Consider the following 54,612-nt stretch of genomic DNA (forward strand, 5'->3'; position numbering starts at 1 on the left):
CCCCGCACCCAGCACCCAGCACCCAGCACCCAGTCTCGGCCGCCACGCGCCCCCGTCCCCCGGCTGGTTGTCAGGGGTCCCTCAAAGCCCCGAAGACACCCCTGGCAACCAGCCCACAAAATGCCAGCTGCCCCGCTCACACCACTGGCTGGTTGTCAGGGGTGCCTCAAGCCTCCGGAGACACCCCTGGCAACCAGCTCACGAGCGCCGGCTGGTTGTCAGGGGTGCCTGAAAGGGTCCGAGACACCCCTGGCGGCCAGCCGGGTTCGGCGGGCATCGCGCTCGGCGTGGAGCGCGGCGTTCGCTGCACGGCGCCGCCTACAGTGAGGCGCGTGGATCTTCCTGAGGATGTCGCGGCCGTGGTCTTCGACTGTGACGGGCTGCTCGTCGACACCGAGACGTGCTGGACCCGGGCCGAGACGGCACTGTTCGCCGAGCACGGCCACGGCTTCGGGCTGGAGCAGAAGAAGCTGCTCATCGGCCGGACCCTGGAGACCGCCGCCGAGGCGATAGCCACCTACTTCGACCTGCCCGGCGAAGGTCCCGCCCTGGCCGCCCGGCTCCACGACCTGGTCGCCCTCGAACTCGCCGCCGGCGCCGACGCGCTCCCGGGCGCCCGCGACCTGGTGACCGCGCTACGCGGCCGGGTGCCCATCGCCGTAGCCAGCAACAGCAACCGCGCCTTCGTCGACACCGCCCTGGCCAAGTCCGGGCTGGCCGAGCTGTTCTCGCACGTCTACGCGGTCGAGGACGTCGCACGGCCCAAGCCCGCACCGGACCTCTACCTGGCGGCGTGCGCCGGCCTCGGGGTGGATCCGGCGCGCAGCGTCGCCTTCGAGGACTCCGGCACCGGGGTGGCCTCGGCCCGCGCCGCCGGCCTCTACGTCATCGGCGTCCCGTCACTGCCGGGCACGACTCTCGACGTGCACCGGAGTTACTCCTCCCTCGCCGACCCGGAATTGCTCACCTGGGGTTCAGGCCTCGGCCTTAACCGCCGATAAGCCCTTTGACCATGATCGAAAAGCTCGTCCCGGCAGGGACGAGTTGCGGGCCGTGTATCCCTCAGAAGCAGGCCTAGTCCCGAGAAATCTCAGAACCGCCCGCCGATGGTCGATCACCGGCATGGTGGCACAGGGATCGGTTCTGAGGAGGATGATGATCGGCCGGTCGGCGATAGTCCGTCACGCGCGCGCCGCGGCCTTCCTCGCCGGTCTGCTGGTGCTGGTGATGAGCGTGTTCACCAGCGTGCTGGCGACCCGGGACAAGCAGGTCACCTCGCAGGACCACGCCCTCGATCTCGCCCTGCAGCAGCAGGTCGCCACCGTGCGCAACTATTTCGCGCAGTCCCGGGCGATCGCCGAGGTGCTCGCCGACAACCCGGTCTTCATCGACTTCTACCAGGCGCCCGGCACCACGGCAGAGAAGATCGCCACCGGCGGGCCACTGCTGGAGCGGGTCAACGACGCGCTCGCGTACCTGGAGCAGTTGTACCCGGGCCGGGTCGGTGAGGCGTGCTTCGTCGACCGCGACGGCTCCCAGATCGCCCGGATCGACAACGGCCTGCCGGTCGCGACGAAGAACCTGCGCCCGGACGAGACGAAGATGTCCTACTTCGCCCCGACACTCGCCCTCGGGCCGGAGCGGGACTACCAGACCAAGGCCTACCAGTCGCCGGACACCCACAACGCGGTCATCTCCAACTCGATCGTGGTGTCGGCGGCCGGGCACACCGGCATGGTGCACTTCGAGATCGCCCTGGACAGCCTGCGGCTGCCGGCGACCAGTGGCCGGGTCGCCTCGATCATCGACGCGAGCACCGGCGGGGTGCTTGTCGACTCCCGGACCGCGACGACGATCACCGGCAATGACGACGACTCGTTCATCCCGTTGAAGGAAGGTGGCAAGCTCGCCGGTATCACCACGCTGGGCGACCGGCGGGTGGCCTACCAGCGGCTCCCCACCGCCACCAACAACGCCAACGACTGGTACGTCGCAGTGTCCGCCACCGCGTTCGGGCTCGGCTGGTCCCGTGGCCTGAGCGTCAACTCGCTCGCGCTGCTGCTGGGCGCGCTGCTGACCATCCTGGTGTCCGGTGTGAGCTGGCGCAGTCACACCCGCTCGGTGCGCCGGGCCGCCACCCACGACCCGCTCACCGGCCTGCCGAACCGGGCGCTGTTCGTCGAGCGCACCGAGGTCGCCCTGCGCAACGGCCGCCCCGCCGCCGCGCTGATCATCAACTTGCAGGGCTTCCGGAACGTCAACGACGTGCTCGGGCACCGGCACGGAGACCTGCTGCTCATCCAGGTCGCGGAACGGCTCTCGGAAGCCGCCCCGACCGGTGCCACGGTCGCCCGGATCGGCGCCGACGACTTCGCCGTGCTGCTGCCCGGCGTCGACCTGGAGCCGGCCCGGGAGACCGCCGATAAGCTGCTGGCCGCGCTGCACCACACCTTCCTGATCGACGACTTCCAGCTCGACGTCGAGGCGAACGCCGGGCTGGCCGCCGCACCGGAGCACGGCACCGAGGCCGACGCCCTGCTCCGGCACGCCGACGCGGCCCTGCACCTGGCCCGCGAGCAGGCCAGTACGGTCCAGCAGTACGACGCGTCGAACGACACCAACGCCGCCAACCGCCTCGAACTGCTCGGCGACCTGCGCCGCGCGATCGGTGCCGACGACCAGCTCTCGCTGCACTACCAGCCCAAGATCGACCTGGCCGGCGGCCGGGTCACCGGCGTCGAGGCGCTGATCCGCTGGCAGCACCCGCGCCTGGGCCGGGTCGCGCCGGACCAGTTCATCCCGATGGCCGAGTCGACGAGCCTGATCCGTCCGCTGACCAGCCACGTCCTGGACATCGCCGTACGCCAGGCGAAGGACTGGTCGGACCGCGGCATGCCGATCCCGGTCGCGGTCAACCTGTCCACCCGCTGCCTGCTCGACCCGCACTTCCCGGCTCAGGTCTTCGACCTGCTGCACCGGGTCGGCCTGCCGGTCGCGCTGCTCAAGTTCGAGATCACCGAGAGCATGGTGATGACCGACCCGGAGAAGGCCCTGGCCGTGCTGCGCGAACTGCGCAGCGGCGGCATCAGCCTGTCGATCGACGACTTCGGCACCGGTCACTCGTCGATGACCTACCTGCAACGCCTCCCGGTCGACGAACTGAAGATCGACAAGTCGTTCGTCCAGGCGATGGGCGACAGCCACGGCGACGCCGTGCTGGTCCGCACCGCGATCACGCTCGGCCACAACCTGGGCCTGTCGGTCGTCGCCGAGGGCGTCGAGGACCTGGCCGCGGTGGCCGCCCTGCGCGAACTCGGCTGCGACGTCGCCCAGGGATACCACTTCGCCCGCCCGATGCCGGCCGAGGACTTCGACCAGTGGCTGAGCGATTACTCGGGCCGCTCCTACTCGGCCCGGCACTCCGCGAACGCCGTCCCGGTCGACGCCTGACCCCGAAGCCGGCTCGCCCCGACCGGGAATCACGGGCAGAGCACGCTGGTGATCAGCGTGGTATAGGCGGGGCGGGCATCCGGGAACGGTAGTTCCGCTGGATTCTTGCGCTGGCCGCGACCCAGGTCGAAGACCGTGGCCACGAGCACGAACTGCCGGGTGGCATCCGCCGTGGTCATCGAAAGACTGGTGAATCCCGGGCCACTGCCGTCGGTCTCCCACACCGTCACCTCGTTGTCCTCGCAGGGGATCGTGAGCCGTTGCACGCCCAGCCCGTAGTCGCTGTCGAGCGCGGTGGTCAGCAACTCGCGCTGCTGGGCCGGACGCAACAGCCGGCCCCTGAACAGCGCACTGTCGAAGCGAGCCAGGTCGGCGGTGGTGGAGACCATCGCGCCGGCCGTCCACTCACCGGAGGGGTTGAAGCCGGTGACGTCGCGCCCGCTCATGTCGTATCCGTGCAGGTACGGACCGGGGATCGCCGGGTCGTCGAGCGGGAACGAGGTGTGCGACAACCCGAGCGGGACGATGATCCGGCGGCGGATCTCCTGGTCGGCACGGTGGTGGGTCACCGCTTCGATCACCAGGCCGGCGAGCAGGTAGTTGGTGTCCGAGTAGGCCCACTGCTGTCCCGGCTCGGACAGCGGCGGGTGCGCCAACGCCGCGGCGATCACGTCCCGCGGCTGCTGGCCGCCCCGGTCGGTGCCGTTGTCGGGGTTGTAGATGCCGCTGGTGTGGTTCAGCAGCTGCCGCACGCTGACCTTGCGCCCGTCCAGCATCCCGGGCAGCCAGCGCTCCACGCTGTCGTCGAGGCTCAACCGCCGCTCGCCGACCAGCTGGAGCAGCACGGTGGAGACGAACGACTTGGTGTTGCTGAAGATCCGCCAGTGATCGTCGGGCTGCGCGGGCCGCCCGGCGGCCAGGTCAGCGATCCCGGCGGCCAGGTGCCAGCTTCGGGTGCCGGTGCGCACGTAGGAGAGGACGGCGGGGTTGCCGGCCGCCACCGCTTCCTGCAGCGCCTCCCGCACCCCGGTGGGCGGCCCCGGGGTCCGGGCCTTGGCGTTGGCGGCGGTGCCGCCGGCCGTCACCAGGCCGATGAGCACCGTCCCGGCGCAGATCGCCGTCAGCGCCGTCTTCTTCTTCGCCATGTTCGCTCCTCGGCTCGGTGTGTCGGCATCACTCTTCCGGCGTGGCGACGGCTAATCGACCAGGTACTCCCCCGACTTCACCCCGGGGACAACCCGGGGGTCAGGACGGGGGCCCACCGGCTGTCCCGCCCGGCCGGCGACGGTCCATCCTGGATCCCATGCGCGGCACGAAGCGATTGCTCTACGCCCTGGTCGGCCTCCCCCTGGGCCTGTTCGGCCTGGCCTACGTGGCCGTCACGATCGTGGCGGGCTCCGCGCTAGCGCTCACCGTGGTCGGGCTCCCGCTGCTGGCCGCCGCCGTGCGGGGCGCCCGGCTCCTGGGCACGCTGCACCACGCGCTCGCCCAGCGGCTGCTGGAGATGACGGCCGCCGGGCCGGTCGCGCCGGCGGCCGGCACCGGCTTCCTCGACTGGGTCACGATCGGCCTGACCGACCGGGCCGGCTGGCAGGCCGCGGTCTACCTGCTGATCAAGGCGCCGATCGCGGTGCTCACCGCGGCGATCGCACTGTTCTTCTACGGCTACGGTCTCGCCGCGGCAACCTACCCCGCCTGGTGGCGGCTCATCCCGCCCCAGGAGGGGCACGAGGGCCTGCAGCTGCCCGGCGACGTCTTCCTCGACACCTGGTCCCGGGCTCTCATGGTCGCCGTGGTCGGTGCGGCGATGCTGCTGGCCGCCCCCAGGGTCCTGCGCACCGTGCTGGTGCTCGACCGCGTCGCCATCGCCGGCCTGCTCGGGCCGGGCAAGCTCCGCGAGCGGGTCCGTGAGCTGGAGCGCAGCCGGGCGTTCGCGGTGCAGGACGCCGCTGCGGCGCTGCGGCGCATCGAGCGCGACCTGCACGACGGCACCCAGGCCCGGCTGGTCACCCTGGCCATGAAGATCGGTGCCGCCAAGGAACACCTCGCGCAGACCGACGCCGATCCCGCAGCGCGTGACCTGGTCAGCCAAGCCCATCAAGAGGCGAAAGCCGCTCTCGTCGAGCTGCGTGACGTGGCCCGCGGCATCCACCCGCCGATCCTCGACAGCGGGCTCGACACCGCCCTGAGCACTCTCGCCGCCCGCAGCCCGATTCCGGTCGAGCTGACCGGCGCCCTCACCCGGCAGCCGTCGGCGGAGGTCCGGCTCATCGCCTACTTCTGCGTGGCGGAGCTGCTCACCAACGTCGTCAAGCACAGCGGTGCCCGGTGCGCCACGCTCGACGTCGAGCACCGCGGCGACCTGCTGCGCCTGACCGTCACCGACAACGGGACGGGCGGTGCCCGGCCCCGCAGCGGGCTGATCGGGCTGGCCGATCGGGTCCGAACCGTCGATGGCCGCTTGGACGTGGACAGTCCCGACGGAGGGCCTACGGTCGTGACCGTGGAGCTGCCATGCGGATCGTGATCGCCGAGGACGCCGTCATGCTGCGCGACGGCCTGACCCAGATCCTGACCGGCCGGGGACACGAGGTGCCCGCCGCCGTCGCCGACGCCGAGGCGCTGCTCGCCGCGGTCACCGAGCACCGGCCCGACATCGCGATCGTCGACATCCGTATGCCGCCGACCCACACCGACGAGGGGCTGCGCGCGGCGATCACCATCCGCCGCGATCACCCGGCGACCGGAGTGCTGGTCTTCTCGCAGTATGTCGAGACCCGCTACGCCGCCGACCTACTCGCCGGCGGCGCCCAGAAGGTGGGCTACCTGCTGAAGGACCGGGTCGCCGACGTCAGCGACTTCATCGACGCCCTGACCCGAGTCGCCGCCGGCGGCACGGTGCTCGACCCCGACGTGGTCACCCAGATGTTCAATGCCGGTCACCACGCCGGCCACCTGGCCGCCCTGACCACCCGTGAACGCGACGTGCTGACGCTGATGGCCCAGGGCCGATCGAACACGGCGATCGCCGAGCAACTCACGCTCGCCTACGGCACGGTCGAGAAACACATCACCAGCATCTTCACCAAGCTCGACCTGCCCGCCTCGGGCGGCGATCACCGCCGGGTGCTCGCCGTCCTGCACTACTTGCGCCCCTGACCACCACCGACCCGAGCGGAGCCGACCACCGATCTGCAGCGGCATGACATGGCAATGCCGGTACCACCGGTGAAGTCCGACTACCAAGAAGATGACCGCGGACCTGCACGGCGTCACCTGGCGCCGCCAACCAACCACCCGACAAGGGCCGGCCCGAAGGAGAAGTCCCTGGCCAACAACAGCGTGACCCGGCGCCGCCGACCGACCACCCGACAAGGGCCGACCCGAAGGAGAAGACCTTGCCCAACAGCGTGACCCGGCGCCGCCGACCGACCATCGCGGAGAGCTGGCCGCCTATCTGAGCGTGACCTCTACGCCGCCGGAGAACGGCGAGTCGTGGAGTTCCAGGGTGGCCAGCGTGACCCCCCTCGGGACGTCGAAGACGAGGCTGCTTGTCGCTTTATTGCCCGGGGCAAGCTTCTTCAAGAACGCGTCAGTGCCGTGATTGGCGTAGAGGCTGGCCAGCTCGTCGATCCGGTATTCGCCGCCAGACGCGTCCCGCGCCTTCTGGGGGTAGCCGATGAAGTATTTCGTGCCGTCGCCGATGTCGCGCACCGACAGGCTGATCACGCAGAACTTGCCTGCGGCGGTGCGTTTGAGGCGCTCGACACCGATGCTCGTCCGGGAGCAGTCCATCGCGGAGACCACGAACTGGAACTTGCCGTCGCGGACCGCATCGCCGAAGCCGGGCCCGGCCGGGACGACCTTCGCCGGCGGGCTGGTGGTGGCCGTGGCGGCGGTCGACTGCGTGTGGCTGTACTGCTCGGCGGCGATGCCGGCCGCGAACAGCGCGACCACCACGACGAGCGACACCACGACCGCCAGCGACACCTTGAGCGGCGACACAGGTCGGGCGGCCCGGACCGGCCGGCGAGGTCGGGCAGTCCGGACCGAGCCGTGCTGCTGACGAGAATCGTGCGACATCGAGCCACTCCACGGGGCCGGCCGGGTTCACTATCTCCTCACTCTCGGCCACCACTCACGTCTGAACCAGTAATTCGGCATGATCAGCACCAATCACCGCCTGATCGGACAAACCATCAACCCCGAGCACGGGCACGCTGGTGGTTATTTCAGCAGCTCCGGTAGCTCGACCGCCGCATCGGCCAACCTGGCCAGATCGATCCGCTGCCCGGCCAACCCCGCCCGTACCAAATCCTGGATCTGATCGGTGACCTCCCAGACGTTGATGTTCATGCCGGCGGCCACCCGGCCCTCGACGGTCCAGAAGACGACGGCCTCGAGAGCGTCAAGGCTTCCCCGGACCACCAGCTCGGCCGGCACGCCCGGCGGCACCCAGCCGGCGTATTCCATGCCGAGCTCGTACTGGTCGGTGAAGAAATACGGCAGGTGGTCCCAGGGCGTGCCCCGGTCCAGCATCGCTCGGGCCGCCGCGGGACCGGACTGCAGCGCGTTGGCCCAATGCTCGACCCGGACGCGATGTCCCAGCAGCGGATGGTCGATGTTCGCGATGTCGCCGGCCGCGAAGACGTCCGCGTCGCTGGTGCGATGCTGTGCGTCGACGAGCACCCCGCCGTCGACAGCCAGGCCGGCCTGCTCGGCCAGTTCCACGTTCGGTTCCGCGCCGACGGCGATCAGGACGTAGTCGGTGTCCAGGACGGTGCCGTCGTCGAGCACGACCTGCGTGACGTCGCCGTCACCACGCAGTTCGGCGACGTGGGTCCGATAGCGGAAGTCCACCCCGTGCTTGCGGTGCAAGGACCCGAACACCGCCGCCAGCTCGTCGCCGAGCACGTGCTGCAGCGGCGCGGATTCCGGGGTCACGACGGTCACCGCGACGCCCCGGCCGCGTGCCGCCGCGGCGATCTCGAGGCCGATCCAGCCGGAGCCGACGATGGTCAGCCGGGCGCCATCGGTCAAGATCTCGGCGAGCCGGTCAGAATCATCGAGGGTACGCAGGGTGAGCACGTTGCCCAGCTCCACGCCGGGCACCGGCAGGTCACGGGGCCGCGAGCCGGTGGCCAGCAGCAGTCGGTGATAGCCGATCTCCTCCCCCGCAGCGGTCCGCACGGTCTTCCGCTCCCGATCGACGTGGGTGACCCGGGTCCCCACGCGCAGATCGACGTCGTGCTCGGCGTACCAGCCGGCCTCGTGCACGTACGGGACGCCGGCCTCCGTTTTGCCCAGCAGCAGATCCTTGGACAGCGGCGGCCGCTCGTACGGCCGGCGGTGGTCGTCGCCGAGCAGCACGATCCGGCCGGTGAAGCCCTCCTCACGCAGCGTCTCGGCGGCCTTGGCCCCGGCCAGGCTGGCGCCCACGATCACAAAGGTCGGTTCGGTCATGACAGCTCCTCGCATTGACGACGGCTTCGTAGAGTTCGATGTACCGGTCCTACATCAAGGCTTCGTCCTCGGCCAGGTCCCGAGTGTCGTGGCCGACACCCCGCGACGCCGCGATCCGGTGCACGGCGAGCAGGATCCCGTCGAGCGCGCTGATCGCCACCGTGACGAGGACTGCGGCGGCGTAGTCCAGCCGGCGCGACGGCGCTGCCGCAGCCTGCGGGTTCGCACCGGCCAGGCACGGTGATCAAATCAGCACGCCGACGGGGAGAAGGAGCATGACGGGGATGTGCACACCAGGCAGACCGGGCGGGACCGCCGTTTGTGACAACGCCGGATAGGTTGTCGATCGTGGGAGTCAGCGCGTACGTGCATTGCCGCTGCTGGAAGGACGGACTGGCGCCGGCGCCGCCGGTCGGCCCGGTCGGTTTCGACGAGGACGGCCGGCTCGGTCTGCTGGAGCCTTGGAGCCGGGAGACCGCGAACGCGCACGGCCACGTCGAGCACTGGCTGGAGCACGGCTGCCCGCACGACGACATGCAAATCCACCGCGAGGAGATCGGGTCCTGGGCCGGCATCCGGATCTTCCAGCAGGCCCTGCGGGCGGCGGGTGCGGCGGACTTCCCGGTGCTGCTCAGATACCTGCCGGAGACCAACGACGGCTGGATCCCCGCTGACGAGGTGCCCCGGGTGCTGGCCGAATTGGATCACTTCGAGAACGGCGCGCGGCTGGCCGACGAGGTCGTCCTGGTCGACGAGGCCTCCGGGGACGCGCTGCATTCCTACGTCGCCAGCCACGGCGGCGTGTTCATCTGGGGCCGGGACCACCACATCGGGGTCGATCCGGCCGGCTTCTTCGTCCTCGACAGGACGACGGAGCTACCCGGCACGCTGTTCCGGGCGGCCCGTTTCGAGCAGCGGGTCCTGCCCGGCGGCGAGCTGGAACTCACCGGCGAGGGGCAGAGCGTGCGGCTGGCGATGACACCGATCGCCAATTACCTGCCGACCCCGCCGCAGCGGCTCACGATCCAGGTCAGACCACGGTCGGCGGCGGACTTCGACCACCTGCTGGGCATGCTGCGCCGACTGTGCGCCGCAGCCCTGTCCACCGACAACCCGATCCACTGGATCTGACCCCGCCCTCCCTCCCGAGACGACGTTCATCGGATCCAGCGGCGACGCCCCGCATGCGAACGCCAACCGGTCCAGCGGCGACGCCCCGCATGCGACCGCCAACCGGTCCAGCGGCGACCGGCCCGACGCGAAAACCACCGCGCCCGGGACTTCGTCGACGTGCGGGACCTGGCCGCTGCACTGCGGTCCGGGGCGCTGCAGCGACGCGCCCGCGGCGACAGCGAGCAGGTCCGGCAACGCCGCCGACGGAACCCGCATCGCAGGACGTCAGATGCCGGACCAGAAGCCGCACTGGTGTTCGGCCGCCAGGTTGACGCCTGCGGTGTGGTCGGCGGCGAACGCCTGGTGTGCGGGCAGCGCTGCCCACCCCGGACGCCCGGTCGTCGCGAACCGGGACCAGGCGTCGATCATGTCGTCGGCCAGATTCGCCTGGACGTCGCCGACCGTGGTGAAGCCGGCCACGTCGAAGAGATATGGCAGCTCGTAGCCGTGTGCGGCGCCCCACGGATACGTGTCGGACACCGCCGGACTGTGCCGTTCGGCGAACTCGTAGCCGAAGGTCGGCGCGTGCCGGGCGAGCAGGCGCCGGGTGGCCAGCGACGGGCACGCCCAGATCCGGTCGGTGGCGAGCGCAGCCCAGGCCAGACCCGGTGTTTCATACGACCCGGCCGGATATCGAGCGGCGACGTCGGCGGCCCGGTCACCGAACGCGGAATCCAGCATCGCCGCGTAATCGGCCGCAGTGAGCGGCACGCCCAGCCACAGCTCCTGCACGCCGGTGAACGCGCGGTGCTCGTCGAGGTTGGTGCCGCTGAGCACCGGCACCCGGGCCGCCTTGCCTGCCCGCAGCGCCGCGGCCGGTGAGTCTGGCAGCAGGGCCGTGCCGTAGGCGGGAGTGGTGAAGGCCCTCGTCGCGCCGAGCAGCGCGAGCGGGTCCTTGTCACGCAGGCACGCGACCGCCTGCGCCGGCGGGCAACCGAGCGTGGCGGCGAACGCGGAACCGTTGCGCTCGACGGTCGCCCGGGACGTGAACGGCACCCCGGCACCCATGCTGGGCAGGAACAACCCGTCGGGCCAGCTGTCCAGGCACGACCCGGACTGCATGATCGCCTTGTCGAAGAGCCCACGGGCGGTCGGCGAGGTGAGCTGCGCGCAGACGCTCTCCGCGCCGGCCGACTCGCCGTCGAGGGTGACGTTGCGCGGGTCGCCGCCGAACGCGGCCGCGTTGTGCCGCACCCAGCGCAGCGCCGCCTGCTGGTCCTGCAGGCCGAACGTGCCGGAGCCGGCGAGCCCGGGCAGTCCGAAATAGCCGAGGACGCCCAGCCGGTAGTTGACGGTGATCACGACGAGGTCGCCGCGGGTGGCCAGACGGGCCGGGTCGTAATCGGTGGCCGAGCCGTTCTGGAAGCTGCCGCCGTGCAGGAACACCAGCACCGGGTGCGGGCCGGGCGTCGTCGGCGCGGTGACGTTGAGATAGAGACAGTCCTCGTCGCCGGTGGGCGCGCCGAAGACCGGGTTCTGCGCGCAGCGCTCGTGCGGTGCGGTCGCGTCGCGCACGCCGTGCCAGGCGGTCACCGGTTGCGGGGCCCGCCAGCGGCGTTCGCCGGTCGGGGGTGCGGCGTACGGGACCGCCTCGAACGTACGAAATCCGGTTTTGACTGTGCCTTTGATCTGGCCCTGGTCGGTCCGCACGATCGGACCGGCGGCCGCGGCCGGGACAGCGGGCACCACCAGCATCGCGGCCAGTGCCAACACACTCCAGCTGAGCCTGCGCACTTGCACCTCCGGGTGAGGATTTTTTATGATGCAGATGTATCATAACCGGAGATGGCACAGTGGTGCGATGCCGAAGCGGGTGGATCATGAAGTACGACGGCGGCAGATCGCCGCGGGAGTGTGGCGGATCGCCGCCGAGCGCGGGCTGCCCGCGGCCACGTTGCGCGAGGTCGCGGCGGAGTCCGAGGTGTCGATGCGGCTCGTGCAGTATTACTTCACGACCAAACACCAGATGCTGGTGTACGCGTTCGAGCTCGCCGCGGTCACCGCCGGTGAGCGGATGCGCAGCCGGTTCGGTGAGCTGGGGCGCACGCCGGAGCCGGTCGAGGTGGTCCGGATCTGCCTGCACGAGCTGCTGCCGACCGATCCGGACAGTCTGCTGCTGAGCCGGGTGCACGCTGCCTACTACGCCGCTGCGCTGACCGACGCCACCCTGACGGCCGCCGACGCCGACAACCCGCAGCACATGCTGGAGAACCTGATCGCGGGTCAACTGCGCGCGGGTCAGGCACGCGATCTGGTGCCCGCCGCGATCGACCCCGACCTCGAGGCCCGCGGGCTGGCCGCGCTGGCCGCCGGGCTCTCCTCGATCGTGCTGGTGGGTGGCCGGACCCCCGAGGAGGCCCTGGCCACCATCGACTACCAGATCGACCGGCTGTTCCCCGACCAGACCGCCTGACCGGCCACCATCGACCACCGGATCGACCGGCTGCTCCCCGACCAGACCAAACAGACCGCCAGACCCGCCAGACCGCCAGACCGGTCAGACCGCCTGACCGGCCACGTCGCCGTGCACGCTGCGCACCCAGTCCTTCTGCGCCAGCTTCAGGTGTAGTTCGCGCAGGTAGGCGTCGCGCCGGGGCACGGACACCGGCCGGACCGCGTCGGCGATGGTCCGCAGCGGACCGACGTCCTCGAGGTCCTCGGTCCGCGGGCACCGCCCGTCCTGCCGGGCCCGTCGCAGGCCGGCCTGGGCCGGCAGCACCGCGAGCGGCTCAGCGCCCAACTCGCGGCGCAGGTAGTCGACGTCGACCTCGTCGACCACCTTGTTGCCGACCAGGATCAGCAGGTCCTCGACGCCTGCCGCGGCCGCCAGCTCCCGATAGCGGCGGGCCACCGTGACCGATTCCGGCGTGGGTTCGACGACCACCACGATCGCGTCGAACTGGGCATGCAGCGAGTTGGCGAACGCGTCGGTGCCGGCCACCATGTCACAGACCACCCAGTCGCCGGGCTGCGCCCGCAGGTGCGATAGCAGGTTCTCCAGGATGGCCAGGTGGCCGTGGTAGCAGCCGCCGCCGATGTCCTCCGGCTCGTAGGTGCCCACGTGCATGACGTGGGTGCGCTCGTCGAGCGCCACACCGTGCCCGGCCAGCACCGGGTCGGCGGGATCCAGGGTGACCAGGCGCGAGCCGGGACCGGGCGGGGTGGTGGCGACGAAGTGCTCGACTGCGCCGACCAGGGTGTTGGTGCCCATCAGGTGGCGGCGCACGGACGTGGCGTTGTCCGGATGTGACAGCGCGGCCCCCCGGTCGGCGGTGACCCCGAGCAGCGGGGCGAGGTGCACGTTGACGTCGGCGTCGATCGCCAGGACCCGGCGGCCGGTGGCGCGCAGGTGTCCGACGAAGAGCGCGGCCAGGGTGCTCTTGCCACTGCCGCCCTTGCCAGTGAAAGCGATTTTCATTACCGAGAAGCTAGTGACGGCCGAGGAGACGTGCAAGCGAAACACGCGTTTTCGTAATGAAAATCGTTGCCAACTTTGCCGGGCTCAGCACCCCGGGGTCGAGGCGGTGTCCAGCAGCCTCAAGGACGCCGAGACCGGCCAGCGCGGGTTCCTGATCACCGGGGAGCAGAGCTACCTCGACCCGTATACGCAGGCCAAGACGGATCTGGCCACACCACCCAGCGCACGGCCGCCGACCTGAACCGGCTCGCCGCCGGCATGACGAACCTGGTCAACGGCTTCCGACACTGACCGTCACTGACTCCAGGTCACGCCGGGTAGCGCGCGGTAGACGGACTCGAGCCCGGTCCGGGTCAGCGCGCGCACCCAGAGCCACGCACCGTCGTCACCGTGCGTGCGCAGCAGCAGGCCCGGCCGCGAGTACCACCGGACCGGTGACTCCTCGACGTCGATCCACATCGGCAGGTCCGGCAGCGGCACGCGGTCGAAGTTCGCCGCCACCGACGGCACCAGATCGGCCGGCAACTCGGCCGCGTTGTACCACTCGCCGCCGTCGATGACCGCGGTCAGCGCAATGTCCACGCAGGTCAGCGACAGATGATCGAGGTAGGGCCGCCAGCCCGCCCCGTTGTCGACGAACGTGGGCGGGTCCGGATCGCCGGCACCCACCGGAAAACCCCAGACCGCCTCGGCGACCGCCGGGTCCGCCGCATGGAAGATCACCATGCCGTCGTCCACCTCCAGACCGAGGGCCGCGACGTCACTGCGGTTTTCGTACGTGTGGAGCAGCTCGGCCACGCCCGGCACCTCCCACGCCGCGCCGAGCAAGCGCAGGAACTCGCCGGGATCGCCGCTGCCCAACGCCCCCGCCGTATCAAATCCGGAACGCATCGCGCCAAGCTACCGGAGTGGCCCGCTATGCTCCGGCGGACCGACCGGGTGGGGAGACGGCGTGAAACGCGGCGAGGTCTGGTGGACACCGCTCGACACCGAGTGGCCGGTCGTGCTGATCTCCGACCACGGGGACGCGGTGCAGATCGTCGCAGCCGCCACCGCGGAACAGAAGCGGGGCTTCGTCATCCTCACCCCGGAGCAGGCGGCCGGGGCCCGACCGGTCGCGGACACCGGCCCACTCGTCGGCATCGAGGTGCCCATCGACCTGAGTGAGACCCTCCACCAGGTCGGCGTGGTGCGGGTGGCGCTCCCCCGCAACGGCCACATCTTCTGCACCTGGGAACTGACCGTCGAACCCGGCGCCCTGACCGAGCGCGTGACCACGCTGCCGGCCGAGACGATGCGGCAGCTCGACCAGGCCATCGACATCGGTAGAGTTCGTTCCCATGGTCGACTGGGTCAAGCTTGAACTGGACATCACACGGTTCGACGACACGAGCTTCGAGCCCTACCTGCACCGCGCCCGATCCGCGGACATCCGCTTCTCGACGATGGCCGAGCTGGGCGACCGCCGGGCGCTCTACGAGCTGGATCGGCATGTCCGCCACGTCCGTCCACCAGGACGAAGCGTTCTCGGAGATGACCGGCGTGCTCGCCCCGCACCGCGGCAAGGGCCTGTCCCTCGCGCTGAAACTGCTCGCGATCCGCTTCGCCCGCGCCGCAGGATGCCAGCGACTCGTCGCCTTCCACCACCCGGAGAACCACACCGCCATCGCGATGAACCGCCGCCTCGGCTTCGTCGATCAGGCTCGCTGATCGGGGCCGCCCGGCTGGACACAGCGGCCCTTATGACACCCGCATAACGGCCGCCAGAACCAGCCGGGCGCACCCGGCTGGGCACAGCGGCCCGAATGACACCCGCATAACGGCCGCCAGAACCAGCCGGGCGCACTCGGGCGGGTGGCGGGTTCAGCTGGTCCTGTCCGTTGCATCCAGGTCGCTGGGCAACTGTGCCGGGCCATAGAAGCGCCGCCGATAATCCGCCGGGCTCACGCCCACGTGCCGCTGGAACAGGGCGCGCATGTTCGCGCCGGTGCCCAGCCCGGCGCGGCGCGCGACGGTTTCCAGGCCGTGACCGCCCTGCTCGATCAGGCGGCAGGCCAGCGTGACGCGCTCCACGGTCAGCCAGGCCAGCGGAGTGGTGCCGATCTCGGCACGGAACCGCCGGTGCAGGCTGCCCACGCTCATCCCGCACTGCCGCGCGAGGTCCGCCACGGTCAGCGGCTCGTCCAGGCGCTGCTGGGCCCAGGCCATCATCGGCGCGAGGGACTGGTCGGCGGCCGGCGGCATCGGGCGTTCCACGAACTGGCGCTGGCCGCCGTCGCGGTAGGCGGCGAAGACCAGGCGGCGGCTGACGTGGTTGGCGATCTCCGCGCCGTGGTCGCGCCGGACGATGTGCAGCCCCAGGTCGAGCGCCGCGGCGCTGCCCGCCGAGGTCAGCACATCACCGTCGTCGACGAACAGCACGTCGGGTTCCAGCCGCACCGCCGGGAAACGCGCCCGGAACTCGTCCGCCAGGTTCCAGTGCACGGTGGCCCGGCGACCGTCGAGCAGGCCGGCCTCGGCCAGGGTGAACGCGCCCGTGCACAGACCGACCATCCGGGCGCCGCGCTGGTGCGCGCGGCGCAGGGCCGCGAGCAGGGCAGGGCGGGAGGGCGTTTCGACGTACGGCCGGTTCGGCACGATCACGGTGTCCGCTTCGTCGATCTCGTCGAGCCGCCCCACCGCGCCGATGCTGAACAGGGCGTCACGCATGGGCGTCGATGCGCGGGGAGCGACGACCTTCAGGTCGTACAGTAAAAACCCGATCTCGGGCCGCAGCGGACCGCCGAATATCTCGCACGCGCAGCCGATCTCGAACGGGTTGGACTGTTCGTCGACGACGAGGACAACCCGGTGTGAGGATCCTTGCGGCATTGGTCATTTCTACCAGTGCCGGGCCGGTCGTTCCCCGGTCAGGATCGGTGCATGCTCACGAAGTTCGCCCTGGCCGACGAAGCGGCCGGCCTCACCGAGTTCTGGTCCCAGCGGGTGCTCGCCGCGGCCAACGGCAACCTGCTCAAGGTCGCCAAGGGAACCCGCTCCACGCATTGGCATTCCCACGACGATCAAGACGAGACCTTTGTGCTTTTGTACGGCCGGATGACGATCCAACTGCGCGACGGCGACGTCCCGTTGACGCCCGGCGACCTGCTGGTCATCCCCCGCGGCGTCGAACACTGCCCCCGCGTCGACGGCGACGAGGCCCACTTCCTCCTGATCGGCCCCGACGTCACCTCGACCGCGGCCGGCGGCAAACCGGACTGGAGCGCGCTACCCGCCGATGACGGTGCCGCCCAGGCCGGAGCGTGACGTGGGCTGGCCGACCAGTTCGACGAGGACGTCGTCGCGGTGCTCGGCGCCGAACACCGTGGTGACCGCCTCGGTGAACGCGGTGACGAGCTGCGCGACGACCCGGGCCGCGTCGTCACGGGCGAACACCTCCTCCCGCATGCCGAAGGTGAGCGAGGGCGCGGCCGTCTCGATCGGCACTCCCCCGCGCGCCCAGCGCCCGGCCGGGATCCCGACCAGCCGGACGTCCACCGACGGGCGGGCCCACTCGCCGTACACGGAAACCACCGCGTCGGTCAGTGCGGCGATGATGGCGGGTTCCCGACCGGCGAGCTGCTGCTCAAGCGCATGGAGCATCACGTGCGGCATCGGGGCAGCATAGGACTATCGGTACGCCTGCTGGAACCGATTTCAGCGCACCGGAACCAGCGGGGTTTCCAGCAGGCTGCGGTCGCCGTCGGCGCCGTGGCTCAGGGCGGCAGCGACGTCCTCGTGCGGGGTGCCCAGCCGGACCGCGCTGACCTCGTCCAGCAGGCGGTAGTGCTTGTCGTCGAGGTCGAGGTGCAGCGATTGCAGGTATTCCTGCAGCTGGGCGAGGGTGCGTGGGCCGGCGATCGGGACCAGCGCCGTGGCGGCCCGTGCGGACCGGCGGCGCAGCCACGCCAGGGAGACCTGCACCGCGCTGACACCGAGCTCGTCGGCGATCGCCAGCACCGCGTCGACGACCGCGGTGCGTTGCGTGGTGCCCTCGATCGCGTCGCCGCGGGCGCTCAGCCGGCCCTGCTCCCCCTGGCGGTACTTGCCGGTGAGCAGTCCCCCGGCCAGCGGCGAGTACAGCACCACGCCCAGCCCGTGGGCCTGCGCCATCGGCAGCAGCTCCCGGTCGGCGGAGCGTTCGGCCAGGCTGTACTCGGTCTGGATGCCGACCAGCGGGGCCAGCCCGCGCAGGTCGGCCCGGACGGCGGCGCCGGCGACCCGCCAGGCCGGGAAGTTGGACAGGCCACCGTGCCGGATCTTGCCGGACCGGATCAGGTCGTCGAAACCGGCCAGGATCTCCTCGATCGGTGTGACGCCGTCCGGGAAGTGCGGCATGAAGACGTCGACGTAGTCGGTGTTCAGCCGGCGCAGGCTCGCCTCGAGCGACCGGACCATGATCTTGCGGCTGTTGCCGGTGGTGCCGGGGCGGGGCTCGGTCTGCCGGGTCCCGCTGTACTTGGTGATCACCACGAAGTCGTCGCGCCGCGGGCCGAGCAGCCCGCCGAGCACGGTCTCGGCCTGACCGTCCTGGTAGATGTTCGACGTGTCGAACGTGGTGCCGCCGGCGTCGGCGAAGGTCTCGAAGATCTGCTGGGCGGCCGCGGCGTTCGCCGTGCTGAAGGTGGCCGTGCCGAGCGCGTACTCCGACACGCGCAGTCCGGTCAGCCGGCCGAAGGTCTGGTAACGCATGGCGACTCCTGAAGATCGGGTAGGCTCCGACGGTAGCACCTAAAAAAGAGAGGTCACTCTTTTATGCCCAGGGTCAGCCAGGCTCACCTCGACGCCCGCCGGCAGCAGATCGTGGACGCGGCCCGGTCCCGGTTCGCCAGCCACGGCTTCGCACACACGTCGATGACCGACATCATCGCCGAGTCCGGGCTCTCCAACGGCGCCATCTACCGGTACTTCACCAGCAAGGACGAGATCGTCGTCGCGGTCTGCGAACAGGGCACCGACGCGCTGCCGAAGGCACTCACCGCCGAGGCCGTGTCGGGGTTCCTCGAGCACGTGCGTGCGCGGGCACGGGAGAACAACCACGCCCGGCTGGTCGCGCAGATCTATGCCGAGGCGGCGGTGTCACCGCAGCTGGCAGCGGTGGTGCAGCGGCAACTGGCCGCCATGCGGGCCGCGATCGCCGAGTTGGTGCCGGATGCGCGACGTGCGCAGGCGGGGCAGATCGCCGAGGCTTTCGTGGCGCTCTGCGCCGCCTACAGCCAGCAGCTGGCGATCCGCGGGGACGTGGACCCGGCCCCGTTCGCCGCGGGGCTGATGGCGATCATCAGGGGCTGATCGGGCGCGCTCCCCGTCGTACAAAAAGAGTGTTCTTTCATTTTTGGTTTGGCCCACGGTCAGTCGTGCGGTGGGCGGTAGAGGACCTCCACGAACATGATCACGTCGCGGACGACGTCGAGGACGAGCATGCCTGACCAACTCGGGATGAGCGCGACGTTGCGGTGGTCCGGGCCGTAGGCACCGTCCGGCGGTGGCTGCGTGTAGAAACTCTGGCAGAAGTCGTCGTCGCAGTCGCAGATCTGCAGGACGCGGAGGGTGGCGACCTGCTCGGCCAGACCGTTTTCGCCCTCGTCGCGAAGCGCGGCCACGATCTGCGCGGTGAGGATCGGCCATCGGCTGGGGAGAAGCGGCGGTTCGTCGGGCGTCATCAGCGACGACGGTAGTCGGCGAGGTCGCTGCCGTCGCCGGCATTTCCGCCGCGGCGAGAGCATGAGTACGCTGCTGCCGGCCTGGTAGACCCGTTATCGAGGAGAGACGCGTGGCGTTCCCGAGGAAAACCGCCGCCGTGCTGCTCGTGGCCCTTGCCGGGCTCGGCGGCGCACGAGCGGCGGTCGCCGACGACGGCCCCGCCACGCCGGCCGCGGAGGTCGGCCTGCGGGCGCTGGGTGCCGAGGACCAGGAGCTCTGGCGCCGGCAGAACCTGCTCGGCGACCTGAAGACCTGGATCATCACCCGGCCCGGGATCGAGACCAGCGGCTACATCGAGTCCGTGAACAACCCGGACGCCGGCTCGACGGTGCTGCTCTGGCACGGCGCCGCCAACTACACCCAGCAACTGATCAAGGACAGAGCGCGCCAGATGGGCATCGCCCTCACCGTGGAGCAGCGCACATTCAGCATGGCCGACCTGGTCAGGACGCAGGACGCGATCCTCGACCTCGCCGGCACGGGACCGCTGACGGACTTCCGGATCAACTCGGTCGGCGGGCTCACTGCCGATTTCGACGGCATCATTGTGTACGGCGAGCACCGGCACCCCCGCCCCACCGCGGACGCCGAACTCGGCAGAGCACTGACCGCGACGTTCGGAGTCACCGTCGCCGTCCAGCCCGGCGGCGAGATCATCCCCGCCTGACCAGCCGGAACCCGAGAACTTGATCTTGTACTGGGCGAGCGTACTCGGCATACTGCTCTGACCATGAAACTGCACAAGGCCACCGCGCTCGCGCTCGTCCTCTTCACATGACGCTGCACTCCCGCGCCCTTCTCGGCGCGGTCGTCGCCGTCGCCGGCTACGCGCTCTTCAGTAGCCTGCAACCGGATCCCCCGGTGAGTGAAGAGAAGTCCTCCTGGTCAGTTCCGGTCGGCTATTCCATTCTGTCCACCGTCGACATCGACGGCGGTTCCGTCCGGCTGTGGGAGCACCACGAGGGCACCGCGATGTGCTTCGTTCAGGAAGAGGTCGACCAGGACGGACGCCACGAGTCAGCCGTCTCCGGCAACTGCTGGGACGCGACCGACTCCGCATGGCGGACCGCGCGGGGCATGGCCACGCTGGTCATCGCGCCACCCCGGCAAGCCGCCGACGCCGTGCTGGTGACGGCGCCGGGCGGCTCGCAGTTCGGCCCGTTTCCCGTCCACGCCGACCTGGTGATGATCCCGGACCGGTGGGAGCACGAACCCGTGCAGCTCGAGTTCCAGGCCCTCGACAAGAACGGCACATCAGTCGGGCCCGCCGAGTCCAGACACCTTGAGGCCACCTGATTCAAGACCGCTACGCGACGTCAGGTATCTGGATCGAGAGGCAGAAAGGGTGGCCGGCCGGATCCAGGAAGATCCGATAGCGGTCCGGAGCCGGCTGGTCGGAGACCAATCGCGCTCCCAGGCGAATCGCCTCAGCCTCGGCCTCGTCGAGGTCGTCGACCGACAGATCGATGTGCATCTGCTTGGGTACGTCGGCATCACCCCAGGTGGGCGGCTGATGATCCGGCACCCGCATAGCCGCGAACCAGCCTCGGCTCGTGCGCACCGCGACAAAATCCTCCCCGGTCACGGCCACCTCACCGCCGACCATCGCGGCCCAGAACGCCGACAACTCCTCCGGGTCCTTGCAGTCGAACACCACGGACGCGAATCGAGCGACAGCCATCCGGCCACCTTACCCATTGACCGCGCCGCGGTCACCGATTCATCCGGGCTGACCGTTTTCATACGCCGCGAACTGGTCCAGCAGACTCTGCGGGGCATCGGCGTCGAAGCACAACTCCAGATTCCGGGCCGCTTCCGCCGCCGCTTCGGCACTGCGCGGGAAGAGCTTCATCTCGTACGCATGAAGCGCCTTCTCGGTGTCCCCCGGATGGGCCGCGAGTGCCTCGCCCAGCTCAGCCCCGTCGAGCATCGCGAGATTCGCACCCTCACCCGCGAACGGCGACATCACGTGCGCGGCGTCCCCGAGCAGGGTCACCCCGGGCACCCGGTCCCAGCGGTGCTCGATCGGCAGCGCGTGGATGGTGCGCGGGATCAGCGCACCGTCCGCCTCGGTGATCAGCGCGTGGAATTCCGGGGCCCAGTCGTGGAATTCGTCGACAAGGAGCGCTTTGGCCTTCGCGGTATCGGTGAAGTCGATGCTCTCCACCCATTCTGCGGGCTTCTCCAACGCGATGTAGATGTGCAGGCTGCCGCCGGTTTCGCGGTGCGCGAGAAAACCGTTTCCCGGGCCGAGGGCGAACAGCATCCCGGCGCCCAATGTCCGAGAAGGACCAGGGTGACGGACGTCCGCGTCGTGCAGGTCGACCTCGACGAACGACATCCCGGCGTAGGCCGGTGTCGCGGCGGACAGCAGCGGCCGGATCCGTGACCAGGCGCCGTCCGCCCCGACCAGCAGCCCGGTCGTGTGCGTCGAACCATCCGCGAAAGTCAGCTCGTGCCGCCCCTCACCCACTCCGCGCACCGCGGTGACCTTGCTACCCCAGCGGATCGTGTCGTCCGGCAGCGAGTCGAGCAGCATCCGGCGCAGCTGCCCGCGATCGACCTCGGGCCGGGTGCCGTCGCCCTCATCGGCCTCGTCGGTGTGCACCGTGCCGTGTTTGTCGAGGATCCGGGTCGCCTCACCACCCGGGTGGATGATCTTCTGGAACTCGTCGAACAACCCGGCCGCCCGGATCGCGACCTGGCCGTTGTAGTCGTGGATGTCGAGCATGCCGCCCTGCGTCCGCGCCTCGGGCGAAGCGTCCAGCTCGTAGATGGTGGCCGGGATACCGTGGACGTGCAGCACGCGGGCCAGGGTCAGCCCGCCGAGGCCGCCGCCGACGATCGTGACAGGTGTTTTCATGGTGTCCTCCCAGTTCAGCAGCTTAGAACACGTTCCTGACGAACATGTTCTTCACAAGCAAAAAAAGCCATTTTTGGTACGCACGGTCAGCCGACCGGCACCGCCGAAATACCCGCGATCAAGACACCGAACGTCCACGCGAAACGCTCCTCCCCCGTGCCGGAGAACAGCTCCTCCCGCACGCGGGCGATGTTCGGGAACTCCGCCTCGGCAGCCTCCCGCAGCTCCATCACCAGCAGCTGATGCTCGTCGCCGGCGTCCACCGACTCGCCCCGGGTGCCCTGCTCCGCAGCGATCGCGGTGCCGTGCTGCAGCAGCAGGTCGACACCCCAGGCCGCCTGCCCGACCGGCACCCCGCCGGCGTGCAGCAGGCCGAGCAGCGCGTCGATGAACCGTACGTAGTGCGGGCCGGACGGCCGCAGCGTGAGCACCGAGCGCGCCAGGCTCGGATAGGCCATCAGCAGCCGGGTGTAGCCGCTCATCAGCGCGATCACGTCGTCACGCCAGCTGTCCGCGCTCGTGGCCGGCAGCTCGAGCCCGGCGAGCAGCTCGTCGAGGATCGCGCCGTGCAACTCGGCCATGTTCTGCACGTAGACGTACAGCGACGAGGGCCCGGTGTCGAGCTCGGCCGCGAGCCGCCGCATGGTCAGCCGCTCCAGCCCCTCCTCGCGCATGATCCGCAAGCCGACCGCCACCGCGCCGGCCCGGCTGAGCGGCGCCTTGGCCGGCCGATCCCGCCGGCTCACCGGCACTCGTCGAGGACTCATAACACGATCGTAGCGAACATGTTCGTCAAAGGCTAGTGCCAGGTCATCGGGCCTTGCAGTCGAAGGACACGATGCGGGTGGCGTTGAGGAGGGGCATCAGCCGCGTGCAGTCCCTGCCGGGGACGAGTACCACCAGCTTCACCTCTCCATCGCTGACATCGCTGGTGACCAGGGTCGCCGTGGCGACGCCGCGGCCGTCGGCCGAAGTCAGGGACCGGCCGATGCTGAAGTCGCCACTGCCGCCGTCGTTGCGGAGCAGTTGCACGTCCATCACGTCGCCGGCGGACAACCCGGGGGTGCTCACCTGGACCGTGAGCAACCAGTCACCGGACGCTCGGGACAGCTGGACGTTCGCCTGCGGGTATCGCGGTGTCCCCGGCTCGTCGTAGGCGGTGACCAGGCCGGTCACCGCGCCCAGGACCAGCCCGAGCACGCTGAGCACAGCGGCCACGACGGTGCCCGCCGCGCGCGGCCGCGCGATGAGGGCGCGCACGGCGCCGAACACGGCAGCCGCCACCGCGAGCACGCCCAGGCCGACAGTCACCCCGGCGAGCACCTCGGTCACGGCCGTGTCCGCGCGCCGCTCCGCGAGCCACAGCCCGCCGACCGTCACCACTGCCCCGAACAGGCCGATGACCGCGGTGGTCGCGCCGACGGGCACCGGCCCGCCACCGCTGCTCGCCAGGTCCTCGGGCTGCTGCTCCGGTGCCGTCTCGTCCATGGTCCGTCTCCCCCGTCACGTCGTTCTCAAGCCGGGAGCACTCTCGCACACTCGATCAAGCCAGACCGCCGCCACCAGGCGACTTACCGCCTCAGCGGCCGCGACGAAGCGGCCGAGTCAGCCGCACCATGCCCCGCCGCGCCGGCCGACATCCCGCTGCTGCACGGATTCACGCTCATCGACGACAACCTGGTGGTGGTCGACCTGTACAACACCGGCCTCACCTCCCGCGGCCAGAAGGACGTGGACAGCTACCGTCAGGTGTTCGACCTGCTTGACGAGCACGCCACGGACATCGGGCCGCTGCTCGACCACTACCAGGCGATCTACATCGACATGCTGAGAGGCCAGTGACCTCGCGAGCGGCCGGTGTCAGCCGTTGAAGGTCGCCGGGTGCGGGCCGGTGCGCCCGTCCCGCTCCAACCCGTCGATCGCGGCCAGCTCCTCAACGCTCAGATCGAACCCGAACACGTCCAGGTTCGCGGCGATCCGGGCCGGTGTCACCGACTTCGGGATCACGATGCGGCCCTGCTGCAGGTGCCACCGCAGCACCACCTGCGCCGGGCTCACCCCGTGCGCCGAGGCGGCGGCCACCACCGCCGCGTCCTCGAGAACCGCGCCCTGCGCCAGCGGACTCCACGCCTCCGTAGCGATCCCGTGCTTGGCGTTGGCCGCGGCGGAATCCCGGTTCTGCAGCGCCGGATGCAACTCGATCTGGTTGACCGCCGGAACCGTGCCGCCCAGGGCGATCACTCGGTCCAGGTGCTCCGGCAGGAAGTTGGAGACGCCGATCGCCCGGGTCAACCCCTCCGCGAGCAGGTCCTCGAGGCCCTGCCACGCCTCCAGATAGGCGTCGGTGGCCGGCGCCGGCCAGTGGATCAGGTACAGGTCGACCCGGTCGAGGCCGAGCCGGTCCAGGCTGGCGTTCAGGGCGTCGCGGGCCGAGGCCCGGCCGAGGTCGGCGATCCACAGCTTAGTGGTGATGAACAGGTCGTCGCGGGCCAGATCAGAAGCGGCCAGCGCACGGCCGACACCGGTCTCGTTGCCGTAGACGGCCGCCGTGTCGATGCTGCGGTACCCAGCGTCGAGGGCGGTGGTGACAGCCGCCTCGGTCGCCGCGTCCGGGATCTGGAAGACGCCGTAGCCGAGCTGCGGGATCTCGACACCGTTGTTGAGCGTGATGGTGTTCATCGTGTCCTCGATTCAGAATTGGAAATCAGTGAGCCGCAGCGGCCAGTGGACGCCGGGCAGCGAACTCTCCACCCGGCAGACGGGTCGCCAGCAGGTAGACGAGCAACGCGCCGACCGTCACCGCGGCACCGGCCCACAGCGGCGCCCGATACCCCAGCCCGGCACTGATCGTCAGCCCGCCCAGCCATGCCCCGAACGCGTTCCCCACGTTGAAAGCCGCGATGTTCGCCCCCGAAGCCAGCGTAGGCGCCTGCTCCGCGTGACCGAGAATGCGCATCTGCAGCCCCGGCACCGTCGCGAAACCGAACCCGCCCATCAGCAGCAGCCCCGCCACCGCGGCGATCTGATTGCCCGCGGTCAGCGCGAACACCGCCAGCACCCCGCTCAACCCGGCCAGCAGCACGATCAGCGTCACCGGCAGGTTCCGGTCCGCGGCCCGGCCCCCGGCGATGTTGCCGAAGAACAGCCCGAGCCCGAACACGATGAGCAGCCACGGCACCGCCCCGGCGGAGAAGCCGCTCACACCGGTCAGCGTGTAGGCCATGTAGCTGAACGCGCCGAACATCCCGCCGTACCCGAGGATGGTGACCACGATCGACAGCCAGACCTGGCGGTTGGCGAACACCCGGAACTCACCGAGCAGGCTGCCGCCGGCCCTCGCCGGAGTCGCCGGTGTCAACGCCGCGATACCGGCCAGCGCCAGCACCCCGATGACCGCGATCGCCCAGAACGTCGAGCGCCACCCGGCGGCCTGGCCGAGGAAGGTCCCCAGCGGCACGCCGAGCACGTTCGCCACGGTCAGCCCGCCGAACATGATCGAGATAGCGGCGGCCTTCTTCTCCGCGGGCACCAGGTCGGCGGCGACCACCGAGCCGATGCCGAAGAACGCGCCGTGGCACAGCGCCGCGAGGATCCGGCCCAGCATCATCAGGGCGTAGTTCGGGGCGATCGCGGACAGCACGTTGCCCGCGATGAACAGGACCATCAGTCCGAGCAGGGCGTGCCGGCGGTCGACCCGGCCCAGCGCGGCGGTGAGTGCGATCGCGCCGACCGCGACCGCCAGGGCGTACCCGGAGATCAGGCCACCGGCGACGGCCTCGGTGACGTGGAAGTCCGCGGCCACCTCGGGCAGCAGGCCGGCGATGACGAATTCGGTCAGGCCGATCCCGAAGCCGCCGATGGCGAGCGCGTACAGGGCGATGGGCAACTCAGTCTCCTCCAGCGCGTGCAATAACCAGCGTGTGCACTAGTTGCACATGCAACGAGAACGATAGTTGCAGACGCGCTATACCGGCGCAAGGCGGTGTACCGTGCCTCTCAGCGACAGCGGAAGGGCACGACCATGGGGATCAGCAACGACGCGGTGGAGATCCGCACGCAGGGATGGCGCCGGCTCGCCGCCCTGCACGGCCTGATCGAAACCGGGCTGGAGAAGGAACTGCAGGCCGCGCACAAGTTGTCGGTCGTCGAATTCACGGTGCTCGACGCGCTCAGCCGCCAGGACGGCTGGCACATGCGCATGCAGCAGCTGGCCCGCGCCGCCGCCCTCTCCAGCAGCGCCACCACCCGCCTGGTCACCCGCCTCGAAGATCGCGGCCTGCTCACCCGCATCCTCTGCGCCGACGACCGCCGCGGCATCTACACCGAGCTGACCCCGGCCGGCCTGCAGTTGCTCACGCTCGCCCGCCCCACCCACGACCGCGTCCTCGAGGAGTCCCTCACCGAGGCCGAGAAGATCCCCGAACTCAAGACCCTGGTCAGCGCCCTGCACTTAACCCAAATAAACCCCATATAGTACGAATACCGAGCGCCCCGCCGCAGGCTACAAGCCACGCCCCGGGCTGGTCTCGCGCGGCACCGCAGCCGCTCCAGACCGCCCCGCGCTCCGGCGCGTCGGCTGGCTCTCAGGGGTGCCTCCGCACCCCTGAGACACCCCTCACAACCAGCCGGCCACCGCAACCCGACGACCGCCGGCCGCCCCCACGGTCCCGGCTGGCGCTGGCGGCCGCCTCGGCCGCCGCGAGACAGCCGTGAACACCAGCCGGAGCCGGGAACTGCGCCGCTGCCTGGCTCCGGCTGGCGCTGGCGGCTGCCTCGGCCGCCGCGAGACAGCCGTGAACACCAGCCGGAGCCGTGACCTGCGCCGCTGCCCGGCCCCGGCTGGCGCTGACGGCTGCCTCGATGGACGGGAGGCAACCGCCAGCGCCAGCCGGGGGCTTGGGGCGCGCGGCGGTCGTGAGCGGGGCGGATGTCGCGCGAGATCAGCCCGGGGCGTGGCTAGTAGCCTGCGGCGGGGCGCTCGGTATTCGTACGGGAAAAGGGTTGGCCGGAAGCGGACAGCGGACGTCGGGAACCGGGGGCGCGTGCCGCGCGTCAGATGGGCATGATCAGGACCTTTGCGGCGAGTTTTGTGCTGGTTGTCGGGATTTTTGGGATGAGCGGGTGCAACTCCTCCCCCGCGGCGTCCACCGGCGGGACCAGCGTCGCGCCCAGCGGCGGCCTCAGCGCTTCACCGAGTGCCAGCAGCCCTGACGCCAGCGCCAGCCCGAGTGCCAGCACGGGCGGCAGCCCCAGTGCCAGCCCGGTCACCAGTTCGGCGGCGGGCACTGCCGAGGCGGTTCTTCCGTTGGACTTCTCGCGGTCCGGGGGCTTCGCGGGGCTGGACGAGCGGCTGCACATCGACGCTGACGGCACGGCGACCGTGACCCGCAAGGGCCGGGCCGGGAAGCCGGTGCAGCTCACTACGACCCAGCTCGCCGCGCTGCGCAAGGCGCTCAGCGACCCGGCCCTCGACGCGCCCGCCGACGCGCCGGCGGACCCGCGGGCCTGCGCCGACGCGTTCCAGTACGAGATCCGCACGCCGTCCTGGAGAGGCTCGGCCGACGACTGCAACCCGGGGACCCCGGCGATGCAGAAGGTCCTGAGCGCGCTGACCCCGCTGCTGCAGGCCACCAGCTGACCGATTCTGCCCGGCACTGGGGGAAGATCGTCTGATGAGCGTCGTACTCACCCGGGTGACCGGGCACCTCGGGCAGATCGTTCTCAACCGGCCGGCGGCGATCAACGCGCTCACCCCGGAGATGGTCGCGATCATGCGGCAGGTCCTCGCGGACTGGGCGAGCGACGATCAGATCCGGACCGTGCTGATCAGTGGGGCCGGGGAGCGGGGGCTCTGCGCCGGTGGCGACATCCGGGCGATCCATGCGGACGCGGTCGCCGGTGGGAGCGCGTCGCTCGGGTTCTGGGCCGACGAGTACCGGCTCAACGCGGCGATCGCGGCGTACCCGAAAAAGATCGTCGCCCTGATGGACGGCCTGGTGATGGGTGGCGGTATCGGGGTGTCCGCGCACGCCGCGGTGCGGGTGGTCACCGAGCGGTCCCGGCTGGCGATGCCGGAGGTCGGCATCGGGATGCACCCGGACGTCGGCGGCTCGTGGCTGCTCTCGCACGCGCCGGGTGAGCTCGGCACGCACCTGGCGCTGACCGGGTCACCGGTCGGCGCGGCGGATGGCATCGCGGCCGGGCTCGCTGATCACTTTGTGCCGGCCGCACGACTGCCGGAGATGGTGGAGACGCTCGCCGCCGGTGCGGCCGTCGAGGGGGAAACGCCACCGCCCGGCGAGTTCGCCGCCGCGCGCACGTGGATCGACGAGTGTTACCTCGGTGACTCGGTGAGCGCGATCGTCGAGCGGCTCGCCGGCCATCCGGAACCCGGTGCGCAGGCCGCGGCCAAGGAGATCCTGACCAGGTCACCCACCGCGCTGACGATCACGCTGCGGTCGCTCCGCAGCGCCGCGACGCTGCCCGATCTGGGCGCCGCGCTGGACCAGGAGTACCGGCTGTCGGCGGCGATGCTGCGGCTGCCCGACCTGGCCGAGGGCATCCGCGCGCAGATCATCGACAAGGACCGGCGGCCGCGCTGGCAGCCGGCCACCCTCGCCGAGGTACCGGACAGTCTGGTAACCGACTGCTTCGCCCCGATCATCGATCCACCGGATCTTGGCGTGTAGTTTTGCACCCCGTGGCTGACCGACTTCGTTCCACCGACCCCGAGTTCATCGGGCGGTACCGGACGCTCTCCCGCCTCGGTGAGGGCGGCATGGGGTCGGTCTACCTGGCCCAGGACCCCGGCGGACGCCTGGTCGCCGTCAAGGTCATCCGCCCGGAGTACGCCCATGACCAGCAATTCCGTGCCCGGTTCCGCAGTGAGGTCAACCGGGCGCGGGAGGTGCCGCCGTTCTGCACCGCCGAGGTCCTCGACGCCGATCCGGACCACGAGACGCCGTACCTGGTCGTCGAGTACGTGGACGGGCCCAGCCTCAACGAGGTAGTGACCGAGAACGGTCCCTTGGCCGGCGGCAGCCTGCACGGTGTCGCGGTCGGTGTCGCGTCGGCGCTCGCCGCCATCCACGGCGTCGGGGTGATCCACCGGGATCTCAAGCCGCGCAACGTGCTGTTCGCGCTGGGCATCCCCAAAGTGATCGATTTCGGTATCGCCCGGCCCCTCGAACCGACGAGTTTCCACACCAAGGCCGAGGAGGTCGTCGGGACGCTGGCGTACATGGCGCCGGAGCGGCTCGACCCGGAGACCGACCGGCTGCTGACCGCGGCGGTGGACGTGTTCGCGTGGGGTGCGGTGGTGACGTACGCGGGCACCGGCCGTACCCCGTTCGGCGGCGACACCCCCGCGGTGACCGCCGCGCGGATCCTCACCCAGCCGCCGCGGATCGGTGACCTGCCGCCGTACCTGGCCGAGCTGGTCGGCGCCGCACTGGAGAAGGCGCCGGAGAACCGGCCGACCGCGCCGGAACTGCTCGACCGGCTGCTGGTCACCGGCGGCCCGAGCACTCCCCCGCTCCCCGCTGAGCTGCGGCGCGAGGCCGAGGCCGCGCAGCAGTCCGGCCGCTACCAGACCGGGCCGCGCCGCTTCCGGCCCGCGCGCCGGCGCCGGATCGTCGCGATCGGGGCGGCGATCGCGGTGGTCGCGGGGGCTGCCGCCGGTCTCGCTCTGCGCGATCAACAACCGGTTGACGGTACGACGGAAGCAGCGCCCAGCGCCGTCTCCTCCGTTCCCGCCGCACCCACCGGCCCGGTCCTCTTCGACTCGTTGCGCTCCGACGCGCTGTTCTCCGCGGCGCGGGGCGACACCGGCTCGTGCACCTATCAGCGCGGGCTGCGGGTGACCGCCGCGGCCGCGTCGGTGATGGTGTGCGGCGACTACGACCAGACGGTGTTCCCGGCCAGTCAGAGCATCACGGTCAGCGCGGTGCTGGCCGACGCCGGCTCGTGCGCGGCGGTCTGGTTCCGGGGCACCAACACCCCGGACCAGGAGGACGCGCACTTCGCCGACGCGTACCAGGTGGAGGTCTGCGCCGGCACGGTACGGCTGGCCAGCTCGATCGGTGGCGACCAGGATCTGATCGCCACCGCGGATCGGGTGACAACGACCGGTGTCGCGCACCGGATCCAGGTGGTCACCGGTGACCGGGAGGCGACCGTCACGATCGACGGCGGGCCGGCCCTGCGCGGTGAGCTGACCGAGACCGCCCTGTTGAGTGGCCGGGTGCTGCTCGGCGCGGTGGCCGGCGCCAACGCCCGGGCCAGGGTCACGTTCACCGACGTCCAGCTGCGGTCCGGCGCGGTGCCCGACGTGCCGGCCGTGCCCGCGTTCACCACCGGCGACGCCCAGTTCACCGCCGGGATGTGGCTGCTGCACGACGCCGGCCACACCGCCATCGTGGAGCCCGCCGAGTACCTGACCGGCGCGGAGTACTGCCGGCAGTTCGCGGTGGACGCCGGTTCGCCGAAGTGCGCCAAGCCGTTCGTGCCGGTGCTCAGCGCCATGCGGGTCAGCCTGCCGATCAGCGCGAAACCGCAGTACCTCGACTATCGCAGCAGCCCCGCGAAGTGCGTGGACCCGGCGACGCACGCGGGGACCTGCCAGGTCGGTTTCGGCGAGTTCTCCACGACGTCCGGGGAGACGTCACCGTGGCCGGCGCTGGTCACCGTCCGTGGTGGCCAGGTGGTTTCGGTGGCCCGGCTCGACCTGTCGTAGGCCCATCGGCCCGGGTGCGCCGGACCACGGGCCGTGCCGGTCCGCCGGGATCTTCCATAACGTACGGTCATGGGAGATCAGCGCACGGTCGTCGTCGGCGTCGACGGCACCACGACGAGTTCGATCACCGTCGATCTGGCAGTCGCCGAGGCGGTCCGCCGCTCGGCCCGGCTGCTCATCGTGCACGTCTGGCCCGGCCGGTACCGGGGCCGGTTCCGCCCCGGCCGCACGGGCGGTGACCTGGTGGAGGGGCGGCAGCTGCTGGCCGGCGCCGCCCGTCGTGCCGCCGCGATCGCGCCCGGGCTGGTCGTCGACACCGCGCTGCGGACCGGGGTCGCCGCCGAGTCGCTCGCCGAGTGCTCCGCCGAGGCCGGGCTGATCGTGATCGGACACCGGGACGCCAAGCTCGGCCGCTCGGACTGGGGCACCACCGCCCGGCTGCTCGCCCGCACCAGCGCCAGCCCGCTGCTCGTGCACCGGGGCCACGCCGGCATGCCCGGCCCGATCGTCGTCGGCGTCTCCGGGCGCCCGGCCGAACCCGCCCTCGGGTACGCGTTCGTCCAGGCCGCGCTCTCCGGCGCGGATCTGGTCGCGGTGCGCGCGTGGCAGCGACCACCCGAACGGCGCGACCGGCACCCGCTCCCGGTGGTCGGCGACCTGGAACGCCGGGTGGCCGCCGAGTCGCTGATCGCGGCGCTCGCCGGGTGGTCACGACGGCTGCCGCAGGTGAGCGCCGAGCCGCTGGTCGTACCGGACCTGGACGTGCCGTACACCCTGGACCGGGCGTCCCGGCGCGGCCGGCTGCTGATCGCCGGGACCGGTGGCCGCGGTGAACTGACCGACCTGCTCCGCGGGCCGGCCGCCCGGACCGGCGCGCACGAGCGCCGCTGCCCGGTGCTGCTGGTGCCGCCGCACTGGCAGGTGGAGCTGGCCGCCGACCCGGTCCCGGCGTGATCGGCGGCCGTACGATCAGAAGGTGTTGGTCTGGGTGTTGTGGTCGCCGACCTGGACACCCTTGGCGTCGGTGATCTGGATCCGGTACTTGGTGGCGTTCGCCGGGTCGACCACCTGCAGCAGGTGCTGCGCGGCGGCCAGCACCTGCTCGTCGACGTCGGCGCCCGACGCGACAAGCTCGGCCTCGAGGACCTCGCCGTCGATCACGTCGGTCTCCAGCGCCTGACGCGCGTCGCCGCGCACCCACGGCCACAGCGTCCGCTTCAACGCCGCATACCCGTCCTTCACCGCGGTGGAGGCGGTGTCGGTGAGTCCGGCCGCCGCTCCCGCGCTCAGCGCCGTCACGATCAGTTCCACGTTCGACAACGTGTCACTCCCTTCATCCGTCCCCAGTGTGTCCGATCGAAACCACGACCCGCCCCCCACTCGCCCAGCGCTCACCCCCACGCGAGGCCGCCCCGCCTCGGACCGCAGCGCGCCTCCGGGTCCCGGCTGGCTCCCAGGGGTGCCTCCGAGCGGTTGAGACACCCCGGAGAACCAGCCGAGGGCCGGAGGCGCGCTGCGGTCCGGGGTGGCTGCGGTGGCGCGGGGCCTCACGGGCGGGACTCGGCTCGTGGCCTGCGGGCGGGCGCTCCCTATGCGTACCGGAAAGGGTTGACCGGAAGCGGACAGCGGCCGGACCAGTATGGTGAGTTGTGGGAATCGCGCGTGCTGGGACCGCTGCCTATCTTTCCGTTCCGCTGCCTTCCTATGGGCCCGATCTCGGCGATCGGATATACCGGTGGGCGGCCTCGGCGCCGATGCAAGACCTGGTCGCGGAGTACGGTGGCGCTCTTCCGGCGAGCGGGGACCTGCTGGCGTGGCTTGACGACTTCTCGGCCGAGCACTGGGATTTCCGCAAGGCGCTCGGGGTGGAACGGCATCAGGTGACGGCGCCCTCATTCACTCCGGCCCGGCATGACCTGGTGCTGAATGCGGCGGGAGCGCTGGGTTTCATCGAGTCGGTGCCGCCGCGGCTGACCGAGTATGACCATTTGCTGGTGCTCGGGGGTCTGGCCCGCACGTGTCTGCAGCGCGCGGAGCATGCGGCGCGGATCCTCGCGGACGGGGTCGCGGTGCCGGACGTGACCGGGCTGGGCAGCTTCCGGCCGCTCGGTGACGCGGAGCAGGAGCTGTTGCCGGGCGGGGCCGGCTACGAGGTGGACGCCCTCGAGGCGGGGTTCCGCAAGGAGTTCGCCGCGTCGACGAGTGAGCGGCGCAGCTCGGCTGGGGCGGCCAGTTTCGAGTCGTGGACGGTGCACCGCCTCCGTGGCCGGCGTGATTTGCGGTTGCGGGTACTGGCGGCGCCGTCGAGCGAGCCGGGGGTGCGGCGGGCCAACACCGCGGACACCTATCGGTTCTGGGCTCGGGAGGCGGAGGTGCGCGCCGGTGCGCGGGTGCTGGTGGTGACGTCGCCGATCTATGTGCCGTTCCAGCACTGCGACGCGATCCGGACGCTGGCGGTGCCCTACGACTGCCAGGTGGAGACGGTGGGGTTGGACGTGAGCCGGGCGACGCTGCCGCAGGCGGCGGGCGCGACCGGCGCGGATCGCTATCTGCAGGAGATCCGCTCGGCGATCCGGTCGATGCGCCGGCTACAGGCCGACGCGGGGTAGGGCGTTGCGGAGCCGGATGGCGCTGAACTCGGGTTTCGCGGCGACCACGGCGTCGACGTAGGGCCATAGGGACGGGGTCAAGCGGAGCTCCACGGCGTGCTCCGCCAAGGCCGTGAAGCAGTTCTCGACGCGGTGCACGGCCTCGACCCGGACGTCCTGTTCGCTGACCCAGTACCCCGCGGCGGCATCGAGCAGGGTGAAGCTTGCCTCGCCGAGGACGTGCACGTTGAGTCCCGCGTGCAGCAGGTGGGGCGCCCAGCCGTGCTCGACGGTGATGACTCGGGTGGCCGGCGCACCGAGCAGAGGGTCCGGCACCGACGGATCGGTGGCCCAGGTGAGCTCGTCGGCGATCTCCGGCTCCATGCCGGCCAGCCACTCGGCGCGGGCAAGACCGCGCCCGCCGCTCTGCGCCGGTCCCGCAAGCCGGGCCGGCTCCGCAAGCGGCGCCAGGGAGGACTGGCAGGCGACCCGCTCGACCCGGCCGCCGAGCAGCGCGGCACAGGCCAGGGCGTGCGGGCCGCCACCGGAACCACCGACGATCGCGAACCGCTCGAAACCCAGCGCGTCCGCGACGCCAGCACGTCCGTGGCCTCGTCCGCCACCGACCGGCCACGACGGCGGGTGGAGCGGCCGTAGCCGGCCCGGTCGGTGGTGACATACCGGACGCCGGCCGCGGCGTAGAGCGCGTCGTCCGGCCAGCGGCTGAAGCGGCACCCCGGGGTGCCGTGCAGGCCGATGACCGGATATCCGGCCGGGTCACCACCGTCCAGCCAGGCCAGCACGCGCCCGTCGGAGGTGGTCAGGGCTCCGGTTCGCTCGTCCACTGTCCAATGGTGACAGCCGACCCGCGCCTCACTGGGAGCGGCGCGGCAGCTTCCAGTCCGGGCGGGGGAAGTGGCAGGTGTAGCCGTTCGGGATGCGCTCCAGGTAGTCCTGGTGCTCCGGCTCGGCCTCCCAGAAGGCGCCGGCCGCGGTCACCTCGGTGACCACCTTGCCCGGCCACAGCCCCGACGCGTCCACGTCGGCGATGGTGTCCTCGGCGACGCTCTTCTGCTCGTCGCTCTCGAAGAAGATCGCCGACCGGTAACTGGTGCCGATGTCGTTGCCCTGCCGGTTCACGGTGCTCGGGTCGTGGATCTGGAAGAAAAATTCCAAGATCTCACGGTACGACGTGACCGCCGGATCGAACGTGATCTCGATGGCCTCCGCATGCCCCTCGTGGTTGCGGTACGTGGCGTTCGCCACCGCCCCGCCGGTGTAACCGACCCGGGTCGACACCACCCCGGGACGCCGGCGGATCAGGTCCTGCATCCCCCAGAAACAGCCGCCGGCCAGAATCGCCTTCTCTGTAGCCATCTCGCACACCTCATTCGTCGTCGCGCCCGTCCAGCATGCATCACCGGGTGACCGGGTCAGTTCGTGGCCCGGTAGAAGACGACGCGACCGAACCGGGCCCGGCCACGGCCGTTCTCGGCCGGACGGGTCAGCCCGGCGTCGAACATGGCGGCCAGCACGTGATCCGGGTCGGTCGCGGCGAGCCCGGACGGCCGGGGCGCGTGCTCGCCGACCACGTCGAGGACGTGCAGTTCGCCGCCGGGGCGCAGCACTCGCCGGACTTCGCGCAGCGCACGGGCGTGTTCCCCGGCATCCAGGTGGTGCAGCATCAGCGAGGACAGCACCCGGTCGACGCTCGCGTCAGGTAGCGGCAGGCGGCCGGCGTAGGCGTGTTCGTACCGAATGGGAAGTCTGCCTCTGGCGGCCTTGCGCCGGGCCCGCCGCAGCGACCCGAGGTCCGGGTCGATGCCGATCACTTCAAGATCAGACCTTTCCTGTACGAGGGTGGTCAGCAGCGTTCCGGTCCCGCAGCCGATCTCCAGCACCCGCTGGCCGGGCTGCGGATCGGCGCGTTCCAGCAGTTGCCGGTGCACCCGGCGGACGCCGGCGAGCCGGCAGAACGGGTCGTAGAGGGGCAGCAGCCACCGCAGGCCCATGGCGGGCAGATACGCCTGCTCAGTCATGTCTCGTCTCCTGGGATCCGACGATGCTCGGTCGTATCCTCAGCCCACCGCGCCGCCGCGACCGTGCGGGTCGACGGTCGCCGGTGGTCGATCAGCGACGGGGACCTGTTCGTGTTCGCCCCGGGCCAGGTCGTCGACGTGACCGCGACGGATCAGGTCGCCGAGGATGGCTGGGTGGTGTGGTTCCCGGCCGACATGGTGCGCTCCGGCGCGTACGCGTCCTGGCGCTCGCATCCGCTGCTGTTCCCGTTCGCCCGGGGTGCCGACCGGGCGCAGCGGCTGCGGATCCCGCCCGGCGACCGCGCCGCGTGGATGGCGCGTTTCGCGGACCTCGACCTCGAGCTGCGCACCCGCCGTGACGGCCACCGGGAGGCCTCGCTCGCCCACCTCACGCTGCTGCTGGTCGGCCTGGCCCGACTGTCGGCCGACGTCGCCGACCAGCTCCGCTCGTCGGACGAGCCACTGCTCGCCGCGGTGTTCGACGTCATCGAGCAGCGCTATCACGAGGGCATCTCACTGGCCGCCGTCGCCGCCGAGGTGGCGTTGACCGCGAACCACCTGACCACGGTGGTCCGCCGCCGGACCGGCCGCACCGTCCATCAGTGGATCACCCAGCGCCGGCTCCAGGAAGCCCGCGCCCTGCTGTCCGAGACTGATCTGACGGTGGCGGCGATCAGCCGCCGGGTCGGCTATCCCGACGTCAGCTATTTCATCAAGCGCTTCCGCACCGAGTACGGCCTGACACCGTCGCAGTGGCGGGCCGGATGAGACGGGCCACTACTCGGTACTACTGATTAGCGGTACTCGGTGGTACGTTCTAGTGGTACTCGGTGCTACGCAGTACCAGGAGGGGCGCGATGGAAGACCTGACCGAGATGTTGAAGGGCACCCTCGAAGGCTGCGTGCTGGAGATCATCGGCGGCGAGGAGACCTACGGTTACGCGATCACCCGCCGGCTGAACGAGCTCGGCTTCACCGACGTCATCGAGGGCACGGTCTACACCATCCTGGTGCGGCTGGAGCGCAACGGGCTCGTCCAGGTGACCAAGAGACCGTCCGGGGTGGGCCCGCCGCGCAAGTTCTACGCGCTCAACGACGCGGGGCGCGCCGAGCTCGCGACGTTCTGGGCGAAATGGTCATACGTCTCGGCACGCATCGACAAGTTGAGGGAGGGCAGATGAGCTTCTGGGAGACCATCACCGGCAGTGACCTGACCAGGCAAGCAACGGCCTTCGAGACCCGGGCCGCGGCGCTGCCGGCCGACTTTCAGGCCGCGTGGGCACAGATCAAGAGCAACACCTTTGCGTACGGAAGCTTCAGCGGCCGCAACCAGATGCCCATCCTCGACGCCGCCCTCGGTCTGCTCGAAGAGGCGTCAGCCGACGGGCAGCGCGTCGACGAGGTGCTCGGCGACGACATCCCGGGCTTCTGCGCGGCGCTGGCCGGCGGCGAGGGCGCCCGCACCTACCGCGACAAGTGGCGCGAGCAGTTGAACCGCACCGTCGCCAGGAAACTGAGCAGGCTGGGAGGCTGAGATGGGCATTCACGACATCCTCGAGGGCAAGAAGCACTGGCGCGCACACGTGGCCCGGATCAAGGCGCTCCCGCCGGACTACCGGATCGTCTACCAGGAGATGCAGAAGTACCTGTTCAAAGTCGGACCGGTCGACCTGGTCGACGGCCGCCTGTTCGCCGGGATCCTCGACTTCTTCGAGGAGGGCGCCGCGGCCGGCACCGGAGTCCTCGACCTGATCGGCCCGGACGTCGCCGCCTTCACCGACGGCCTGATCAAGGACTCCCCCACCTACGCCGACCTCTACCAGCAGTCACTCGCCAAGAAGGCGAAAGAGGCGGCCGACCGACCTACACGCCCGTAAGCCGGGCGCGGGCTCGGATCGCTGGGCTCACGCGGAGCGGGCCGCTGTGATGCCGCCGTCGACGGCGATCTCGGCGCCGTGGAGGTAGCCGGCGCGCTCGGAAAGCACCCAGGCCACCGCGTCGGCGATCTCCTCCGGGGTGCCGGGGCGGCCGGCCGGGATGCCGGCGGTCATGTGGGCGATGACGTCGCCGTCGGAGGCGTTGATCGGGGTCCGGGTCGCCCCCGGAGAGACCGTGTTGACCCGCACACCGCGAGGACCGAACTCCGCTGCCCAGCTGCGGGCCAGCTGGATCTCAGCAGCCTTGGTCGCGGAGTACAGCCCGACGAAGGCGTGTCCGACGTGCGCCATCCACGAGCCGATGACCACGATCGCGCCGTGGCCACGTTCGGCCATCGCCGGGGCCAGCGCGGCGGTCAGCACGTGGGGCGCGCGGACGTTCACCGCGAGGGTGGCCTCCAGGTCGGCATCGGTGAGGCTCACCGTGTCGACGGCCGGGCACAGCGCGGCGTTGTGGACCACCGCGTCGAGTCGCCCGCCGGCGGCCTCGACGGCGGCGCGGGCGAAGTCCCGCAGCGCCTCGGGTGGGCCGGTCAGGTCGGCGGGGACAAACACGGCATGTCCGCCGGAGGTTTCGATGTCGGCGACGACGGCCGCGCCGCGGGTCGAGTTCCGGCCGGAGACGACGACGCGCCATCCCTGCGCGGCCAGGGTCCGCGCGGTGGCGGCACCGATGCCGCTGGTGGAGCCGGTGATGAGAATGGTGCGAGTGTCCGTGGAGGTCATGGTCATCACTTCACCCCAAGGACGCAGCACGGACCAGGGCGCGTCCTGCCTGGTCACCACGCGACCAGGTTCGGGCGCGGGTCTGCTTCTACTCTGATTGGGTGCCCGCTGACCGTGCTGCCCTCGGGGCTTTCCTGCGCTCCCGGCGCGACCGCCTGACCCCTGCCCAGGCCGGCATCACGGCCTTCCCTGGCCCCCGGCGGGTGCCGGGTCTGCGCAAGGAGGAGCTCGCCGTGCTCGCCGGGTTGAGCCCGGACCACTACAGCCGCCTGGAGCAGGGTCGCCAGCCCACCGTCACCGACCAGGTGGTGCAGGCGTTGTCCCGGGCGCTGCAACTCGACGAGGTCGAACGCCAGCACCTGCGGGATCTGGCCGCACCGACCTCGCACCGGCGCTGGGCCGGGCCGGAGACCGCGCAACGGCCTGATCCGGGGATGCTGCGCCTGATGGGTGCGCTCGGCCACGTCCCGGTGTTGCTGCTGGGACGCCGATCGCAGGTGCTGGCCGGCAACGGGCTGTTGCGTGCGGTGCTGGGACCCGCGCTGGAGCCGGGGGCGTCGTTCGCCCGCTGGCTCTTCCTGGATCCCGACGCACGGGTCCGGATAGTGAACTGGGCCGACTTCGCGGCACCCGCCGTCGGGGCGCTGCGCTACGAGGTGGGCCGGCACCCCGACGACCGTCGCCTCACCGACCTGGTGGAGGAGCTGCGCCGCAGCGATCCCGACGTCGCCCGGTGGTGGGACGACCAGCGGGTCACCTTCCGCACCTCGCTGACCAAGCACCTGACCCACCCGACCGCCGGCCCGCTCACGTTCGGCATCGAGTCGGTGGTCGGCCCGCACGATACGGAACAACGCCTGGTCGTCTACACCGTCGAACCCGACTCCCCCACGGCCCGGGTGCTGCCTTTACTGGCGAGCTGGGCAGCCGAACCGCAGGAATCACGACAAGCGGGCGAGACCGCCATCTGAAAACCATTTTGGGTACGAGGCAGCAGACCCGCCCCGGCCGTGCCCGAGAAAACGGTGCTGCACGACCGGGCACACTGGGGCTCGTGAAAACGTATGCGCTGGTGTCATCGGCGGTGGCGCCGGTCGCCCTGATCGGCGGCTGGACGCTCGCGGCGCAGCGGCAACCCGCCGGGTTCGACAGCACGGTGGACACGATCAGTGCCCTCGCGGCCCTGGGCGCCACCGACCGGTGGCTGATGACCGTGGCCCTGCTCTGCGTCGGGGTCTGTCACGTGGTGACCGCACTGGGCCTGACTCCGGCCGCCGTCGCGGGGCGGATCGTGCTCGCCCTCGGCGGGGTGGCGACGATGCTGGTGGCGGCGTTCCCGCTGCCGGTCGTGGGTACGTCGGCGGCGCACGCCGTGGTGGCGGGTGCCGCGTTCGGCGCCCTGTCGATATGGCCGGCGCTCGCCTGGCGACGCGGCCGCGGCCCGGTGGCGCTACGGCCCGCGGTGTCGTTCGCCGCGGCGCTGGTGCTGCTCGGCCTGGTCGGATGGTTCACCGTGACCCTCGGCACCGGCGCCCGGGTCGGCCTGGCCGAGCGCATGGCCGCCGGCGCACAGTCGTGCTGGCCCTTGATCGTGGTGTTGTCCACCCGGCTGCACAGGCACCGCGAGGACTTCGACCCGTTGACAGTGAAAGCGGAGGTGGATCGGTGAACCGCACACCTCCGTCGGCCGCCTCACCCTCCCGGCCGGGAACTCAGTCTTCGCATTCGTCTTCCGGGACCATCAGCCATTCGCCGGGCAACCGCTCCCGCACCGCTTGGACCGCTTCCGGGGTCCGGCCATGGACCCACAGCCACGTGCCACCGTCGCTTCGCAACAGCACATCGGGACCGGCGAACCAGCGGATTCCCGGCCCGTCCATCCCGGCCCAGAAGGGAAGAACCGGCAGCGGCAGGCGTTCGAACGCGGCCTCGACCACCGCGGCAGCCGTGTCGTCCAGCTCCCGGTTGTCGACGTGGTGCTCGTCGGCCGAGAACATCGCCTCCGACATCACCATCTCGACCAACGCCACCGAGAGCCGATCCGCGAAGGGCACCCAGCCGTCCCCGACGTTCACCACGACCGCGGGATCGTCCTGACCGATGGCCCGGCCAGGAACGCCCCACGACGCGCAGCTCTGCGCCTCCACCCGAAACACCAGGACACCATCAGGGTCGACGTCAAGACTCTGTGGCGATACCAAGCTGTCCTGAGCGGCAGTGAGATCCCGTCGGCGACCGAACAGCAGATAAGCCTCACGCAGTGCGGCCGGCAGCGCGAAGCCGATCCGATTCTCGCCCACCTGCATCAAGGCCGGGTCGACACCGTCGCCCTCGACGACGGGACGGTCGAACGCCGCAGCCAGCGTTCGAACGAAATCCCACCCTCGGTGGCGATCGCCGGCGGCCAGTTCGTCGAGACCCTCGAGCATGTCGATCACCATACCGATGCCCAAGTCATCCACCCGGAAGAGTCTCGCTACAACTCCAACCGCAAGCCGGGCCATCGGGTGAGCCAGCGCTTGGCCGCCACCCGGGCATGCACCGTCGCCCGGCCCGCGGGGTTGTCGAAGGTCGGTGACGGGCGGACCACCATTCCCACCAGGTCGTCCAGACCGTGGCAGGACACCAGGTGGACGGCATCGGACCGTAGCGTCACCGCGAGGCAGGTCGCCGTCTCCGGCCAATGGGAGATCGCGTCCAGGGTGGACGTGTACGGCTCGTCGCCGTTGCGCACGTGCATCCGGGCCTGGTTGCGGATCTCCCAGGGCACCCCGGGCAGGATCGCCAGGGCGCGGGCCTCGGCGCTGGTGTCCTCGCGGGGGTCTGGTTTCTCCGGGTCGAAGTAGGCGACGTCAACGTCGCGCTCCGGCAGGGCCGGCCGATCGCTGATCGCGTCCCAGACCCGGTTGCGGACGAAGCCGGCGCCGATCCACCAGTCCGGCAGCCCGAGCTTGGCCGCCGCCCGGAGCACGCTCATCGCCGCCGGGTCCGACGCGATCACGCCCACGACGTCCCGCTCGCTCATCACCACTCCCGCGACCCTAGGCTGCGGTCCAGCAGAGCGAGAAGCCGGTCCCAGTGGGCTTGGAGCGCGGCGGGATCGAAGGCGTCGGTGTCGGCCATGGTGAAACCGTGCACCGTGCCGGGATAGATCTCGGAGAGATGGCCGACTCCGGCGGCGTCCAAGGTCCGATGGAGCTCGCCGAGCGCCTCAGGTGTCACATCGGTCGCGGCGTGACCGAAATAGACCTCGGCAGTGATCTTGGCGAGCACGTCGGGCCCGGCGGCGCCGACGGGGGCGTGGAACGCGGCGAGGGCCGCTACCGTGCCCGGGTGTGCCGCGGCGGTGCGCACGGCAAGCAGGCCGCCGATGCAGTAGCCGGTCACCGCGACGGCGTCGCCGCCGACCTCGGGCCGGGCCGCGAGAAAGCGCAGGTAGGCGTCGGCGTCGCGGACCGTGCGGTCGGCGGTGTGCGCCTCGATCAACGGCATCAGCTGGGCGAAGACGGCGGGCCTGGCCTCCGCTCCGATGTAGGCGGGCAGGTCGACCACCGGCGTCGGACCGTGCCGGTAGAAGACGTTGGGCACGAGCACGTAGTAGCCGTGACCGGCCAGCTCACAGGCCATCTCGCGCAGCACCGGCCGGATGCCGAAACCGTCCGGATACATCAGTACGCCCGGATACCGCCGGTCACCGTCCGGGACCGCGGCGAACGCGTCAGCGCGGCCGTCCGCGGTGGGGATGTACAGCGTCGAAGTGTGCATGAATTCCTCCGGTCGTCGTTGACACGTCAATCCTGTGATCAACACGACGGAGGCGGAGCACGCGAGCCTTGACCGGCCCGCACGGCGCTCAGAGGAGCACCGGGTCACCCATCCGTGCGTGGCGTGAAGCCGACCCGGTAGTCATACCGCGAAGCCTACGCGTTAACAAAGCGTCAAGAAGCCCCGCAGGCCTGTAGCAGTCGCGTCAACAACCGGGGCTACCGGCGGCGGGAGGCGATTCACTTCCGGACGAAGGCAAAACAACCCCCTCGTCTCTGGAGTTTCTCGTGGCTGATCTCGGCTTCGTCGTGCTCACGGTGGTGCTGTTCGCGGCACTGACCGTGCTGATTCGGGCGGTCGAACGCTGATGAGCGCCGTCAACCTGATCGGTGTGATCCTGGCCGTCGTGCTGGCCGCCTTCCTGGTGGTCGCCCTGCTGTTCCCGGAGAAGTTCTGATGGCCGGCTGGCTCTTCGTCGTCTCGCTGGTGGTCGCGCTCGTCGTGGTCTACCGCCTGTTCGGCGACTACATGTTCCGCGTCGTGACGTACCAGAAAAGCAACGTCGTGGAACGCGGTGTCTACCGGGCGGTGGGTGTCGACCCTGCGGTCGAGCAGACCTGGGGTGTCTACGCCCGATCGGTGCTCGCGTTCTCCGCGGTCTCGATCCTGTTCCTCTACGGCCTGCTGCGGTTCCAGGACAAGCTGTGGCTGGCGCTGGGCATGGACCCGGTGACCACGCACATCGCCTGGAACACCGCGGTCAGTTTCGTGACCAACACCAACTGGCAGGCCTATTCGGGTGAGTCCACGATGGGCCACCTGGTGCAGATGGCCGGCCTGGCGGTGCAGAACTTCGTCTCGGCCGCCGTCGGCATCGCGGTCGCCGTCGCCCTGATCCGCGGGTTCGCCGCCAACAAAGCGGCGAGCACGAGTGCGACCCTCGGCAACTTCTGGGTCGACCTGACCCGGATCACCGTGCGGATCCTGCTGCCGATCTGCCTGCTCGCCACGCTGATCTTCATGGTCGGCGGGATGGTGCAGAACCTCTCCGGCGGCACCGACGTCACCACGCTGACCGGTGCCACCCAGCACATCACCGGCGGGCCGGTCGCCTCGCAGGAGGCGATCAAGGAACTCGGCACCAACGGCGGCGGCTTCTACAACGTCAACTCCGCCCACCCGTTCGAGAACCCGAGCGCCTGGACCAACTGGCTGGAGATCTTCCTGATCTTCCTGATCCCGTTCAGCCTCCCCCGGGTCTTCGGCCGGATGATCAATCAAAACCGTCAGGGGTACGCCATCGCCGCGGTGATGGCCGTCCTCGCGATCGGCTCGATCGCCCTGACCGTCGGGCTGGAGCTGCACGGCTCGGGCACGGTCCCGCAAGCGGTCGGCGCGGCGATGGAGGGCAAGGAGACCCGGTTCGGCATCCCGAACTCGGCGACGTTCGCCGCGGCCACCACGCTCACCTCGACCGGCGCGGTCAATTCGTTCCACGACTCCTACACGTCGCTCGGCGGGATGATGCCGATGGTCAACATGATGCTCGGCGAGGTCGCCCCCGGTGGCACCGGCTCCGGGCTGTACGGCCTGCTCATCCTGGCGATGATCACGGTGTTCGTGGCCGGGCTGATGGTCGGCCGGACGCCGGAGTACCTGGGCAAGAAGATCGGCGCCCGGGAGATCAAGCTGGCGTCGCTCTACTTCCTGGTCACCCCGGCGCTGGTGCTGGGCGGCACCGCGGCGGCGTTCGCGACCGGCAACAACGGCACGGCGCTGAACACCGGCCCGCACGGGCTCTCCGAGGTGCTCTACGCGTTCACCAGTGCCGCCAACAACAACGGTTCCGCGTTCGGCGGCATCACCGTGAACACGCCGTGGTGGGACATCGCCACCGGGCTGGCCATGCTGCTCGGGCGCTTCCTGCCGCTGATCCTGGTGCTCGCGCTGGCCGGCTCCCTGGCCAGACAGCGCCCGGCACCGGAGTCCGAGGGCACGCTGCCCACCCACCAGCCGCTGTTCGTCGGCATGGTCGTCGGCGTGACCGTCGTCCTGGTCGCTCTCACCTTCCTCCCGGCCCTCGCGCTCGGCCCGCTGGCTGAAGGCCTGTCATGACCACACCCGAAAGAAGCACTGCCATGACCACCACCCTGGACGACCTCGTCGAGGTCGACGCCGCTCCCCCGGCCACCCCGGTCAAGGCCGGCCTGCTCGACCCCCAGCAGCTGTGGAAGTCGCTGCCCCAGGCCCTCGCGAAGCTCGACCCCCGGACGCTGTGGCGCAACCCGGTGATGGTGATCGTCGAGGTCGGCGCGGTCTTCACCACCGTGCTGTCGATCGCCGAGCCGACCGTGTTCGCCTGGTCGATCACGGTCTGGCTGTGGCTGACCGTCGTCTTCGCGAACCTGGCCGAGGCGGTCGCCGAGGGCCGCGGCAAGGCACAGGCCGCCGCGCTGCGAGCCGCCAAACAGGACACCGTGGCGTACCTGCCGGACGGGCGGACCGTGCCGGCCACGCAGCTCCAGCTCGGTGACGTCGTGGTGGTCGAGGCCGGGCAGATCATCCCCGGTGACGGCGACGTGATCGAGGGCATCGCCAGCGTCGACGAGTCGGCGATCACCGGCGAGTCCGCGCCGGTGATCCGGGAGTCCGGCGGGGACCGCTCGGCGGTCACCGGCGGCACCAAGGTGCTCTCCGACCGGATCGTCGTGAAGATCACCCAGCGGCCGGGTGAGAGCTTCGTGGACCGGATGATCGCACTGGTCGAGGGCGCCAACCGGCAGAAGACCCCGAACGAGATCGCGCTGAACATCCTTCTCGCCGCGCTGACCATCATCTTCCTGCTGGCCGTGGTCACGTTGCAGCCCCTGGCCATCTTCGCGAAGGCGTACAACGCGGCGGCGCCGGACACCGCCGCGATCGACGGCAACGGCGTGACCGGCATCGTTCTCGTGTCGCTGCTGGTCTGCCTGATCCCGACCACGATCGGGGCGCTGCTCTCCGCGATCGGCATCGCCGGGATGGACCGTCTGGTGCAGCGCAACGTGCTCGCGATGAGCGGGCGGGCCGTGGAGGCCGCCGGCGACGTGAGCACCCTGCTGCTGGACAAGACCGGGACGATCACGCTGGGGAACCGTCAGGCGGCTGCGTTCGTACCCGTCAATGGGGTTGATCCGCGAGCCCTGGCGGACGCCGCGCAGCTCAGCAGCCTTGCCGATGAGACGCCCGAAGGGCGGTCGATCGTGGTCCTCGCCAAGAACGAGCACGGGCTGCGGGAACGGGAACCGGGCCTGATGGCCGGCGCGGTCTGGGTGCCGTTCACCGCGCAGACCCGGATGAGCGGGGTGGACCTGCCCGGCCGGACGATCCGCAAGGGTGCGGCCGCGGCGGTGCTGAAGTGGGCCGGCACCCGGACCGACGAGGTGGACGCGATCGTCGACCAGATCAGCGCCTCCGGTGGCACCCCGCTCGTGGTGGCCGAAAACGATCGGGTTCTCGGCGTGATCCACCTCAAGGACGTGGTCAAGTCCGGGATGAAGGCGCGGTTCGAGGAGATGCGCCGGATGGGTATCCGGACCGTGATGATCACCGGCGACAATCCGCGGACCGCCGCGGCGATCGCCGCCGAGGCCGGCGTCGACGACTTCCTGGCCGAGGCCACCCCGGAGGACAAACTCGCGCTGATCCGCAAGGAACAGGCGGGCGGGCGGCTGGTCGCGATGACCGGCGACGGCACGAACGACGCGCCCGCCCTCGCCCAGGCCGACGTCGGTGTCGCGATGAACACGGGCACGTCGGCGGCGAAAGAGGCCGGCAACATGGTCGACCTGGACTCCGACCCGACCAAGCTGATCGAGATCGTGGAGATCGGCAAGCAGCTGCTGATCACCCGCGGGGCGCTGACCACGTTCAGCATCGCCAACGACATCGCCAAGTACTTCGCGATCATCCCGGCCATGTTCGCCGCGGTCTACCCGGGCCTGGACACGCTCAACGTCATGCGGCTGCACTCGCCGGGCTCCGCGATCCTGTCCGCGGTCATCTTCAACGCGATCATCATCGTCGTGCTGATCCCGCTCGCCCTGCGCGGCGTCCGGTACCGGCCGTCGTCGGCCAGCTCGCTGCTGCGCCGCAACCTGCTGGTCTACGGCCTGGGCGGCGTCATCGCGCCGTTCCTCGGCATCAAGCTCATCGACCTGCTCATCCAGCTCATCCCCGGGATCTGATCGACATGCGACTTCCTTCCTGGCTGGCCCAGCACCTGGCCGCGCTGCGTGCGCTGCTCGTCTTCACCGTCCTGCTCGGCCTCGCCTACCCGCTGCTCTTCGTCGGCCTCGGCAAGGTCCCCGGGCTGTCCGACAAGGCGGCCGGCTCGCTCCTCACGGTCAGCAACCAGACCGTCGGCAGCTCCCTGATCGGCCAGTCGTTCACCGACGCCGACGGCAACCCGGTCCCCCGGTACTTCCAGAGCCGGCCGTCGGCGGCCGGTGACGGCTACGACCCGACCTCGACCTCGGCCAGCAACCTCGGCCCGGAAAGTGTCGTCGACACCCTGTCCGACGACCCGGACACGGCGTCGCCGAGCCTGCTCACCCAGGTCTGCACGCGCAGCCTGGCGGTCGGCAAGCTCGAAGGTGTCGACGGCAGCCGCCCCTACTGCACCACCGACGGCGTCGGCGCGGTCCTCGCGGTCTTCTACCGCGACGGCTTCACCGGCCCGGTCACCCGGGTGGTCGCGGTCAACCAGACCGGTACGCCGTTCGTCGCCAGCTACGCCGGCGTGACCGTCGAACCGGCGCAGCCGGAAACCGACTACCGGGCGCTCGGCGGGGTCATCACGCCGATCCGCGGCACCGCGCCGGCCCGTCCGGTGGTGCCCGCCGACGCGGTCACCGCCAGTGGCAGCGGCCTCGACCCGCAGATCAGTCCGGCGTACGCCACCCTGCAGGCCCCGAGGGTCGCCCGCGAGCGAGGTGTCCCGCTCGAGCGGGTCCGCGATCTGATCGCCGAGCACACCACCGGCCGCGCCCTCGGCTTCCTGGGCGAGCCGGGCGTCAACGTCCTCACGCTGAACCTGGCCCTCGACGGCAGGTGACCGCCCACGGCCGGCCCGGGTTTCGCACACCCGGGCCGGCTGGCGCGTTGCCGCCAGCCGCGCACACCTACCAGGGCCCTCGTGCGGCTTCCACCTGGCGGCGGTCACCTCCATGATCAAAGCTGGTTCGGGCGTATCGGCTCGCATTCCCGGCCGGTGCCGGTGCCTCCCGCCGCAGGCGTGAACGACGACGGCCGCGGTGTTCCCGGCTGGTCCTCAGGGGTGCCTGCCCGTCCTCGAGACACCCCTGCACGCCAGCCGGGAACGCGGAGCGTGCGGGCGGTCCGGGCGGCGGTGCGGGTGACCGGGGTGCCGGCGAGTCGCTGCTGGGCGGGGCGGTGAGAGTCCGCATTGCCGGATCGCGTGCGGCTACCGCCCACCTGGGGGCGCTGGACGCACGCACGATCCGACCGCGGACCGCCACCGCCCCGAACCCGGCCCACCGCGGACTCCGGCCGCCCCTTCAACGCCGAACGCGGACTCCGGCCGCCCCGCCGGTGCCGAGCAGGGCCCCGCCGAGCCCCCTCGCCGCCACCGCGCCCGCCGATGCCTGCTGCGCGGAGCTTCCTGCGGGCAGTGGCGCACCCCGATCGTGTGGATCAGGGCTCTGAGCTGGCAGGACCAGATCGCTGATCGTCTAATCTGTAAGGACCGCTGGGCGCTGCGGACGAACCGGCCCATGGCGGCGACACATACGGCTGACGCCCCTTCGCCGGAGCGGCCTAACCCCATCGAATGAGATCAACCCTCGGCCGGATGATGACCGGCTCGGGGAGATGCTTTTGTGACCATCCGCGAACACAGTCGGGTCCAGCCGTTTTGAGCGCATTGGACAAGGGACTGTGGACATCAATAAATCAACCGCCGGCCTGTCGCTGCTGCTCGCCGGGCTGCTGCTGAGCGGGTGCACCGCCGAGGCCTCCAGCAGCACCGGCGGCGCCGCGAAGCCGGGTGACTGCGCCAAGCTCGCCGAGGTCCCACCGGACGTCTCCGCGGCGACGGTCGCGCTGGTCGTGGACAACACCGCGTCGGGCGTGCAGGGGCCGGTGCCCAGCGCCGTACTCGAGGCGCTCACCACGGCGCAGGAGCGCGGGGATCAGCTGGCGATCGTACCGGTGGACGGGGCCGGCAAGGCCGGGCGGATCAGCCGGACGGTGGCGCTCGACCCGTACCCCGGGAAGGAAGCCGACACCGCCAAGAACGCCCGCAAGATCGCCCTGCAGTGCGTCGGGGAATGGATGCGGGAGGCCGCGGCGCGGCCGACCGCGCCGGGCAGCGACATCCTGACCGCGGTGACCACCGCGAGCCGGGAGAAACCGACAGCGCTGCTCGTCGTCTCGGACGGCCTGACGAGCGCCGGCGAGTTCGATCTGAATCGGACCGGGTTCGACGACGCTCCCGACGACATCGCCGCCGATCTGGTCGCCTCCGGTTCGCTGGCGCCGTCGCTGCGCGGCACCGGCATCGTCTGGTCCGGCCTCGGCACCTCGACCCGCGGGCTGCCGCAGTCGCTGGTCACCGCGGTGCAGGGGATCTGGACCGCGGTGCTGAAGAAGGCCGGCGCGACGGCCGTCTTCGACCCGCGCACCGGTGGCACGACCGCGCCGATCACCGGCCCGCTGCCCGCCGACGACCTGACGATCCCGGACACCGTGCGCAGCACCACCTCTTGCGGCGAGCAGATCGTGGTGCCGTCCGCGCTGCTGTTCTCGCCGGGCAGCGCCGACCTGCACGCCGACGCCGACCCGATCGCCAAACAGGCCGCCGACGCGCTGACCGCGCACCCGGACTGGATCGCGATCGTCGAGGGGCACACCGCCTCCTACGACACCGCCGCGGTCCGCAAGCAGCTCTCCCAGGATCGCGCGCAGGCGGTCGTCACCGCGCTGACCAAACTGACCATCGCCGCGAACCGGTTGCAGCCCAAGGGCTACGGCGCGACCAAGCCGGCCGTGCCCGAGTTCAGCAACGGCAAGCACGACCGGGCCGCGGCCGCGAAGAACCGCCGTGTCGTGGTCAACCTCGGTCCGAAGGGCTGCCTGCACTGATGGGCCGCGTCACCGATGCGATGCGCGTGCTCTTCGGCAACGTCGAACAGCAACGACGCATCCCCTTCAACCGTGAACGTTCCAAGCCCGGGTACGGCGAACTGGTCGGCGACGGCATCACCAACGCCGAGAAGTCGGTGCTGATCCAGGTCAGTCAAACCCTCGCCGGCTACGACCACCGGCGCGCGAACCGCCTGCGCCGGTTCCAGCACAGACTGGTCACCGCCGCGCAGAACAACCTGCTGGCCTGGGACGGCCTGCTCGGCTCCCAGGAGGATCCGCGCTGGACCGGGCACTGGGGCTCGGAGTCCGCGGATCGCGCCGTGCCACCGCCGGAGACCCCGGTCGAGACGAAACGGGTGCCGCCGTTCCTGCGGGCCACCCCGACCGGTTTCCGCGAGGACTACGACCCGCACCGCCCGTTGATCAGTCACCGGGCGTTGACCATCGCCGAGGCGGTGTTCCTGGTGGTCGAGGTGGCTTTTTGGTACGGCGTGTTCAGCAAGTCGCAGGAACCGGGCTTCAACGCCGGTCAGGTGTCGGCCGCCCTGCTGGCGATCTTCCTGCCCACCGCCGGGATCCTGTCCGCGCGGGTGGTCGGCGCGCTCGGCCACCGCTGGGTGTCGGCCTACCCGGGCACCGGTCGCCGGGAACGGATCGGCACCATCTTCGCGGGGCTGGTCGCCGCGGGCGCGGTCAGCGCGACGATCTGGCTGGTCTACGCCCGGTTCTCGGCCGAGAACGATCAGGTCGGCGCGGTGCCGGTCCCGGCCGGCCCGATGGCGCTGATCTTCGGGCTGATGCTGCTCGGTGACATCGGCGCCCGGCTGTTCCTGACCTCGGAGATCCGCACACAGACCGTGGAACGGCGCTCCGAGCTGCGCAAGGTCCGCAAGGGCGCGATCAAGGCGAACGCCGAGCACGTCCGGGCCTGGATCGACCTGCGCAGCGAGGTGCAGGTGCAACTGGACCGCTGCGAACGGGTGGTGGCGATCGGCGCCACCATGATCAACGATGAGCGGGCGGCGGCCGAGCACCGGCCGGACCGGCGGGTGCTGGACACCGACCGGCTCGCGCACCAGCGCTCCGGCGGCCTGGAGTCGTACGGCCCGGGTGACCACATGGCGGTGCCCAGCTCGCAGCAGCTGGCGATGTTCGGCGGGGCGCTGACGCTGGGGCCGCTGCGGACGGTCGACGACGCGATCGACACGCTGGACAACTGGCGGCCGCGGGGGCATCCGTCGGTCGGCGCCGACCTGCACCACATCCGGGAGCAGCTGTTGCGGCTGAACCTGCGGCTGCCCCGGCAGGCGCAGTTCCGCTCCGCGCTGGACCAGGGCGCGGAAACCACACACCAGCAGGCCCCGGAGTGAGGGACTACTTCCGCGGGCCGGCGCTGGACCGGCCCGCCAAGCTCTGGCCGACCGGGCGACGCAACCGCAAGCTGCCGGGCCTGATCCTGCTCTGTCTGCTGCTGTTGCTCCCGCTGGGCTGGCTGCTGCTCCATGACGAACCGGCCGCGGTCATCGCCGAGCCACCTCCGCCGGTCGTGGTCCCCTCGCCGTCGCCGGTGCTGAGCTCGCCGACACCGACACCGTCGGTGACAAGTTCGCCGACACCGTCGCCGTCCCGGACGCGGAAGCCGACGCCGACACCCACCGTCAAGAAGCTGACCCAGGCCACGCTCGCACCGGGCCGCACCGTCTCCTGCGCCCGGGTGATCCTCGGGATCGACCAGTCCAACTCGATGGCCGGTTACACCGCGGCCCGCGACAACGCGCTGCAGCAGCTCGTCGACTGGAGCAGCCGCAACCTCAAGAAACGCGACCAGATCGCGGTCGTCGACTTCGCCGGTGAGGCGGGCGTCCGCCAGGCCCCGACCAGCGTGAAGCAGCTGACCGGCATCGGACCGGTGGTGTCGCTGGCCGGCGGTTCCAAGTACCTGCCGATCCTCGAGGCAATAAAGGCGTTCCCGCCGAGTTCCTGCAAGACGGCGCTGGTGCTGCTCTCCGACGGCGACCTGGAGGACCTGCCGGCCGACGCGTCCGAGTCCGGGACCGTGCTGCGCGGATCGGACGTCAAGTTCCAGCGGCTGCTGGTCCCCGACCGGAACATCACCGTGCCGCTGCGCTGGGCGACCGCGTTCCCGAACGGCAAGCCGGTCTTCGTCGACGGCATGAATCCGGACGAGACCGCCCGGGTCATCGGCGAGACCATCGCCAAGATCGTCAATTCCAAGATCGTCTACCACTAAGGACATCCGGACACCATGGCTACCATCGAGAACCTGGCCGAGCGGGTGGTTCGCAAGACCGCCCCGGATCAGGTGGGCGAACTGCGGATCGTCGCACAGGGGTTCTTCGGTTCGGACCACGTCCGCAACCGCGTCGTGAACTCGGTGCTGGTGGGCGGGGGCGGTGCCGCGCCGGTCGGTGTCGACGCGGTGAGCGGGACGTTGATCGTCCAGACCGCGCTGGTGCTGCTGCAGGCGGTCGCCACCGACACCGCGTCGGACCTGATCCGGGACCAGGCCGGCAACGGGCTGAGCTGGTGGCGCCGGCGGCGGGCGGCCCGTGCCCTGCACCGCGCCGGCAGGACCGTGACCGCCACCACCGAGATGCCGGCGGTGTCGGCGAAGGACGCGCTGCTGCTGGCCGAGATCGGGCGCGGCATCGTCGAGCGGTCCGGTGGTTCCAAGGAGACCGCGGACCTCTTCGCGATCGTCTTCGCCGCCGAGGTGTGCCCGCAAGCCCGCGAGATCGACGAGAGATGACCCCGTTCACCCTGCCGCCGGCGACCGGGGGCCGGTTCGGCCTGCTGGTGCTCGCGACCGTCACCAGCTCCTGCTACCTCTACTCGTGGCTGGCCGGGCACCTGACGCCGATCGCCGACGCCGGGCGGTACTGCGCCGAACAGGCCCGCGAGGACGCACCCCACGTCCTCCCGGACGCCCTGTCACAGTGGTACACCGGCTGCTCCGACTGGGCCGGCCTGCGCGAGGCCGCCGCGGTCGCGGTGCTGCTCACCGTTCTGCTGCTCGGTGTCCTGGCGCAGTACCTGATCGCGCCGCGGTGGACCCGCCGCGGCCTGACCCGGCTCGACGACGCGTCCTGGGTCCGCAAGGACCTCGCCGCGGCCGGGGTCCCCGCCTCGGTCAGTGCCTTCGTCGATTCCGCCGGCCCCCGGGCGACCAGGGCGTTCGGCAACCGGCTGGAATACTCGATCGTGATCGGGTCCACCGACTACACCGATGCCTGCGGTCCGGCGGTCCTCGCCCACGAGATCGGCCACCTGCAGAACCGCGACCTGGACGCCACCGCGCTGACCACCGCGGTCTGGCGGGCGTTTCTCGTGCTGGCCGCCGCGCCGACGCTGCTCGTCGCGCTGACCGACCCGGCCGGGCTGCGCTATTACGGCTGGCGGCTCGCCTCGCTGCTGCTGCTGGTCTACGTCCTGCGCTGCCAGGTGATCCGGACCCGGGAGTTCTACGCCGACCACCGCGCGGTCGGCCCGCACCGGCCCGCGAAGGAATTCCTGGACGCCCTGGCCCGGCGCGGCGACCCGACCAGTCTCTGGAATCAGCGTTTCCACCCCGGCCGGAAGCAGCGCGACAGTGTTCTCCAGGACTCCGGGGCGCTCTTCCGGCTCAGCGCCGCGACCGCGGCCGCCGCGGGCATGCTCGTCGGCCTGGCCTACCGGCCCGGCTACCACTTCGTCTCGATCCTCTGGCCGTCGAGTGTCTTCGGCAAGGACCTGCTCTGCGGCGTCCTCTTCGGCGGGCTGGCCGCCGCCGCGCTGGCCGGCGCCACCTGGCGTTCCGCGCTCTGGACGGTCACCGTCGAGTCGAGCCGCACCACCTGGCGTTCCGTGCTGTGGCCGGTCACGTCCGACGGGCCCTCCCGCGCCACCTGGCGTTCCGTGCTGCGGTCGATCGCCTCCGACGACGTGTCGCCCCGGGCCGCCCTGGCCGCCGTGACGTTCACCGCCGGGCTGCTCGCCGGGGACCTGATCGCGCCCGCCCAGCCCGGCGCGGCCGCGTGGGCGCCGACGATGCTCCGCTCCCCCGGCCCGGGGCTGGCGGTCGCGCTGGTGCTGGCCGCGGGCACCTGGCTGTTCCTGCGCTGGACGTTCACCACCGCCGCGCCCCGGCTGGCGTCCACGCTGCACCCGCGCCCCGGCTACCACCGCGGCATGGTGGTGGCGGTCCTGGTCGCCGGGGTGTGGCTGGGCTTCTGGTTCCGGATCGCCGAGGTCTTCCAGCTCGATCCGCACTGGCGGGCCGTGGTCTTCGGGCTGGCCACCGCCGCGGTCCAGCCGGTGCCGCTGCTGGTGGTGTGGCTCGCCGGGCTCTACACCGCCGCGGTGGTCGCGTCCCGGACCTCCGGGATCGTCGCCGGGGACCTGCGCACCCCCTGGCGTCTGGTGCACCTGGTCGCGGGCGGGGTCGTCGTCGCGTACACGCTGCTGCTGGCCGCCGACCACACCGCGATCGCCGCGGCGATCGGCCGGGCGCAGGTGGACGGCACGCCGGCCGCGCTCTGGCCGCTGTCCTATCTGCTCTACGCCCCGGCGCTGCTCACCGCCCTCGCCGGTGGCCTGGTCGCCGGTCTCGCCTACGCCAGCCGGCAACGGACCGGGCAGCTGCTGGCCGGCGTCGTCACGGTGCTGCCCGCGCTGGCCGGCAGCCTGTTCCTGGTGTCGCTGGCGGCCGTGGTCCTGCTCGACGGACTGGACCGCTCGTTCGTCACCCTGCTCACCGGGCTCGGCGGGCTGCCCGGCCGGGAGGCCACCGACCAGCCCCGGTTCGCCGCGCTCGGCGTGATGATCCTGGCGCTGTACGCCGCGCTGCTGATCGGCGTGGTCCCGCTCGCCTGGCTCGGCGCCCGGATCCGCCGTCGATGGCGGCGGGCCCACACCGACGACGCGTCCCTGCCGAGCCGGCGCCGGGTCGTGGCCGGGCTGCTGCCCGGCGCCCTGGCCGGCGTGATCATCGCGGTTCTCGGGCTGCGCGAGTGGTCGTTCGCGGTCACCACCGCCGACCTGCGCCTGGACTACGACACCACCGCCGTCCAGCTGGTGCAGGACCGGGCCCGCCCGGGGTCGCTGTCCGGCGGCGACGCCTGCCGGAGCCTGTACGCGGGTGGGACGTCCTTCGGGTACGGGCCGCAGACCGACGCGGGCGCCGCGGGGCAGCTGGCCGCCCTGGCCGCGATCGGGATGTCCGCCGACGACCTGGTCATGCAGCGCCTGGGCCGGGCCGCGATGGACGGGTTCACCCTGCGGCAGCTGGCCACCGGCACCGCGGCGGTGTCCAATCTGCTGCGCTACTGCCTGACTACGACGCCCGCTGGACCCGGTTCGCCGCCGATCTGACGACCGCCTCGGCCTCGGCCTTGTCGATCTCGGTGAGGCCCATCACGATCACGGTCACCGCGATCCCCCGGTGCGCGAACGAGATCACGTAGCCGTGGATCGACATCGGCAGTCCGGCCGGGGTCGCGGTGAGCTGCACGCCGGCGGAGGCGTCGCCGTACTTCCCGACGGTCAGCTGGCTCATCGAGACCGTGACGC

General features: G+C 70.9%; 60 protein-coding genes and 1 pseudogene (1 of these 61 only partly in view). 35 read left to right on the top strand and 26 right to left on the bottom strand.

Translation table 11 applies throughout. The annotated features are described in order from the left end of the window. The first annotated feature begins 332 nt into the window (after positions 1–332). Positions 333–1,001: an HAD family hydrolase gene (locus ADL15_RS03390; protein ID WP_067685049.1), complete on the top strand. Its 669-nt coding sequence runs from the start codon at positions 333–335 to the stop codon at positions 999–1,001. A gap of 151 nt (positions 1,002–1,152) precedes the next feature. Next, a complete protein-coding gene (locus ADL15_RS03395; protein ID WP_232343876.1) occupies positions 1,153–3,450 on the top strand; it encodes a putative bifunctional diguanylate cyclase/phosphodiesterase in 2,298 nt (765 codons plus the stop codon). A 29-nt stretch (positions 3,451–3,479) separates the two neighbouring features. Here the strand turns inward: ADL15_RS03395 and ADL15_RS03400 are convergent, their stop codons facing one another. Continuing rightward, entirely contained in the window at positions 3,480–4,595 is a 1,116-nt protein-coding gene (locus tag ADL15_RS03400) for a serine hydrolase domain-containing protein (protein ID WP_067685053.1), read from the bottom strand. A 158-nt stretch (positions 4,596–4,753) separates the two neighbouring features. On the opposite strand from ADL15_RS03400, the gene ADL15_RS03405 reads away from it, so the two are divergent. Then, positions 4,754–5,977, top strand: coding sequence for a sensor histidine kinase (locus tag ADL15_RS03405; RefSeq protein WP_083970869.1), 1,224 nt, complete (start codon positions 4,754–4,756; stop codon positions 5,975–5,977). Beyond that, positions 5,965–6,609 carry a response regulator transcription factor gene (locus ADL15_RS03410; RefSeq protein WP_067685056.1) on the top strand — a complete coding sequence of 215 codons (645 nt, stop codon included), beginning with the start codon at positions 5,965–5,967 and terminating at the stop codon, positions 6,607–6,609. The genes ADL15_RS03405 and ADL15_RS03410 overlap by 13 nt, the downstream gene beginning before the upstream one ends. Before the next feature lie 294 nt (positions 6,610–6,903). On the opposite strand, the gene ADL15_RS03415 is transcribed toward ADL15_RS03410, so the two are convergent. Together ADL15_RS03415 and ADL15_RS03420 are read right to left on the bottom strand one after the other, a co-directional pair. Further along, positions 6,904–7,533, bottom strand: coding sequence for a DUF4352 domain-containing protein (locus tag ADL15_RS03415; protein ID WP_083970870.1), 630 nt, complete (start codon positions 7,531–7,533; stop codon positions 6,904–6,906). 144 nt (positions 7,534–7,677) lie between these two features. Beyond that, on the bottom strand, positions 7,678–8,913 hold the full coding sequence (locus tag ADL15_RS03420) for an NAD(P)/FAD-dependent oxidoreductase (protein WP_067685058.1): 1,236 nt from the start codon (positions 8,911–8,913) through the stop codon (positions 7,678–7,680). Positions 8,914–9,261: 348 nt separating this feature from the next. Here ADL15_RS03420 and ADL15_RS03425 point away from each other — a divergent pair, with 348 nt between their 5' ends. Further along, positions 9,262–10,044 carry a hypothetical protein gene (locus ADL15_RS03425; RefSeq protein ID WP_067685060.1) on the top strand — a complete coding sequence of 261 codons (783 nt, stop codon included), beginning with the start codon at positions 9,262–9,264 and terminating at the stop codon, positions 10,042–10,044. Positions 10,045–10,311: 267 nt separating this feature from the next. Here the strand turns inward: ADL15_RS03425 and ADL15_RS03430 are convergent, their stop codons facing one another. Then, complete coding sequence (locus ADL15_RS03430; RefSeq protein ID WP_198170494.1) at positions 10,312–11,820, bottom strand: carboxylesterase/lipase family protein; 1,509 nt, start codon at positions 11,818–11,820, stop codon at positions 10,312–10,314. Between the two features lie 67 nt (positions 11,821–11,887). On the opposite strand from ADL15_RS03430, the gene ADL15_RS03435 reads away from it, so the two are divergent. Beyond that, a complete protein-coding gene (locus ADL15_RS03435) occupies positions 11,888–12,499 on the top strand; it encodes a TetR/AcrR family transcriptional regulator (RefSeq protein WP_067685062.1) in 612 nt (203 codons plus the stop codon). An 84-nt stretch (positions 12,500–12,583) separates the two neighbouring features. Here ADL15_RS03435 and ADL15_RS03440 read toward each other — a convergent pair whose 3' ends face one another. Further along, entirely contained in the window at positions 12,584–13,504 is a 921-nt protein-coding gene (locus ADL15_RS03440) for an ATP-binding protein (protein ID WP_067685064.1), read from the bottom strand. A gap of 106 nt (positions 13,505–13,610) precedes the next feature. On the opposite strand from ADL15_RS03440, the gene ADL15_RS53930 reads away from it, so the two are divergent. After that, positions 13,611–13,745 carry a CHASE3 domain-containing protein gene (locus tag ADL15_RS53930; RefSeq protein WP_198170496.1) on the top strand — a complete coding sequence of 45 codons (135 nt, stop codon included), beginning with the start codon at positions 13,611–13,613 and terminating at the stop codon, positions 13,743–13,745. 53 nt (positions 13,746–13,798) lie between these two features. Here the strand turns inward: ADL15_RS53930 and ADL15_RS03445 are convergent, their stop codons facing one another. Further along, positions 13,799–14,395 carry a hypothetical protein gene (locus ADL15_RS03445; RefSeq protein ID WP_157441136.1) on the bottom strand — a complete coding sequence of 199 codons (597 nt, stop codon included), beginning with the start codon at positions 14,393–14,395 and terminating at the stop codon, positions 13,799–13,801. Positions 14,396–14,456: 61 nt separating this feature from the next. Here ADL15_RS03445 and ADL15_RS03450 point away from each other — a divergent pair, with 61 nt between their 5' ends. Both ADL15_RS03450 and ADL15_RS56815 read left to right on the top strand, forming a co-directional pair. Next, positions 14,457–14,867, top strand: coding sequence for a hypothetical protein (locus ADL15_RS03450; RefSeq protein WP_067685068.1), 411 nt, complete (start codon positions 14,457–14,459; stop codon positions 14,865–14,867). Then, entirely contained in the window at positions 14,864–15,214 is a 351-nt protein-coding gene (locus ADL15_RS56815; RefSeq protein WP_338025512.1) for a GNAT family N-acetyltransferase, read from the top strand. Before ADL15_RS03450 ends, ADL15_RS56815 begins: the two co-directional genes overlap by 4 nt. Before the next feature lie 153 nt (positions 15,215–15,367). Here the strand turns inward: ADL15_RS56815 and ADL15_RS03460 are convergent, their stop codons facing one another. Next, positions 15,368–16,375, bottom strand: a complete 1,008-nt coding sequence (locus tag ADL15_RS03460; RefSeq protein WP_067685070.1) for a GlxA family transcriptional regulator — start codon at positions 16,373–16,375, stop codon at positions 15,368–15,370. Positions 16,376–16,426: 51 nt separating this feature from the next. Here ADL15_RS03460 and ADL15_RS03465 point away from each other — a divergent pair, with 51 nt between their 5' ends. Beyond that, positions 16,427–16,810 (top strand): cupin domain-containing protein, encoded by a 384-nt coding sequence (locus tag ADL15_RS03465; protein ID WP_067685072.1) that lies wholly within the window; start codon positions 16,427–16,429, stop codon positions 16,808–16,810. Here ADL15_RS03465 and ADL15_RS03470 read toward each other — a convergent pair. Together ADL15_RS03470 and ADL15_RS03475 are read right to left on the bottom strand one after the other, a co-directional pair. Next, entirely contained in the window at positions 16,772–17,158 is a 387-nt protein-coding gene (locus tag ADL15_RS03470) for a tautomerase family protein (protein WP_067685074.1), read from the bottom strand. The two genes, ADL15_RS03465 and ADL15_RS03470, sit on opposite strands and share 39 nt — an antisense overlap. A gap of 42 nt (positions 17,159–17,200) precedes the next feature. After that, on the bottom strand, positions 17,201–18,235 hold the full coding sequence (locus ADL15_RS03475; protein ID WP_067685076.1) for an aldo/keto reductase: 1,035 nt from the start codon (positions 18,233–18,235) through the stop codon (positions 17,201–17,203). A 63-nt stretch (positions 18,236–18,298) separates the two neighbouring features. On the opposite strand from ADL15_RS03475, the gene ADL15_RS03480 reads away from it, so the two are divergent. Next, positions 18,299–18,835, top strand: a complete 537-nt coding sequence (locus tag ADL15_RS03480) for a TetR/AcrR family transcriptional regulator (RefSeq protein WP_067685078.1) — start codon at positions 18,299–18,301, stop codon at positions 18,833–18,835. A gap of 59 nt (positions 18,836–18,894) precedes the next feature. Here the strand turns inward: ADL15_RS03480 and ADL15_RS03485 are convergent, their stop codons facing one another. Beyond that, positions 18,895–19,206, bottom strand: coding sequence for a hypothetical protein (locus ADL15_RS03485; protein ID WP_067685080.1), 312 nt, complete (start codon positions 19,204–19,206; stop codon positions 18,895–18,897). Between the two features lie 110 nt (positions 19,207–19,316). Here ADL15_RS03485 and ADL15_RS03490 point away from each other — a divergent pair, with 110 nt between their 5' ends. Next, positions 19,317–19,913, top strand: coding sequence for a hypothetical protein (locus ADL15_RS03490; RefSeq protein ID WP_067685082.1), 597 nt, complete (start codon positions 19,317–19,319; stop codon positions 19,911–19,913). Positions 19,914–20,020: 107 nt separating this feature from the next. After that, positions 20,021–20,542 (top strand): hypothetical protein, encoded by a 522-nt coding sequence (locus ADL15_RS03495; protein WP_067685084.1) that lies wholly within the window; start codon positions 20,021–20,023, stop codon positions 20,540–20,542. Between the two features lie 10 nt (positions 20,543–20,552). On the opposite strand, the gene ADL15_RS03500 is transcribed toward ADL15_RS03495, so the two are convergent. From ADL15_RS03500 to ADL15_RS03515, 4 genes are all read right to left on the bottom strand, one after another. Then, positions 20,553–20,927 (bottom strand): VOC family protein, encoded by a 375-nt coding sequence (locus tag ADL15_RS03500; protein WP_067685086.1) that lies wholly within the window; start codon positions 20,925–20,927, stop codon positions 20,553–20,555. A 39-nt stretch (positions 20,928–20,966) separates the two neighbouring features. Beyond that, positions 20,967–22,109: an FAD-dependent oxidoreductase gene (locus ADL15_RS03505; RefSeq protein WP_067685088.1), complete on the bottom strand. Its 1,143-nt coding sequence runs from the start codon at positions 22,107–22,109 to the stop codon at positions 20,967–20,969. An 86-nt stretch (positions 22,110–22,195) separates the two neighbouring features. After that, positions 22,196–22,876 (bottom strand): TetR/AcrR family transcriptional regulator, encoded by a 681-nt coding sequence (locus ADL15_RS03510; protein WP_067685090.1) that lies wholly within the window; start codon positions 22,874–22,876, stop codon positions 22,196–22,198. A 43-nt stretch (positions 22,877–22,919) separates the two neighbouring features. Then, positions 22,920–23,597, bottom strand: coding sequence for a hypothetical protein (locus ADL15_RS03515; protein ID WP_067685091.1), 678 nt, complete (start codon positions 23,595–23,597; stop codon positions 22,920–22,922). 192 nt (positions 23,598–23,789) lie between these two features. Between ADL15_RS03515 and ADL15_RS52600 the strand changes: the two genes are divergently transcribed. After that, positions 23,790–23,951 carry a hypothetical protein gene (locus ADL15_RS52600; RefSeq protein WP_157441137.1) on the top strand — a complete coding sequence of 54 codons (162 nt, stop codon included), beginning with the start codon at positions 23,790–23,792 and terminating at the stop codon, positions 23,949–23,951. An 18-nt stretch (positions 23,952–23,969) separates the two neighbouring features. On the opposite strand, the gene ADL15_RS03520 is transcribed toward ADL15_RS52600, so the two are convergent. Together ADL15_RS03520 and ADL15_RS03525 are read right to left on the bottom strand one after the other, a co-directional pair. Beyond that, positions 23,970–24,788 (bottom strand): aldo/keto reductase, encoded by an 819-nt coding sequence (locus tag ADL15_RS03520; protein ID WP_067685093.1) that lies wholly within the window; start codon positions 24,786–24,788, stop codon positions 23,970–23,972. Positions 24,789–24,813: 25 nt separating this feature from the next. Beyond that, on the bottom strand, positions 24,814–25,995 hold the full coding sequence (locus ADL15_RS03525) for an MFS transporter (protein WP_067685095.1): 1,182 nt from the start codon (positions 25,993–25,995) through the stop codon (positions 24,814–24,816). 135 nt (positions 25,996–26,130) lie between these two features. Between ADL15_RS03525 and ADL15_RS03530 the strand changes: the two genes are divergently transcribed. Continuing rightward, positions 26,131–26,583 (top strand): MarR family winged helix-turn-helix transcriptional regulator, encoded by a 453-nt coding sequence (locus ADL15_RS03530; RefSeq protein ID WP_067685097.1) that lies wholly within the window; start codon positions 26,131–26,133, stop codon positions 26,581–26,583. 578 nt (positions 26,584–27,161) lie between these two features. Here ADL15_RS03530 and ADL15_RS03535 read toward each other — a convergent pair. Further along, positions 27,162–27,395 carry a hypothetical protein gene (locus ADL15_RS03535; protein WP_067685099.1) on the bottom strand — a complete coding sequence of 78 codons (234 nt, stop codon included), beginning with the start codon at positions 27,393–27,395 and terminating at the stop codon, positions 27,162–27,164. Positions 27,396–27,414: 19 nt separating this feature from the next. Here ADL15_RS03535 and ADL15_RS03540 point away from each other — a divergent pair, with 19 nt between their 5' ends. The 4 genes from ADL15_RS03540 to ADL15_RS03555 all read left to right on the top strand — a co-directional run bounded on the left by ADL15_RS03540 (position 27,415) and on the right by ADL15_RS03555 (position 31,797). After that, positions 27,415–27,747, top strand: a complete 333-nt coding sequence (locus ADL15_RS03540) for a hypothetical protein (RefSeq protein ID WP_067685101.1) — start codon at positions 27,415–27,417, stop codon at positions 27,745–27,747. 34 nt (positions 27,748–27,781) lie between these two features. Further along, the gene (locus ADL15_RS03545; protein WP_067685103.1) at positions 27,782–28,798 is read left to right on the top strand and encodes an enoyl-CoA hydratase/isomerase family protein; all 1,017 of its coding nucleotides are present in this window, start codon (positions 27,782–27,784) and stop codon (positions 28,796–28,798) included. Between the two features lie 11 nt (positions 28,799–28,809). Continuing rightward, entirely contained in the window at positions 28,810–30,843 is a 2,034-nt protein-coding gene (locus ADL15_RS03550) for a serine/threonine-protein kinase (RefSeq protein WP_067685105.1), read from the top strand. A 69-nt stretch (positions 30,844–30,912) separates the two neighbouring features. Further along, on the top strand, positions 30,913–31,797 hold the full coding sequence (locus ADL15_RS03555) for a universal stress protein (RefSeq protein WP_067685107.1): 885 nt from the start codon (positions 30,913–30,915) through the stop codon (positions 31,795–31,797). A 15-nt stretch (positions 31,798–31,812) separates the two neighbouring features. Here ADL15_RS03555 and ADL15_RS53940 read toward each other — a convergent pair whose 3' ends face one another. Then, the gene (locus ADL15_RS53940; RefSeq protein WP_232343893.1) at positions 31,813–32,154 is read right to left on the bottom strand and encodes an RIP homotypic interaction motif-containing protein; all 342 of its coding nucleotides are present in this window, start codon (positions 32,152–32,154) and stop codon (positions 31,813–31,815) included. Positions 32,155–32,597: 443 nt separating this feature from the next. On the opposite strand from ADL15_RS53940, the gene ADL15_RS03565 reads away from it, so the two are divergent. Then, on the top strand, positions 32,598–33,452 hold the full coding sequence (locus ADL15_RS03565) for a hypothetical protein (RefSeq protein ID WP_083970872.1): 855 nt from the start codon (positions 32,598–32,600) through the stop codon (positions 33,450–33,452). Here ADL15_RS03565 and ADL15_RS52610 read toward each other — a convergent pair. From ADL15_RS52610 to ADL15_RS03580, 3 genes are all read right to left on the bottom strand, one after another. Then, positions 33,432–34,166 (bottom strand): alpha/beta fold hydrolase, encoded by a 735-nt coding sequence (locus ADL15_RS52610; protein ID WP_157441141.1) that lies wholly within the window; start codon positions 34,164–34,166, stop codon positions 33,432–33,434. The genes ADL15_RS03565 and ADL15_RS52610 overlap by 21 nt on opposite strands. A 138-nt stretch (positions 34,167–34,304) precedes the next feature. Continuing rightward, a complete protein-coding gene (gene msrA, locus ADL15_RS03575; RefSeq protein ID WP_067685113.1) occupies positions 34,305–34,808 on the bottom strand; it encodes a peptide-methionine (S)-S-oxide reductase MsrA in 504 nt (167 codons plus the stop codon). A 56-nt stretch (positions 34,809–34,864) separates the two neighbouring features. After that, a complete protein-coding gene (locus tag ADL15_RS03580; protein ID WP_067685115.1) occupies positions 34,865–35,470 on the bottom strand; it encodes a class I SAM-dependent methyltransferase in 606 nt (201 codons plus the stop codon). A 30-nt stretch (positions 35,471–35,500) separates the two neighbouring features. On the opposite strand from ADL15_RS03580, the pseudogene ADL15_RS03585 reads away from it, so the two are divergent. The 4 genes and pseudogenes from ADL15_RS03585 to ADL15_RS03600 form a co-directional block, all read left to right on the top strand. Further along, a pseudogene (locus tag ADL15_RS03585) lies at positions 35,501–36,238 on the top strand (helix-turn-helix transcriptional regulator); the annotation flags it as partial. An 89-nt stretch (positions 36,239–36,327) separates the two neighbouring features. Next, the gene (locus tag ADL15_RS03590) at positions 36,328–36,651 is read left to right on the top strand and encodes a PadR family transcriptional regulator (protein WP_067685117.1); all 324 of its coding nucleotides are present in this window, start codon (positions 36,328–36,330) and stop codon (positions 36,649–36,651) included. After that, entirely contained in the window at positions 36,648–37,004 is a 357-nt protein-coding gene (locus ADL15_RS03595; RefSeq protein WP_067685119.1) for a DUF1048 domain-containing protein, read from the top strand. Before ADL15_RS03590 ends, ADL15_RS03595 begins: the two co-directional genes overlap by 4 nt. Before the next feature lies 1 nt (position 37,005). Continuing rightward, entirely contained in the window at positions 37,006–37,347 is a 342-nt protein-coding gene (locus ADL15_RS03600) for a DUF1048 domain-containing protein (RefSeq protein WP_067685121.1), read from the top strand. Between the two features lie 27 nt (positions 37,348–37,374). Here ADL15_RS03600 and ADL15_RS03605 read toward each other — a convergent pair whose 3' ends face one another. Beyond that, positions 37,375–38,133 carry an SDR family NAD(P)-dependent oxidoreductase gene (locus ADL15_RS03605; protein WP_067685123.1) on the bottom strand — a complete coding sequence of 253 codons (759 nt, stop codon included), beginning with the start codon at positions 38,131–38,133 and terminating at the stop codon, positions 37,375–37,377. A gap of 101 nt (positions 38,134–38,234) precedes the next feature. On the opposite strand from ADL15_RS03605, the gene ADL15_RS03610 reads away from it, so the two are divergent. After that, positions 38,235–39,104 (top strand): helix-turn-helix transcriptional regulator, encoded by an 870-nt coding sequence (locus tag ADL15_RS03610; protein WP_067685125.1) that lies wholly within the window; start codon positions 38,235–38,237, stop codon positions 39,102–39,104. A gap of 83 nt (positions 39,105–39,187) precedes the next feature. After that, positions 39,188–39,802 carry a DUF998 domain-containing protein gene (locus ADL15_RS03615; protein WP_198170500.1) on the top strand — a complete coding sequence of 205 codons (615 nt, stop codon included), beginning with the start codon at positions 39,188–39,190 and terminating at the stop codon, positions 39,800–39,802. Positions 39,803–39,845: 43 nt separating this feature from the next. Here the strand turns inward: ADL15_RS03615 and ADL15_RS03620 are convergent, their stop codons facing one another. The 3 genes from ADL15_RS03620 to ADL15_RS03630 are packed head-to-tail and all read right to left on the bottom strand — an operon-like array spanning position 39,846 to position 41,898. Beyond that, on the bottom strand, positions 39,846–40,595 hold the full coding sequence (locus ADL15_RS03620) for a hypothetical protein (RefSeq protein ID WP_157441142.1): 750 nt from the start codon (positions 40,593–40,595) through the stop codon (positions 39,846–39,848). A 14-nt stretch (positions 40,596–40,609) separates the two neighbouring features. Then, the gene (locus ADL15_RS03625; RefSeq protein ID WP_067685378.1) at positions 40,610–41,158 is read right to left on the bottom strand and encodes a nucleotidyltransferase family protein; all 549 of its coding nucleotides are present in this window, start codon (positions 41,156–41,158) and stop codon (positions 40,610–40,612) included. Then, a complete protein-coding gene (locus ADL15_RS03630) occupies positions 41,158–41,898 on the bottom strand; it encodes a dienelactone hydrolase family protein (protein ID WP_067685127.1) in 741 nt (246 codons plus the stop codon). Before ADL15_RS03630 ends, ADL15_RS03625 begins: the two co-directional genes overlap by 1 nt. 367 nt (positions 41,899–42,265) lie before the next feature. Between ADL15_RS03630 and kdpF the strand changes: the two genes are divergently transcribed. The 9 genes from kdpF to ADL15_RS03675 all read left to right on the top strand — a co-directional run bounded on the left by kdpF (position 42,266) and on the right by ADL15_RS03675 (position 54,414). Next, positions 42,266–42,355, top strand: a complete 90-nt coding sequence (kdpF, locus tag ADL15_RS03635) for a K(+)-transporting ATPase subunit F (protein WP_067685129.1) — start codon at positions 42,266–42,268, stop codon at positions 42,353–42,355. Continuing rightward, positions 42,355–44,013: a potassium-transporting ATPase subunit KdpA gene (gene kdpA / locus ADL15_RS03640; RefSeq protein WP_067685131.1), complete on the top strand. Its 1,659-nt coding sequence runs from the start codon at positions 42,355–42,357 to the stop codon at positions 44,011–44,013. Before kdpF ends, kdpA begins: the two co-directional genes overlap by 1 nt. Positions 44,014–44,036: 23 nt before the next feature. After that, entirely contained in the window at positions 44,037–46,124 is a 2,088-nt protein-coding gene (kdpB, locus tag ADL15_RS03645) for a potassium-transporting ATPase subunit KdpB (protein WP_083970875.1), read from the top strand. A gap of 5 nt (positions 46,125–46,129) precedes the next feature. Continuing rightward, entirely contained in the window at positions 46,130–46,993 is an 864-nt protein-coding gene (locus ADL15_RS03650; protein ID WP_067685133.1) for a potassium-transporting ATPase subunit C, read from the top strand. Between the two features lie 842 nt (positions 46,994–47,835). Next, the gene (locus ADL15_RS03655; protein ID WP_067685134.1) at positions 47,836–49,041 is read left to right on the top strand and encodes an OmpA family protein; all 1,206 of its coding nucleotides are present in this window, start codon (positions 47,836–47,838) and stop codon (positions 49,039–49,041) included. Continuing rightward, the gene (locus tag ADL15_RS03660; protein ID WP_067685135.1) at positions 49,041–50,414 is read left to right on the top strand and encodes a hypothetical protein; all 1,374 of its coding nucleotides are present in this window, start codon (positions 49,041–49,043) and stop codon (positions 50,412–50,414) included. Before ADL15_RS03655 ends, ADL15_RS03660 begins: the two co-directional genes overlap by 1 nt. Next, entirely contained in the window at positions 50,411–51,295 is an 885-nt protein-coding gene (locus ADL15_RS03665) for a vWA domain-containing protein (protein ID WP_067685138.1), read from the top strand. The genes ADL15_RS03660 and ADL15_RS03665 overlap by 4 nt, the downstream gene beginning before the upstream one ends. Positions 51,296–51,310: 15 nt before the next feature. Next, complete coding sequence (locus ADL15_RS03670) at positions 51,311–51,814, top strand: hypothetical protein (RefSeq protein WP_067685140.1); 504 nt, start codon at positions 51,311–51,313, stop codon at positions 51,812–51,814. Continuing rightward, positions 51,811–54,414, top strand: a complete 2,604-nt coding sequence (locus ADL15_RS03675; protein WP_067685141.1) for a M48 family metalloprotease — start codon at positions 51,811–51,813, stop codon at positions 54,412–54,414. The genes ADL15_RS03670 and ADL15_RS03675 overlap by 4 nt, the downstream gene beginning before the upstream one ends. On the opposite strand, the gene ADL15_RS03680 is transcribed toward ADL15_RS03675, so the two are convergent. Beyond that, positions 54,377–54,612, bottom strand: partial view of a hypothetical protein gene (locus ADL15_RS03680; RefSeq protein WP_067685143.1) — the 3' portion only. The gene runs 472 nt beyond the window's last position; the window shows 236 of its 708 coding nt (coding positions 473–708); the start codon falls outside the window, past its right edge; its stop codon occupies positions 54,377–54,379. The genes ADL15_RS03675 and ADL15_RS03680 overlap by 38 nt on opposite strands.

Origin of the sequence: Actinoplanes awajinensis subsp. mycoplanecinus, from assembly GCF_001509495.1 — a bacterium.
Taxonomy (GTDB): domain Bacteria; phylum Actinomycetota; class Actinomycetes; order Mycobacteriales; family Micromonosporaceae; genus Actinoplanes; species Actinoplanes palleronii.

Coding starts and splice junctions, on each gene's coding strand:
- ADL15_RS03395 (WP_232343876.1), top strand. CDS start 1,153: ATGATGATCGGCCGGTCGGCGATAGTCCGTCACGCGCGCGCCGCGGCC.
- ADL15_RS03400 (WP_067685053.1), bottom strand. CDS start 4,595: ATGGCGAAGAAGAAGACGGCGCTGACGGCGATCTGCGCCGGGACGGTG.
- ADL15_RS03405 (WP_083970869.1), top strand. CDS start 4,754: ATGCGCGGCACGAAGCGATTGCTCTACGCCCTGGTCGGCCTCCCCCTG.
- ADL15_RS03410 (WP_067685056.1), top strand. CDS start 5,965: ATGCGGATCGTGATCGCCGAGGACGCCGTCATGCTGCGCGACGGCCTG.
- ADL15_RS03415 (WP_083970870.1), bottom strand. CDS start 7,533: ATGTCGCACGATTCTCGTCAGCAGCACGGCTCGGTCCGGACTGCCCGA.
- ADL15_RS03420 (WP_067685058.1), bottom strand. CDS start 8,913: ATGACCGAACCGACCTTTGTGATCGTGGGCGCCAGCCTGGCCGGGGCC.
- ADL15_RS03435 (WP_067685062.1), top strand. CDS start 11,888: ATGCCGAAGCGGGTGGATCATGAAGTACGACGGCGGCAGATCGCCGCG.
- ADL15_RS03440 (WP_067685064.1), bottom strand. CDS start 13,504: ATGAAAATCGCTTTCACTGGCAAGGGCGGCAGTGGCAAGAGCACCCTG.
- ADL15_RS03445 (WP_157441136.1), bottom strand. CDS start 14,395: ATGCGTTCCGGATTTGATACGGCGGGGGCGTTGGGCAGCGGCGATCCC.
- ADL15_RS03460 (WP_067685070.1), bottom strand. CDS start 16,375: ATGCCGCAAGGATCCTCACACCGGGTTGTCCTCGTCGTCGACGAACAG.
- ADL15_RS03465 (WP_067685072.1), top strand. CDS start 16,427: ATGCTCACGAAGTTCGCCCTGGCCGACGAAGCGGCCGGCCTCACCGAG.
- ADL15_RS03470 (WP_067685074.1), bottom strand. CDS start 17,158: ATGCCGCACGTGATGCTCCATGCGCTTGAGCAGCAGCTCGCCGGTCGG.
- ADL15_RS03475 (WP_067685076.1), bottom strand. CDS start 18,235: ATGCGTTACCAGACCTTCGGCCGGCTGACCGGACTGCGCGTGTCGGAG.
- ADL15_RS03480 (WP_067685078.1), top strand. CDS start 18,299: ATGCCCAGGGTCAGCCAGGCTCACCTCGACGCCCGCCGGCAGCAGATC.
- ADL15_RS03485 (WP_067685080.1), bottom strand. CDS start 19,206: ATGACGCCCGACGAACCGCCGCTTCTCCCCAGCCGATGGCCGATCCTC.
- ADL15_RS03495 (WP_067685084.1), top strand. CDS start 20,021: ATGACGCTGCACTCCCGCGCCCTTCTCGGCGCGGTCGTCGCCGTCGCC.
- ADL15_RS03500 (WP_067685086.1), bottom strand. CDS start 20,927: ATGGCTGTCGCTCGATTCGCGTCCGTGGTGTTCGACTGCAAGGACCCG.
- ADL15_RS03505 (WP_067685088.1), bottom strand. CDS start 22,109: ATGAAAACACCTGTCACGATCGTCGGCGGCGGCCTCGGCGGGCTGACC.
- ADL15_RS03510 (WP_067685090.1), bottom strand. CDS start 22,876: ATGAGTCCTCGACGAGTGCCGGTGAGCCGGCGGGATCGGCCGGCCAAG.
- ADL15_RS03515 (WP_067685091.1), bottom strand. CDS start 23,597: ATGGACGAGACGGCACCGGAGCAGCAGCCCGAGGACCTGGCGAGCAGC.
- ADL15_RS03520 (WP_067685093.1), bottom strand. CDS start 24,788: ATGAACACCATCACGCTCAACAACGGTGTCGAGATCCCGCAGCTCGGC.
- ADL15_RS03530 (WP_067685097.1), top strand. CDS start 26,131: ATGGGGATCAGCAACGACGCGGTGGAGATCCGCACGCAGGGATGGCGC.
- ADL15_RS03545 (WP_067685103.1), top strand. CDS start 27,782: ATGAGCGTCGTACTCACCCGGGTGACCGGGCACCTCGGGCAGATCGTT.
- ADL15_RS03555 (WP_067685107.1), top strand. CDS start 30,913: ATGGGAGATCAGCGCACGGTCGTCGTCGGCGTCGACGGCACCACGACG.
- ADL15_RS03565 (WP_083970872.1), top strand. CDS start 32,598: ATGCAAGACCTGGTCGCGGAGTACGGTGGCGCTCTTCCGGCGAGCGGG.
- msrA (WP_067685113.1), bottom strand. CDS start 34,808: ATGGCTACAGAGAAGGCGATTCTGGCCGGCGGCTGTTTCTGGGGGATG.
- ADL15_RS03580 (WP_067685115.1), bottom strand. CDS start 35,470: ATGACTGAGCAGGCGTATCTGCCCGCCATGGGCCTGCGGTGGCTGCTG.
- ADL15_RS03590 (WP_067685117.1), top strand. CDS start 36,328: ATGGAAGACCTGACCGAGATGTTGAAGGGCACCCTCGAAGGCTGCGTG.
- ADL15_RS03595 (WP_067685119.1), top strand. CDS start 36,648: ATGAGCTTCTGGGAGACCATCACCGGCAGTGACCTGACCAGGCAAGCA.
- ADL15_RS03600 (WP_067685121.1), top strand. CDS start 37,006: ATGGGCATTCACGACATCCTCGAGGGCAAGAAGCACTGGCGCGCACAC.
- ADL15_RS03605 (WP_067685123.1), bottom strand. CDS start 38,133: ATGACCTCCACGGACACTCGCACCATTCTCATCACCGGCTCCACCAGC.
- ADL15_RS03625 (WP_067685378.1), bottom strand. CDS start 41,158: ATGAGCGAGCGGGACGTCGTGGGCGTGATCGCGTCGGACCCGGCGGCG.
- ADL15_RS03630 (WP_067685127.1), bottom strand. CDS start 41,898: ATGCACACTTCGACGCTGTACATCCCCACCGCGGACGGCCGCGCTGAC.
- kdpF (WP_067685129.1), top strand. CDS start 42,266: ATGAGCGCCGTCAACCTGATCGGTGTGATCCTGGCCGTCGTGCTGGCC.
- kdpA (WP_067685131.1), top strand. CDS start 42,355: ATGGCCGGCTGGCTCTTCGTCGTCTCGCTGGTGGTCGCGCTCGTCGTG.
- kdpB (WP_083970875.1), top strand. CDS start 44,037: ATGACCACCACCCTGGACGACCTCGTCGAGGTCGACGCCGCTCCCCCG.
- ADL15_RS03650 (WP_067685133.1), top strand. CDS start 46,130: ATGCGACTTCCTTCCTGGCTGGCCCAGCACCTGGCCGCGCTGCGTGCG.
- ADL15_RS03660 (WP_067685135.1), top strand. CDS start 49,041: ATGGGCCGCGTCACCGATGCGATGCGCGTGCTCTTCGGCAACGTCGAA.
- ADL15_RS03670 (WP_067685140.1), top strand. CDS start 51,311: ATGGCTACCATCGAGAACCTGGCCGAGCGGGTGGTTCGCAAGACCGCC.
- ADL15_RS03675 (WP_067685141.1), top strand. CDS start 51,811: ATGACCCCGTTCACCCTGCCGCCGGCGACCGGGGGCCGGTTCGGCCTG.